This window comes from Streptomyces sp. NPDC039430 (genome assembly GCF_055639435.1).
On the sequence record NZ_JBVKAK010000009.1, the window covers coordinates 112,154 to 169,824 of the forward strand.

43 protein-coding genes, 1 tRNA gene, 1 other RNA gene and 1 pseudogene (2 of these 46 running past the window's edge) are annotated in these 57,671 nt (G+C 72.4%); 32 read left to right on the plus strand and 14 right to left on the minus strand.

Annotated features, from left to right (window positions below; genetic code table 11):
- From purD to ffs, 3 genes and pseudogenes are all read right to left on the minus strand, one after another.
- A pseudogene (purD, locus tag ACZ7LS_RS22950) lies at positions 1-1,013 on the minus strand (phosphoribosylamine--glycine ligase); its annotated part reaches 238 nt to the left of the window's first position; the annotation flags it as partial.
- A gap of 83 nt (positions 1,014-1,096) precedes the next feature.
- Positions 1,097-3,529 carry a DNA polymerase III subunit gamma and tau gene (locus tag ACZ7LS_RS22955; protein WP_385130638.1) on the minus strand — a complete coding sequence of 811 codons (2,433 nt, stop codon included), beginning with the start codon at positions 3,527-3,529 and terminating at the stop codon, positions 1,097-1,099.
- Positions 3,530-3,580: 51 nt separating this feature from the next.
- Positions 3,581-3,679, minus strand: an RNA gene (gene ffs / locus ACZ7LS_RS22960) — signal recognition particle sRNA small type.
- 72 nt (positions 3,680-3,751) lie between these two features.
- On the opposite strand from ffs, the gene ACZ7LS_RS22965 reads away from it, so the two are divergent.
- A tRNA-Ser gene (locus ACZ7LS_RS22965) sits at positions 3,752-3,839 on the plus strand.
- 146 nt (positions 3,840-3,985) lie between these two features.
- Here ACZ7LS_RS22965 and ACZ7LS_RS22970 read toward each other — a convergent pair.
- On the minus strand, positions 3,986-4,279 hold the full coding sequence (locus tag ACZ7LS_RS22970; protein WP_385130641.1) for a hypothetical protein: 294 nt from the start codon (positions 4,277-4,279) through the stop codon (positions 3,986-3,988).
- Positions 4,280-4,332: 53 nt separating this feature from the next.
- Between ACZ7LS_RS22970 and ACZ7LS_RS22975 the strand changes: the two genes are divergently transcribed.
- From ACZ7LS_RS22975 to ACZ7LS_RS22995, 5 genes are all read left to right on the plus strand, one after another.
- A complete protein-coding gene (locus tag ACZ7LS_RS22975) occupies positions 4,333-4,800 on the plus strand; it encodes a hypothetical protein (RefSeq protein WP_385130644.1) in 468 nt (155 codons plus the stop codon).
- A gap of 129 nt (positions 4,801-4,929) precedes the next feature.
- A complete protein-coding gene (locus ACZ7LS_RS22980) occupies positions 4,930-5,847 on the plus strand; it encodes an HNH endonuclease (RefSeq protein WP_469450013.1) in 918 nt (305 codons plus the stop codon).
- Between the two features lie 105 nt (positions 5,848-5,952).
- Entirely contained in the window at positions 5,953-6,960 is a 1,008-nt protein-coding gene (locus ACZ7LS_RS22985) for an NAD(P)/FAD-dependent oxidoreductase (RefSeq protein ID WP_385130649.1), read from the plus strand.
- A gap of 362 nt (positions 6,961-7,322) precedes the next feature.
- Positions 7,323-8,273 carry an SDR family NAD(P)-dependent oxidoreductase gene (locus tag ACZ7LS_RS22990; RefSeq protein WP_382529723.1) on the plus strand — a complete coding sequence of 317 codons (951 nt, stop codon included), beginning with the start codon at positions 7,323-7,325 and terminating at the stop codon, positions 8,271-8,273.
- 52 nt (positions 8,274-8,325) lie between these two features.
- Positions 8,326-9,249, plus strand: a complete 924-nt coding sequence (locus tag ACZ7LS_RS22995; protein ID WP_382872180.1) for an SDR family NAD(P)-dependent oxidoreductase — start codon at positions 8,326-8,328, stop codon at positions 9,247-9,249.
- Between the two features lie 99 nt (positions 9,250-9,348).
- Here ACZ7LS_RS22995 and ACZ7LS_RS23000 read toward each other — a convergent pair whose 3' ends face one another.
- Entirely contained in the window at positions 9,349-10,191 is an 843-nt protein-coding gene (locus tag ACZ7LS_RS23000) for a helix-turn-helix domain-containing protein (RefSeq protein WP_385130651.1), read from the minus strand.
- The gene (locus tag ACZ7LS_RS23005; RefSeq protein ID WP_385130653.1) at positions 10,188-11,153 is read right to left on the minus strand and encodes a helix-turn-helix domain-containing protein; all 966 of its coding nucleotides are present in this window, start codon (positions 11,151-11,153) and stop codon (positions 10,188-10,190) included. Before ACZ7LS_RS23005 ends, ACZ7LS_RS23000 begins: the two co-directional genes overlap by 4 nt.
- 233 nt (positions 11,154-11,386) lie before the next feature.
- Between ACZ7LS_RS23005 and ACZ7LS_RS23010 the strand changes: the two genes are divergently transcribed.
- Both ACZ7LS_RS23010 and ACZ7LS_RS23015 read left to right on the plus strand, forming a co-directional pair.
- Positions 11,387-11,842: an NUDIX domain-containing protein gene (locus tag ACZ7LS_RS23010; RefSeq protein WP_382529733.1), complete on the plus strand. Its 456-nt coding sequence runs from the start codon at positions 11,387-11,389 to the stop codon at positions 11,840-11,842.
- Between the two features lie 286 nt (positions 11,843-12,128).
- Positions 12,129-13,202 (plus strand): LAETG motif-containing sortase-dependent surface protein, encoded by a 1,074-nt coding sequence (locus ACZ7LS_RS23015; protein ID WP_385130655.1) that lies wholly within the window; start codon positions 12,129-12,131, stop codon positions 13,200-13,202.
- A 103-nt stretch (positions 13,203-13,305) separates the two neighbouring features.
- On the opposite strand, the gene ACZ7LS_RS23020 is transcribed toward ACZ7LS_RS23015, so the two are convergent.
- Positions 13,306-14,769, minus strand: a complete 1,464-nt coding sequence (locus ACZ7LS_RS23020) for an oxygenase MpaB family protein (RefSeq protein ID WP_382529731.1) — start codon at positions 14,767-14,769, stop codon at positions 13,306-13,308.
- Between the two features lie 104 nt (positions 14,770-14,873).
- Positions 14,874-15,587 carry a polyprenyl diphosphate synthase gene (uppS, locus tag ACZ7LS_RS23025; protein WP_382529709.1) on the minus strand — a complete coding sequence of 238 codons (714 nt, stop codon included), beginning with the start codon at positions 15,585-15,587 and terminating at the stop codon, positions 14,874-14,876.
- 417 nt (positions 15,588-16,004) lie between these two features.
- Here uppS and ACZ7LS_RS23030 point away from each other — a divergent pair, with 417 nt between their 5' ends.
- The 11 genes from ACZ7LS_RS23030 (at position 16,005) to ACZ7LS_RS23080 (ending at position 36,849) form a co-directional block, all read left to right on the plus strand.
- Positions 16,005-17,039, plus strand: coding sequence for an LLM class flavin-dependent oxidoreductase (locus ACZ7LS_RS23030; RefSeq protein ID WP_382529706.1), 1,035 nt, complete (start codon positions 16,005-16,007; stop codon positions 17,037-17,039).
- Between the two features lie 468 nt (positions 17,040-17,507).
- On the plus strand, positions 17,508-18,236 hold the full coding sequence (locus tag ACZ7LS_RS23035; protein WP_385130657.1) for a Crp/Fnr family transcriptional regulator: 729 nt from the start codon (positions 17,508-17,510) through the stop codon (positions 18,234-18,236).
- A 110-nt stretch (positions 18,237-18,346) separates the two neighbouring features.
- Positions 18,347-19,219 carry a hypothetical protein gene (locus ACZ7LS_RS23040; protein ID WP_385130659.1) on the plus strand — a complete coding sequence of 291 codons (873 nt, stop codon included), beginning with the start codon at positions 18,347-18,349 and terminating at the stop codon, positions 19,217-19,219.
- 6 nt (positions 19,220-19,225) lie between these two features.
- Positions 19,226-21,958 carry a hypothetical protein gene (locus ACZ7LS_RS23045; RefSeq protein ID WP_385130661.1) on the plus strand — a complete coding sequence of 911 codons (2,733 nt, stop codon included), beginning with the start codon at positions 19,226-19,228 and terminating at the stop codon, positions 21,956-21,958.
- Positions 21,951-23,018 (plus strand): hypothetical protein, encoded by a 1,068-nt coding sequence (locus ACZ7LS_RS23050; protein WP_382529694.1) that lies wholly within the window; start codon positions 21,951-21,953, stop codon positions 23,016-23,018. The genes ACZ7LS_RS23045 and ACZ7LS_RS23050 overlap by 8 nt, the downstream gene beginning before the upstream one ends.
- On the plus strand, positions 23,015-23,572 hold the full coding sequence (locus ACZ7LS_RS23055; RefSeq protein ID WP_382529691.1) for a Pycsar system effector family protein: 558 nt from the start codon (positions 23,015-23,017) through the stop codon (positions 23,570-23,572). Before ACZ7LS_RS23050 ends, ACZ7LS_RS23055 begins: the two co-directional genes overlap by 4 nt.
- Positions 23,573-23,697: 125 nt before the next feature.
- Positions 23,698-26,043 (plus strand): VWA domain-containing protein, encoded by a 2,346-nt coding sequence (locus ACZ7LS_RS23060; protein ID WP_385130665.1) that lies wholly within the window; start codon positions 23,698-23,700, stop codon positions 26,041-26,043.
- Positions 26,044-26,162: 119 nt separating this feature from the next.
- Positions 26,163-29,900: a tubulin-like doman-containing protein gene (locus ACZ7LS_RS23065; protein WP_385130667.1), complete on the plus strand. Its 3,738-nt coding sequence runs from the start codon at positions 26,163-26,165 to the stop codon at positions 29,898-29,900.
- Complete coding sequence (locus ACZ7LS_RS23070) at positions 29,897-32,605, plus strand: hypothetical protein (protein ID WP_385130670.1); 2,709 nt, start codon at positions 29,897-29,899, stop codon at positions 32,603-32,605. Before ACZ7LS_RS23065 ends, ACZ7LS_RS23070 begins: the two co-directional genes overlap by 4 nt.
- Positions 32,606-32,666: 61 nt before the next feature.
- Entirely contained in the window at positions 32,667-34,778 is a 2,112-nt protein-coding gene (locus tag ACZ7LS_RS23075) for a serine/threonine-protein kinase (RefSeq protein WP_385130672.1), read from the plus strand.
- 1 nt (position 34,779) lies between these two features.
- Complete coding sequence (locus tag ACZ7LS_RS23080) at positions 34,780-36,849, plus strand: hypothetical protein (protein ID WP_385130674.1); 2,070 nt, start codon at positions 34,780-34,782, stop codon at positions 36,847-36,849.
- On the opposite strand, the gene ACZ7LS_RS23085 is transcribed toward ACZ7LS_RS23080, so the two are convergent.
- Positions 36,824-38,224, minus strand: coding sequence for an MFS transporter (locus tag ACZ7LS_RS23085; RefSeq protein WP_382529675.1), 1,401 nt, complete (start codon positions 38,222-38,224; stop codon positions 36,824-36,826). The two genes, ACZ7LS_RS23080 and ACZ7LS_RS23085, sit on opposite strands and share 26 nt — an antisense overlap.
- A gap of 172 nt (positions 38,225-38,396) precedes the next feature.
- Here ACZ7LS_RS23085 and ACZ7LS_RS23090 point away from each other — a divergent pair, with 172 nt between their 5' ends.
- Both ACZ7LS_RS23090 and ACZ7LS_RS23095 read left to right on the plus strand, forming a co-directional pair.
- A complete protein-coding gene (locus ACZ7LS_RS23090; protein ID WP_385130677.1) occupies positions 38,397-39,299 on the plus strand; it encodes a LysR family transcriptional regulator in 903 nt (300 codons plus the stop codon).
- Between the two features lie 134 nt (positions 39,300-39,433).
- Positions 39,434-39,967, plus strand: a complete 534-nt coding sequence (locus ACZ7LS_RS23095) for an EF-hand domain-containing protein (protein ID WP_382529669.1) — start codon at positions 39,434-39,436, stop codon at positions 39,965-39,967.
- Positions 39,968-40,051: 84 nt separating this feature from the next.
- Here the strand turns inward: ACZ7LS_RS23095 and ACZ7LS_RS23100 are convergent, their stop codons facing one another.
- Entirely contained in the window at positions 40,052-40,954 is a 903-nt protein-coding gene (locus ACZ7LS_RS23100; RefSeq protein WP_382529666.1) for a LysR family transcriptional regulator, read from the minus strand.
- 160 nt (positions 40,955-41,114) lie between these two features.
- Here ACZ7LS_RS23100 and ACZ7LS_RS23105 point away from each other — a divergent pair, with 160 nt between their 5' ends.
- The gene (locus ACZ7LS_RS23105) at positions 41,115-41,990 is read left to right on the plus strand and encodes a DMT family transporter (protein WP_385130681.1); all 876 of its coding nucleotides are present in this window, start codon (positions 41,115-41,117) and stop codon (positions 41,988-41,990) included.
- Positions 41,991-42,050: 60 nt separating this feature from the next.
- The gene (locus ACZ7LS_RS23110) at positions 42,051-43,316 is read left to right on the plus strand and encodes an MFS transporter (protein ID WP_382529661.1); all 1,266 of its coding nucleotides are present in this window, start codon (positions 42,051-42,053) and stop codon (positions 43,314-43,316) included.
- Positions 43,317-43,358: 42 nt separating this feature from the next.
- Here the strand turns inward: ACZ7LS_RS23110 and ACZ7LS_RS23115 are convergent, their stop codons facing one another.
- Both ACZ7LS_RS23115 and ACZ7LS_RS23120 read right to left on the minus strand, forming a co-directional pair.
- The gene (locus ACZ7LS_RS23115) at positions 43,359-45,734 is read right to left on the minus strand and encodes an ABC transporter permease (RefSeq protein ID WP_385130684.1); all 2,376 of its coding nucleotides are present in this window, start codon (positions 45,732-45,734) and stop codon (positions 43,359-43,361) included.
- On the minus strand, positions 45,731-46,504 hold the full coding sequence (locus ACZ7LS_RS23120) for an ABC transporter ATP-binding protein (RefSeq protein WP_382529655.1): 774 nt from the start codon (positions 46,502-46,504) through the stop codon (positions 45,731-45,733). The genes ACZ7LS_RS23115 and ACZ7LS_RS23120 overlap by 4 nt, the downstream gene beginning before the upstream one ends.
- Positions 46,505-46,643: 139 nt before the next feature.
- Here ACZ7LS_RS23120 and ACZ7LS_RS23125 point away from each other — a divergent pair, with 139 nt between their 5' ends.
- The 9 genes from ACZ7LS_RS23125 (at position 46,644) to ACZ7LS_RS23165 (ending at position 54,789) form a co-directional block, all read left to right on the plus strand.
- A complete protein-coding gene (locus tag ACZ7LS_RS23125) occupies positions 46,644-47,489 on the plus strand; it encodes a sensor histidine kinase (protein ID WP_382529652.1) in 846 nt (281 codons plus the stop codon).
- Positions 47,486-48,289, plus strand: a complete 804-nt coding sequence (locus tag ACZ7LS_RS23130; protein WP_382669762.1) for a response regulator — start codon at positions 47,486-47,488, stop codon at positions 48,287-48,289. Before ACZ7LS_RS23125 ends, ACZ7LS_RS23130 begins: the two co-directional genes overlap by 4 nt.
- 139 nt (positions 48,290-48,428) lie before the next feature.
- Entirely contained in the window at positions 48,429-49,160 is a 732-nt protein-coding gene (locus ACZ7LS_RS23135) for a TetR/AcrR family transcriptional regulator (protein WP_382529647.1), read from the plus strand.
- Positions 49,161-49,349: 189 nt separating this feature from the next.
- Positions 49,350-50,213, plus strand: a complete 864-nt coding sequence (locus ACZ7LS_RS23140) for an isocitrate lyase/PEP mutase family protein (protein WP_129767413.1) — start codon at positions 49,350-49,352, stop codon at positions 50,211-50,213.
- Positions 50,214-50,229: 16 nt separating this feature from the next.
- On the plus strand, positions 50,230-50,799 hold the full coding sequence (locus tag ACZ7LS_RS23145; protein WP_385130690.1) for a hypothetical protein: 570 nt from the start codon (positions 50,230-50,232) through the stop codon (positions 50,797-50,799).
- A 37-nt stretch (positions 50,800-50,836) separates the two neighbouring features.
- Positions 50,837-51,877 (plus strand): bile acid:sodium symporter family protein, encoded by a 1,041-nt coding sequence (locus ACZ7LS_RS23150; RefSeq protein ID WP_382529728.1) that lies wholly within the window; start codon positions 50,837-50,839, stop codon positions 51,875-51,877.
- 227 nt (positions 51,878-52,104) lie between these two features.
- Complete coding sequence (locus ACZ7LS_RS23155) at positions 52,105-52,521, plus strand: YciI family protein (RefSeq protein WP_382529639.1); 417 nt, start codon at positions 52,105-52,107, stop codon at positions 52,519-52,521.
- Between the two features lie 10 nt (positions 52,522-52,531).
- Entirely contained in the window at positions 52,532-53,764 is a 1,233-nt protein-coding gene (locus ACZ7LS_RS23160; RefSeq protein WP_385130693.1) for an RNA polymerase sigma factor, read from the plus strand.
- A 269-nt stretch (positions 53,765-54,033) separates the two neighbouring features.
- Positions 54,034-54,789, plus strand: coding sequence for a hypothetical protein (locus tag ACZ7LS_RS23165; protein WP_385342171.1), 756 nt, complete (start codon positions 54,034-54,036; stop codon positions 54,787-54,789).
- 126 nt (positions 54,790-54,915) lie between these two features.
- On the opposite strand, the gene ACZ7LS_RS23170 is transcribed toward ACZ7LS_RS23165, so the two are convergent.
- Positions 54,916-56,496, minus strand: coding sequence for an aldehyde dehydrogenase (NADP(+)) (locus ACZ7LS_RS23170; protein WP_385130697.1), 1,581 nt, complete (start codon positions 56,494-56,496; stop codon positions 54,916-54,918).
- A 168-nt stretch (positions 56,497-56,664) separates the two neighbouring features.
- A protein-coding gene (locus tag ACZ7LS_RS23175) for an MASE1 domain-containing protein (RefSeq protein WP_382529628.1) crosses the window boundary here: on the minus strand, positions 56,665-57,671 show its 3' portion. It continues 1 nt past the right edge of the window; only the last 1,007 of its 1,008 coding nucleotides appear in the window; the start codon is cut by the window's right edge — 2 of its three bases fall inside, at positions 57,670-57,671; it ends in the stop codon at positions 56,665-56,667.

Consider the following 57,671-nt stretch of genomic DNA (forward strand, 5'->3'; position numbering starts at 1 on the left):
GGGTCGCCGGTGCGCGGGGTGTCCGGGTAGTTGTGCGAGGCGACGACCACCGTGACCGCCGCGTCGTCGCGCCAGGTCAGCGGGGGCAGCGTGGCGAGGTCTCCCTCCGCCGCCGCCAGCAGGACGCGCGCCAGCGGCGTCTTGAGCCTGGCCAGGACCACCTGCGTCTCCGGGTCGCCGAAGCGTGCGTTGAACTCGATGACCCGCACGCCGCGTCCGGTGATCGCGAGGCCCGCGTACAGCAGCCCCGAGAAGGGCGTACCGCGGCGGTGCAGTTCGTTGACCGTCGGCTGGAGAACGGTCTCCAGGACCTCGTCCACCAGCTTGGGGTCGGCCCACGGGAGCGGGGAGTACGCGCCCATGCCGCCCGTGTTGGGGCCCTCGTCGTTGTCGAGGGCGCGCTTGAAGTCCTGCGCGGGCTGGAGCGGAAGGACCGTCTCTCCGTCGGTGATGGCGAAGAGAGAGACCTCGGGGCCGTCGAGGAACTCCTCGATGACGACGCGGTCGCAGCCGAGCGCGTGCTCGCGCGCCACGGCGAGATCCGCGGTCACGACGACGCCCTTCCCGGCGGCCAGACCGTCGTCCTTGACGACGTACGGCGGGCCGAAGGCGTCCAGCGCTTCGTCGATCTGCTCGGGGGTGGTGCAGACGTAGCTACGGGCCGTCGGAACGTTCGCCGCCGCCATCACATCCTTGGCGAAGGCCTTGGAACCCTCCAGCTCGGCCGCCTCCTGGGACGGGCCGAAGCAGGGGATGCCCGCGCTCCGTACGGCGTCGGCGACCCCGGCCACCAGCGGGGCCTCGGGCCCGACGATGACGAGCCCGGCCTCCAGCTCGGTGGCGAGGGCGGCCACGGCCGTACCGTCCAGCGCGTCCACCGGGTGCAGCTCGGCGATCTCGGCGATGCCGGCGTTGCCGGGCGCGCAGTGCAGAGCGGTGACCTCGGGGTCGAGGGAGAGAGAGCGGCACAGGGCGTGTTCGCGGGCGCCGCCGCCGATGACAAGGACCTTCACGAGGGGCAGCCTAGCCCGGACAGGGCGCCGCTCCGTGTGCGGCCCGTGGCCGAGCCTTGGACGGGCCGCCGAATGACGGACCGCTATTCGTTTGTGTATTCCTCCACGACCGTCGCCCCCAGCTCCCGCACGATCAGTTCATGGCCGGAGAGCGCGGAGTCGACGAGGTCCGGATCGTCCTCCTCCGGAATGTCGTCCTCCGGTGCCACCGGCGGTTTGGCGGGCGCGACGGGTCTGTTGTCGTGCCGGTCCGAGCGGTCGGGTCCGTTCTGGCCGTTCTGGCCGTTCTGGCGCTGCGACTCGGCCCGCGCCGTACCGGAACCGGCCGCGGACTGGGACGCGGGGGCGGATGACGACTGCGAAGCGTGCGCGGGCTGGGCGGGGCGCTGTGCCTGCGAGGTGGCCGGGGCGGCGTTCGAGGCGGAGGGGGCACCTCCGTATCCGCCGCCGCTCCCGGCTCCGCCACCGCCTCCGTACGCCCCCCCGCCGGTGGCGCCGGGCGTGCCCGCGCCGCCCGTACCTCCGCCGTAGCCGCCGCCCACGCCATAGCCGCCACCGGGGCCGGGGCCGCCGTAACCGCCACCGCCTCCTCCGCCTCCGCTCGCCGGGGGCGCGGCGGTGCCGCCCGACGGGTCGACGATCGCCTCGATCTTCCACTGCACATGGAACTGCTCGGAGAGCGCCTGCTTGAGCACGTCCTCGCTGCCGCTGCTCGTGAAGTTGTCACGGGCGCCCGCGTTGATGAAGCCGACCTGGAGCGTCGTGCCGTCGAACCCCGCGACCTGCGCGTTCTGGCTGAGCAGGATCCAGGTGAAGCGCCGGCGGTTCTTCACCGCCTCCAGGATGTCCGGCCACATGTTCCGCACCTGGCCGGCGCCCTGCGTCATACCGGGGGCCGGCGCGGCGGCAGCGGCAGCGGCAGCGGGCTGAGGAGCGGCGGCCGGCGGGGACGCGGGACCCGACGCCGGTGCGCCCGCTGGTCCCTGTCCTTGCCCTTGGCCCTGTCCCTGTCCCTGTCCAGGGGTCGACGCGGTGGGCCAGCCGCCGGGACGGCGCCCCCCGGTCTCGGGCGTGGCGGCGGAGGGCCAGGCACCGGGCCGCTGCGGCTCGGCGGCGGGGCCGGGCGCCGGCGTGTGCGCGGCAGGCTGCGGAGCGCCGGGCTCCGGTACGGCCCGCGGCATGGCAGGGGCCTGCGGCATGGCCGGTGGTACGGGCGCGGACGGGGGCGCGGCCGGTCCTGGCATCGCGGACGGTACGGGCGGCACGGGCGCGTGCGCCTCGGGCCCGGGGACGTACCCCGTCGCGGGACCGGGGCCTCCGGCCGAGAACGCGGCCCCCGCGGTCGAGGCGGCGGCGGCCGCCCCCCGCTCCAGCCGGTCGAGCCGCGCCTGGACCGACCGCTCGTCGTCGAAGGCCGCGGGCAGCAGCACCCGCGCGCAGATCAGCTCCAGCTGAAGCCGGGGCGAGGTGGCCCCGCGCATTTCCGTGAGCCCGGTGTTGACCAGGTCGGCCGCCCGGCTCAGCTCGGCCGCCCCGAAGACCGACGCCTGGGCCTGCATCCGCTCCACGACATCGGCGGGAGCGTCGATCAGCCCCTTCTCCCCGGCATCCGGCACGGCGGCCAGAATGACGAGGTCCCGCAGCCGCTCCAGAAGATCGGCGACAAAGCGCCGCGGGTCGTTTCCGCCCTCGATGACCTGCTCCACGACCTCGAACGCCGCGGCCCCGTCCCCCGCCGCGAACGCGTCCATCACCGCGTCGAGCAGCGACCCGTCCGTATAACCGAGCAAGGCCGTCGCCATGGCGTACGTCACACCGTCCTCGGCGGCGCCCGCGAGCAACTGGTCCATGACGGACATCGAGTCACGCACGGACCCGCCACCAGCCCGTACGACCAGCGGCAACACCCCGTCCGCGACCGGGATCCGCTCCTTGCCGCACACCTCGCCGAGATAGTCGCGCAGCGTCCCCGGCGGGACCAGCCGGAACGGATAGTGGTGCGTACGCGACCTGATCGTGCCGATGACCTTCTCGGGCTCGGTGGTCGCGAAGATGAACTTGAGATGCTCCGGCGGCTCCTCGACCACCTTCAGCAGGGCGTTGAACCCCGCCGAGGTGACCATGTGCGCCTCGTCGATGATGTAGATCTTGTAACGACTGCTCGCGGGCCCGAAGAACGCCTTCTCCCGAAGATCACGGGCATCGTCCACGCCGCCGTGCGACGCGGCGTCGATCTCGATCACATCGATCGACCCCGGCCCGTTCCTGGCCAGGTCCTTGCAGGACTGGCACTCACCGCACGGTGTCGGCGTCGGCCCCTGCTCACAGTTCAGACAGCGCGCGAGGATGCGCGCACTGGTCGTCTTCCCACAGCCACGCGGCCCGCTGAACAGGTACGCATGATTGACCCGGTTGTTCCGCAGGGCCTGCTGCAGCGGGTCAGTGACATGCTCCTGCCCGATGACCTCGGCGAATGACTCGGGGCGATAACGGCGGTACAGCGCAAGGGACGACACACCTACGACGATATCCGCCCCCTACGACAAAGCCCCCCGACCACCACCCCCAACGCAAGCGCCCCCCACGCACCCGCCAGAGCCAACCTACCCTTGCTGCCTTCCGGCCCTGGGGGAGTTCAGTCAGATAGCGCCACGTGAGGGGCTCCGCACACAGTACCCGATCCCGGAGGCCCGGATCGAGTTCGCGAGCACTCCCCGGCGTCTTGTATTGTTTGCCGCGGAGGATTCGCCTAGTGGCCTAGGGCGCACGCTTGGAAAGCGTGTTGGGGGCAACCCCTCACGAGTTCGAATCTCGTATCCTCCGCCATTGCTCTCACCGGGCAATACGACGAAGGCCCTGACCAGTCTCGACTGGTCAGGGCCTTCTTCGCGTGCGGGTCCGGGACAAGGCGCGGAGCTTCATGCGGCGGCGACGCGGTGAGCCGTTCGTGATCTTCTGTCTCAGTCTTCGTCTCAGCCGAGGTCCGAGGGCCCCTCGTACGAGTCGGCTCCGCTGTCTTCGCCAGCCTCCGGCTCGGGGCCCCGGAGCGCTTCACCGACCTGCTGCGCTAGGACGTACCCCTTCGCCTCCCCCAGCTCACCGGCTTGCTTCTTCTCTCGTGCCTGTTCTCCTATGTGCTTGCGGAGCAACTTGATGAGCGGGCTCAAGAGTCCGATGGTCCGACGGCCGGCACGGGACGTGGTCTTCCTGCACTCGCGGCGGATCTGCCTGCGCTCCGGGCAGTAGCGGCCCAGAAGGTCGTCCATCCCCCTGCCTGGCAAAATCACCTGAACAACGGCGGTGAGGTGGGGGATGTTCGGTGGTCAACCAGTTGCGTGTCGGTGAGGTGTTGCGGTCCTCGCAGAACAGGGACCCGTCCATCGAAGTCATGGGCGGCTACCCGAACATCCACCACCTCACAGCTTCACAGGTCCTCGCTCCGATACAGCTGAGCAAGGGCATCAACCCGATTGCCGAAGTCAAGGTCACACCGGGCGTGCGGCGACCGGCGATCCTCATACGTTCGAGCCCGTGGAAGGCCGGCTCTGTCGAGACGCCCTGGCACGACGAGTTCGATCTAGGAAACGGGCGCGTTGCCTACTTTGGGGATCATCGCGTCGATCACACCGTTCCGGTGGGCGAGACGCAGGACGCGGTGCTACTGAAGGCATGGACGAGCCATCGAGCGACGACCGTGCACGAGCGGACCTTGGCTGCGCCGCTGCTCGTCTTCGCAACGGTCACGCGCAACAAGACTCCCAAGGGATACGTGAAGTTCTGCGGCTAGGCGGTCATCAAGGACGTCGAAGAGATCGAGCAGAGCGACAAGGGGCGGACGTTCCCGAACTTCCGCTATGAACTGGCCCTCCTCGACCTGAGTGCAGAAGATGACCTGCTGAACTGGGCTTGGATCGACATGAAGAGACTGAGGAGTCTCAAGGTTCACCGACGGGAGGGACGCACCAGCCCGCACAAGCCCTTGGCCCTGATGTGGGCCATTGCGAGAAACGCCCGAGGAGAGCCGCGACTTGCTCCCTGGCCGGAGTTCCGTGACGAGGTGGGCAAGCTATTGATCGAGTTCGGCGGCCCCCAGTCGTCCCCGACGCCCGAGTACCCATTCTGGCATCTGCGAACGAGCGGCCTGTGGGACATTGATGGCCTCCCGGCGAATCAGGCGGGCAGGATCAGCGTCTCAGCACTCGACAGATCCAAGCCCCAAGCGGGGTTCATCCGCCAGGCCGACCGTCTGTTGAGCGATCCGTTCGTACGGTGCCAGGCGATCGCCGTCCTCCGGGAGACTTACTTCGCCGGGTTCGCTCAGCACAATCTGATGGAGCAACTCGGGCTGGCCGGCTACGAGAACGCAAGCGGCATCGAGACACTGGCGGAGGAGCAGGAACAACAAGGTCCTGCCGCTCGCCGCACCACGAACACGTCCCGCATAGTGCGTGATGTCGGACTGGCCAAGGCAGTCAAGGAGATGCACTCCGACCACTGCCAGGTCTGTGGAAAACAGTTGGCGAAACGGTTCGGCACGTACAGCGAAGCGGCCCACATCCGTGGTCTCGGGCAACCGCACAACGGGCCCGACGAGCTCGCCAACCTGCTCGTACTGTGCCCCAACCACCATGTTCAGTTCGACACGTTGGCGATATACATCGATCCGGACGGCGTCGTCCGCTCCACGGCGGACGGCAGTCACACGGGTGTGCTCCGTCAGCTGCCGAAGCACCACATAAGCGAAGCGCACCTGCGATACCACCGAGCCCTATGCGGCAGGGACGCACCGGTCCAGGAAGTACCCGTTCACAGCCCTCGCCCGGTACAGCCCTGACCACTCTGGTCGCCAAGGACTGTCGTCGGTCAGCGGGCGTCGACCCACCGGGCCCCGCGGGCGGATGCTGCGGACGCTAAGGTCGTGAACGTGTTGAGCCCACCGGTGAGTAGGGACCTGGTCGTCGTCGGCGCCGGCATTGTCGGCGCATCGGTGGCGTATCACGCTGCCCGTGCGGGCGCCGCGGTGACGTTGGTCGACGCCGGGCGGCCAGGCGCCGGCGTGACGGCGGACTCGTTCGCCTGGATCGGAGCGTCTGGCGTGCGTACAGGTCCGGCCGCAGGGCTGCGGGCCACCGCGACGGCGGAGTACCACCGGCTCGGGGCCGAGTTGCCGGGACTCCCGGTGACCTGGTCCGGCTCGCTGAGCTGGACCAGGGAGGGCAGCGCGCCGGACGCCGGGCCCGGGCAGGCGATCGTGGACGCGGCCACCGTGGCGACGCTTGAGCCCGCCCTTCGGCAGCCTCCGGAGTGGGCTGTCTGGTCGCCGGGTGACGGCGCTGTTGACTCGGTGGGCGTGACCGAGCGGCTGGTCGCGGCCGCTCGCACCCATGGAGCCCGGGTGCATCTGGACACGCCGGTCACCGGGGTTCGCCGGGATACAGCGGGCCGGATTGCCGGGGTCGAGACGGCAACGGGGCCCATCTCCGGTGCGACGGTGGTGCTGGCGGCCGGGGTTGCCACGGCCTCGCTGGGCGCGCCGCTCGGAGTGCGCGTCCCGGTCGAACCGTCGCCGTCGCCGCTGTTCCGGCTCCGCGCCCCGGCCGGTCTGGTCCGCACCGTCGTCAACACCGAGGACTTCGACCTTCGGCAGGTCGCCGCCGGCCGGCTGATTGCCGCCGCGGACTCGCCCGAACGAACCCTTGCCGCCGTCCGGTCCACTTTTCATGGCGCCGAGAGCGTCGAACTGCTCAGCAGCCGACTCGGGGTGCGCCCCATGCCGGCCGACGGTGAGCCGATCGTCGGCCCGGTCGCCGAGGTCCCTGGCCTCTACTTGGCCGTGATGCACTCGGCGGTCACGCTCGCTGCTGCCGTGGGCCGCCTGGTCGCACGGGAGTTGGTCGACGGAACCGTCGAGTCGGCTCTGTCAGGTTGCCGCCCGGATCGCTTCTAGGAGCGTCTGGATCACCACCGCCGTCGAATCGGTCTGCTTCACCCGGACGAGGAGACCTACCAACGGCCCGTCTCGGTTTCCGCCTCATTTCAGCCCCGCCCACCGTCGTGCATCAGTTCGAATCTCGTGCCCTCCGCCGTTCGGGGTATGGCTCGGTCTTCTCGGCTGGGCGGGGACAGTTGCCTTCGCGCCCACGGGGCAGGCGCTGTTCCGGTGCGGGGCGGTGAGGGTGTTGCGGGGCGGCCGGGTTTTATTCCCGGGGTGGTCCCGCCGGTGCCCCCCTCGGTGGAGTACTGGCCCCGGTCGTGGGGCGGACGGATGGTGGAGGGGCCGGTTCCACACCACGACTTGAAGGATGCTCCATGGCTCTTCTCACCACCCCTTTCGACCGTGAGTCCACTGCTGACGAGGTGCTCGCGGGGGTTGATCTGCACGGTCGTACCGCGCTGGTGACCGGAGGTTCCTCAGGGGTCGGGATCGCGACCGCCCGGGCGCTCGCACGGGCCGGGGCCCGGGTCGTGATCGCCGCTCGGGGGCTGGGCCGGGCGCGTGAGGCGGCTGCCGGGATCACGGCGGACACCGGCAACGAGGCCGTGAGCGCGGTCACGCTCGACCTCAGTGATCCCGTTTCGGTGCGCGGCCTCGTCCGCGCCTGGGAGGGCCCGCTGCACATGCTCGTCAACAACGCGGGAATCATGGCGCTCCCGGAGCTGGACCTCACCCCCGACGGCTGGGAGCGCCAGTTCGCCACCAACCACCTCGGCCACTTCGCTCTCGCCACCGGACTGCACGACGCGCTTGCCGCCGAGGGCAGCCGGATCGCGGCCGTCAGTTCGACCGGTCACCTCTTCTCCCCTGTCGTGTTCGACGACATCAACTTCCGTGAGCGGCCGTACGAACCCTTCCTCGGCTACGGCCAGTCGAAGTCGGCCGTCGTCCTCTTCGCGGCCGAGGTCGTCACGCGCTGGGCGGCGGACGGGATCACCGCCAACTCGCTCATGCCCGGCGGGATCAAGTCCCCTCTGCAGCAGTACGCCTTCGGCGAGGACATGCCGGACGAGGCCCGCGCCGTGTACGACAGCTATCCGTGGCGCAGTGCGGACCAAGGGGCCGCCACCGCGGTCCTGGTCGCCGCGTCCCCGCTGCTCGACGGTGTCAGCGGCCGGTATTTCCAGAACTCCAACGAGGCGCCCGTCATCGACCCCGTGCTCGTCGAGCAGGAGGCGGAGCCGGTCGGCGTCGCGCCGTACGCGCTCGACCCCGAGAACGCGGCGCGGCTGTGGGACCTGTCGGCGAAGGCGGTCGGCGCCTGAGCCCCCCGCCCGTTTTCCCGCTCCCGTACCCGGCCAAAGCAAGGGCGCTTCCATGAACCAGCTGCTTCAGACCCCCTTCGGCTTCTCCTCCACCACCGAGGACGTCCTCAAGGGCGTCGCCCTGACCGGCAGGCGGGCCGTCGTCACAGGAGCCACCTCCGGGCTCGGCACCGAGACCGCCCGCGCGCTCGCCGCCGCGGGTGCCGAGGTGGTCCTCGCGGCCCGCCGGCCCGCGGTCGCCGCCGAGGCAGCCGCCGAGATCACGCGGACGACGGGCAATCCGCGGGTCGGCGCCCGTGCCCTTGATCTCGCCGATCTGCGCTCCGTCCGCGCCTTCACCGACGCCTGGACGGGCCCGCTGCACATCCTCGTCAACAACGCGGGAATCATGGCGCTCCCCGAGCTGACGCGCACCCCCGAGGGCCGCGAGCTCCAGTTCGGCACGAACTACGTAGGTCACTTCGCACTCACCCTGGGGCTGTTCCCGGCGCTCGCCGCCGCCGGGGGTGCGCGCGTCGTCTCCGTCAGCTCCCTCGCGCATCTCATGTCGCCGGTGATCTTCGACGACTTCGACTTCCGCTTCCGGCCGTACGAGCCCTGGTCGGCATACGGGCAGTCGAAGACCGCCGGCATCCTGCTCGCCGTCGGCGCGGACCGGCGCTGGTCAGGTGAGGGCATCCGCGCCAACGCCCTCAACCCGGGCGCCATCGCCACCAACCTCCAGCAGCACACCGGCGGCCTGCGCACCCCCGAACACCTGCGCAAGACCGTCTCCCAGGGCGCGGCGACCAGCGTCCTGCTCGCCGCGTCGCCCCTGCTGGAGGGCGTCGGCGGCCGGTACTTCGAGGACTGCGCGGAGTCCCCGGTGGTCGAGAGCGGCGGGGCCCTCGGGTCGGGCGGCGTCGCCCCGTACGCCCTCGACCCGGAGAACGCGGCACGGCTGTGGCGTACGGCCGAGGAACTGATCGCCCTGTGAGCGCCGGGGACGTGACCTCAGTCGGGCTTCATCGGGATCCGCTCAGGCTTCGTCGGGCTCCCTCAGGCTTCGTCGGCCTCGCTCAGGAGTTGACGGGCCTCAGGGCCTCGCCGTGACCTCTCGCACCAGGCGGTCCAGTGCGGCGGCGGACGGGGTGCCCGGGTCCGCGGTGTGGACGACGAGCAGGGTGCCGGGCAGGCCCGGAACGCCGAAGCGCCGGTACCCCAGACTCAGGAAGCCGACGGACGGGTGGTCGATCTCCAAGGTGCCGCCGGGCGGCGGACTCACCTCGTACCGCTCCCAGAGCGCGCGGAACTGCGGTGAGGCCGCGCTGAGTTCGTCGCGCAGGCCTCGCAGGCGCGGATCGTCCGGGGCCTCGTCGGCGAAGGCGCGCAGTGAGGCGACGGCGCGGGCGAGGAGTTCGGGGGCGTTGCGGTAGCGGCGGCGGACGCTGTCGCCGAGGAAGGCGGCGCGCAGCAGGTTGACACCGGGGCGGTAGAAGGGGGCGAGAGCGGTGGCGGGCGGGGTGGCGGCGAGCACGTCGAGGTAGGCGTTCCGCACGACCGCCGGAACGTCGCGCCACACGGTGAGCAGTTGTCGCAGCCCCGCGGGCAGTCGGCCGGCCGCGTCGCCGGGGCCGGCCGGGTCGTCCGCGGGCAGCTGCCCGGCAAGGCGGTGCAGGTGGCGGGTGGCAGCCGGGTCGAGGCTCAGGGCACGGGCGAGCGCGTCGAGGATCTCGGGTGAGGGGTTGCGGTCCCGGCCCTGTTCGAGGCGGGTGTAGTAGTCGGCGCTGATCCCGGCGAGGCCGGCCAGTTCCTCGCGGCGCAGGCCCGGCACGCGGCGGCGGCCGGGGCCGGCCGGTACTCCGGCGCGATCGGGGTCGAGTGCGTCGCGGCGGGTGCGCAGGAAGGCGCCGAGCGCGGGCGACGACGGGGCGGTCACGAGGAGGTCCCCTCGGTGGGCGGGAAGGACGCCTCGGGGAGTGAGGAGGTGGCGCCGCTGGGTGGGGAGGGCCCCTCGGGGAGTGCGGAGGTGGCGTCGCTGGGTGAGGAGGGCCCCTCGGAGGGTGAAGAGGTGACGTCGGAGCGCGTGGCCGTGACGTCGAGCGAGGCGAGCAGCGCGGCCTCCCGGCTGCCGGGCGCAGCGTGGTAGACCACGAGGACCTGCCCCTCGTCGGGCAGAAGGCTCAGCTTCTCGTACGAGAGGTCGAGAACACCGAGCGTGGGGTGGACAAGGCGGGTGCCTCCCGCGGTGCGCGGGCGCACGTCGTGCCGGTCCCACAGCAGTCTGAACTCCTCGCTGCCCGACCTGAGTTCGGCGATGAGTGCGGCGAAGCGCGGATCGGTCGGCGCGGGTCCCGCCTGGGCGCGCACGGAAGCGACGACGGAGGCGCTGACGCGGTCCCAGTCGTCGTAGAGCACGCGGACGCGGTCGCTGAGGAAGGTGGCACGCAGCAGGTTGACGCCGGTGCGGTAGCTGGGCGAGAGCGCGGTGGCCAGGGGATTGGCGACAAGGACGTCGTGGTAGCGGCCCTGGACGAAGGCGGGGGTGTCGGTGCGGCTGAGCACGAGCCGGCGTACGGGCTCGGGGACGGTCTCCGGGGCATACGGCGCCGGGTATGCGGGGCGGCCCCGGGCGAGGGCGTGGAGGTGTACGCGGGCGTCGGCGTCGAGACGCAGGACGCGGGCGAGCGCGTCGGTCACCTCGGGTGAGGGGCGCCGGTCCCGGCCGCGCTCCAGGCGCAGGTAGTACGCGGCGGAGATCCCGGCGAGCGCGGCGACCTCCTCCCGCCGCAGCCCCGGCAGCCGCCGGTGCGGCGAGGCGGTGAGACCCACCTCCTCGGGCCGCACGAGGGCCCGCCGTGCGTGCAGGAAGTCGCCGAGGGAACTGGTGGAGGGAGCCACGTCCTCCACCGTAGACGAGGTCACCGCGAAGGGGCGGCCGGACGAGCGGGGGCCAGGGGACAGCCCCGGGGGGGGATGGCCGGGGGCGGCCGGGGCGGCTCCACGGCTTGAGCACCGCGGCCACAGCGACCGGCCCGCCGTGCCCACCGTGCCCGCCCTGGCACGCGGGCCGGGCGTCAGCGGCGGCTAGAGTCCGCCCCGTGAGCGAGCACGAGCACGAGCACGAAGCGAGGATGGCCCGCCCTCGTATGGCCGCCGGCGCCCTCTTCTTCGATGACGCCGGTCGAGTCCTGCTCGTCGAACCCTCGTACAAGGACTACCGCGACATCCCTGGTGGATACGTCGAGCGGGGGGAGTCGCCCCGGCAGGCCTGCGTGCGCGAAGTCCACGAGGAGCTGGGCATCAAGCCCGCCATCGGCCGCCTGCTGGTCGTGGACTGGGCGCCGAACCCGGGAGAGGGCGACAAGGTCCTCTATCTCTTCGACGGAGGCCGCCTCACGGCGGACGAGTGTCAGCGCATCGCGCTCCAGGCCAACGAGATTCGCGGCTATGCCTTCCACGGCATCGGAGAGTTGCCGGAACTCACCATTCCCCGCCTCGTACGCCGTATCACCGCCGGCATCGAGGCCCGCGCCGGCGGCGTGACCGCCTACCTTGAGCATGGAACGACGCCGGAAGCGGCCGCCTGACGCAGGGGGCACCGGCACCGGTCGCCTCGTCGGAGGGCTTCAGAGAGCCGCCGCCACCCCCTCCGCGGCGGGCTGTGCGGCGAAGGCGGTGGTGGTGGCGAGTGCGGCAGTGGCGAGTGCGGCAGTGGCGACCGCGGCCGCGCCTTCGGAGCCGCGCGCAGGTGCCGTGAGGGGGATCACAAAGGCAACGCCCGGCTGACTCGCAACCTTCTGGCGGTCCGGCCGATCACACCGGTGTACGCACGTATGGCCGCGTCGCGGTCTTCCTCTCCAACGGAAGGGTTCTATGAAGCTCCACCGCGTTCTGGCGACCGCAGCCGTCACGGCTGTCATCGGCCCCATAGCCCTGTTCGTGGCCCCGGCCGCGTACGCGACGGGCGACACTCCGGCCGACGGCGCGCCCCCCGCATCGGCTTCCCCGGCGCCCGCGTCCACCGCGTCCCCCGCGCCCGCATCGTCCGCCCCCGCGCCGTCCGCGCCCGCGACGGCCCCGGAGACGGCCCCCGAGCAGTCGGCCGACGGGGCGATTCCCGCCGCGGTGGCCGTTCCGGCCGCTGCGCGGTCGGCCGCGAAGCTGGGCGCCGAGCCGTCTCCGACGTATACGCGCCCGACGTTCTGCTCCGGCATCCCGGACGAGGAGCGCGGCAAGACGTCGCTGCGCGGGCTCCCGGGCACGATCGTCGCCGGGTCGGGCTGGCACGACTTCGTCTACCGCGTGACCAACGTATCCACGATCAAGGTGATGGAGACCGACATCTCCCTCTACCTCGGCACCGGCGACCCGGAGATCGACGACATCGCCCAACTGGGCGTCACCGTCGAGTGGTTCAACTCCGCCACCGGACAGTGGAAGGCCATCGAGGGCGAGGGCGCCGACGTCCTGGACAACGAGGAGTTCGCCACCGTCAAGACCCTCGCACCGGGCGAGTACGCGGACGCCGAGATGCGCGTCAAGGTCGGCGAGAAGGCCAAGGCCGGCACCGGCTACTTCTTCACCATCGGCCACTCGTACGGCGAAGACGGACAGTGCGGCTTCGACGACATCAGCCAGTTCGACTTCACGATCCTCGCCTCCGGCAGCGAACCCGGCAAGGTGGTGGACTCCGAGGGCAAGCCCGGCGCGGTGGAGGACATCAAGGGCGGCGACACCAAGGGCGAGGGCGTCCACGGTGAGCCCGGCGGTGGGAACCAGCCCGCGCCGCAGGGCGGGCTCGACGCGATTCCGCTCAGCGGCTCGCTCGCCGAGACCGGCTCGTCGAACGCCATGCCGACCACCGCCGCCATCGGCGGAGCCGCGGTCGTCATGGGTGCCGGGGCCGTGTTCGCCGTGCGTCGTCGTCGGGCCGGATCCGCCGCGTAGTCGCGCGGCCTCATAGGCGGCGGGCGCGCTCCTGTCGCCCCGAAGCCCGGGGCCCGGAGCCGGAATTCGGGGTCCGCGGTCCGGGGTCCGATAGGGGCGCCCCCTACGCCTCGGCCAGCAGCGGGTCGAAAGCGGTCGAGCGCGAACGACCCGACATGAAGGAGAGGAAGTCCTTCACGAAGGCGCTCCGGGAGTACCTCGCACCGTGGCCGCCGTCGGCGTCGGCGTCGGCGTCGCCACTGACGTCAGCGCCGACGTCGATGCCGGCCACGGTGCGCCGGAACGCGGTCCGGAACAGGGCCCGGTACTCGTCCGCGTCGATGGACCCGTCGCCGTCCGCGTCGGTGGCGCCGAAGAGTACCTCGGCGACCCTGATCAGCGCGGGCCCCGCGAGGGAGGGCACACCGGCGGCGTACTCCTCCTTGCTGATACGGCCGTCGCCGTCCACGTCCAGAGCCGCCTGGAGTTCCTTCCACCACTCGGCGTACGCGTGGTAGAGCTTGGTCTCCGCCGGTTCGTCCAGATCGAGGCGGGACGACAACTCCCTTGCCATGGCGGCGAGATCGGGCCAGTCCAGATAGCCGTCCCCGGTCTGGTCGAGTACCGCCGTGAAGAACTCTTCCGCGTCCCGTTGTGGTCCGGCGCCCCCGGCCGGGCCGGGCTGCGCGGGGAAGGGAGTGACCAGCCGGAGCAGGGCGCCGGCTCTCTTCATCCGGCCGCGCAGCGCGGTGAGCGTCGCGAGGTGGGGGTCGTCGCTGTCCGGGGACAGGAAGAGCAGGCTGGTGACGTTCTCGGCCTGAACCCAGTCGTCGGGCAGGAAGCGTGCCAGACCGGTGGCCAGGTAGACGCTCTGCATCAGCGCCTGCGCGCCGGGGATTTCGGGCAGACCGGCCCGGCGCCGGAAGGATTCGGGGAGCGACGCCACGGTGATCGCGCCGAGGACCGGGCCGGCGAGCGCGCGACCCGCCGCCCAGAGGGTGGGCAGGCCGTGCAGCAGGGGCGGCGCGGGGAGATGGTCGAAGAGCTTGTAGAGGATGATGCGCAGGGCTTCGGTGTCCTCCAGCTCCTCCTCGACCATGTGGTCGTAGTACTGCCAGAACTCCTTCAGCGTGGGCGGCAGATGGCCGGCCCCGTCCCCCAAGGCCGCCAGGAACGCCTGGAATTCGGCGTAGAGCTGTTCCATGGTGGCCCGGTCGAGCGGCTGCCCGCTCAGTCGGCACATGGTGACGGAGCTCTCGAACAGCGTCGCGACCACCCAGGCGCGGACCTCGGGGTCCATCGCGTCGTACGGCCGGTCCCGCGCGTCCGTACCGCTCAGCCGCGCGTGCAGACGGTTGAGCCGTGCCGCCTCCCTCTGCCGGATCCCCTCGTCGGGGCCGAACATGCGTTGCAGGCTGACGAGGGTGTTGCGCAGCCGCCGCCACGGGTGCGTCACGAACGTCGAGTTGTCGATCAGGGCCGCGCCGATCTGCGGGTGAGCGGCCTCCAGCACCGTGGCCCTGAGGACGGCCAGTGCCCAGCGCGGATCGTTGAAGAACCGCTGGAACTGCGAGTCGGGGCCGAACAGAGCTCCGGGCCCGGTCCCGGGAGCGGGGGTCGGCCGGGCGGGGTCACGGTCGTGACCGGCGGCCTCGGAACGGGGGTGCTGGGGGCGGCTGTCGCCGGTGTCCGTCACGGGTGGGGTTCTCCGTTCGCTCGCGGAGTCACGCCGCCGAAGCGGCGGTCGCGTTGCCGGTAGGAGTGCAGGCACTCCAGGAAGTGCGGCGCGTGGAAGTCGGGCCAGAGCACCGGCGGGAAGATCCACTCGGCGTAGGCGACCTGCCACAGCATGAAGTTGGAGATGCGCTGTTCTCCGGAGGTCCGGATGACGAGGTCGACATCGGGGGTGTCGGGGAAGGGCAGATGGGCCGCGAAGTGCCGCTCGTCGACGGCATCGGCGGACACCCCGCTGCGGATGAGGGACCGTGCCGCCTCGACGATGTCTCTGCGTCCGCCGTGGTCGAACGCCACGGTCAGCGTCATGCCCCGGTTCTCGCCGGTCAGCGTCATCAGATCGGCGAAGTCCCGGGCCAGCGGTGCCGGAATCCGCGGGTCCGCCACCCCCAGGAACCGGCAGCGGATGCCGCGCGCGTGCAGCAGCGCGGCATGCTTGCGCACCACGCGACGCACCAGTCGCATGAGGAAGTCGATCTCGCCGCTCGGGCGCCGCCAGTTCTCGGTGGAGAACGCGTACAGGCTCAGCCACTCCACCCCCGCCGCACGCGCCGCCTCGATGATGTCGATCACCGCTGTCTCCGCGGCGCGATGGCCTGACGTACGCGGCAGGGACCGCTGTGCCGCCCACCGGCCGTTCCCGTCCATCACACAGGCGACGTGGCGCGGCACGTCCCGTCGCCGATCGTCACCGGCCGGGCGACGCGTGTGCGCGGGGGCCGGCGGAGGGGCGGAAGTGCCGCGGTCTGCTTCAGCCGTCACCTGTGCTCCCCCCGGGCTGTCACTGCTCACTCCCCGCCGCGAGACTTATTCCCCGCCATGAGACTCACTCCCCGCCATGAGCGCCGCCGAGATGGACCCTCAGCAGAGTGCCGGTACGTCAGCGCGGGCGTGTCGCACTCTCCGCATATTCACCCTCAGTACGTACGTCCGATTGTGCGACCACCTCGCGGCGGGACCGCTCCGGCACCGGGAAGGACGGGCCGGAAGCCGGCCGGGACGCCCCGGCCGTAGCACGGCGCGCCTGCGACAATCGGAGGGACGCTGGTGTACGGCGGAGCGCGCCGTACCGTGGACGAGGGGGATTCCGTGCCGACGACGTCCGAGCCGTTGCGGAGTATGGGGTTTCTGACCATCGGGCTGTTCGACGAGGCCGATCCGGGACGGGGCCACGAGTCGACGCTCGCCGTCATCGAGCTGGGTGAGCGGCTGGGGTTCGACAGCGCGTGGCTGCGGCACCGGCATCTGCAGTACGGCATCTCCTCCCCCGTCGCCGTGCTGGCGGCGGCCTCCCAGCGCACCAGCCGTATCCAGCTGGGCACCGCCGTCATCCCGCTGGGCTGGGAGAATCCGCTGCGACTTGCCGAGGATCTGGCGACCGTCGACATCCTGTCCGGAGGCCGCCTCAATCCGGGGGTCAGTGTCGGTCCGCCCATGCAGTACGAGCGGGTGAAGCAAGCGCTCTATCCCGACACCGCCGAGGCCGAGGACTTCGGTTACGAGCGTGTGCGGCGGCTGCTGGCGTTCGTGCGTGGGGAGCCGGCCAGCGAGTTCAGGGGTACGGAGGGCATCGAGGCGTTCTCCGACCGCGTCCAGCCGCACGCCGCCGGCCTGGCGAGCCGTATGTGGTACGGCGGGGCCAGTCTGCGATCCGCGCGCTGGGCGGGCGAGCAGGGTATGAACTTCCTGACCAGCAGCGTCGTGAAGGCGGAGGAGTCCGAGGACTTCGCCGCGACCCAGCTGTCGCACGTCCGCGCCTTCCGCGCCCATCACCCGGACGGCGATCGCGCCCGTGTGTCCCAGGGGCTCGTCGTCATCCCCACCGACAGCGCCTCGCCGGAGCAGCGCGCGAAGTACGAGGCGTACGCGAGGCAGCGACTGCCGCGTACCACCACGCCACAGGGGCCGGCCCGGCTGATGTTCGCGCCGGATCTCGTCGGAAGCTCCGCCGAACTGGCTGAACAGCTCTATGCCCACGCCGCGTTCCGGGAGGTCGACGAGGTCGCGTTCGCGCTCCCGTTCACCTTCGACCACGAGGACTACGTACAGATCCTCACCGACATGGCCACCAAGCTCGGCCCGGCTCTGGGCTGGCAGCCGTCCCCGGGGGCCCGGCCCGCCTGAGGCATCCGGGACGTGCGAGGCGCCCGGGACATGCAAGGCGTCCGAGGCGTCCGGGACGTCCGAGGCGTCCGAGGCTCAACTCCCCGCCCGGCTGGGGCATGTGGGGCTCAACTCCCCTCCACCGGGGCCGAATCGCCGCGTTGGCGCCGGAAACCCGAGTTTCCGCCAAGTCCGCGTTTCCTGTCCGTTTGCCCCGTCGAAGTGCCCGCTTCGCTCGTGCGGGGGACCTGACCTCAGGGTCGTCGGCTGGACCGGGAGACGGGGCGGGCGCAGGGAGTAGGGGCCGCAGGGGGGTTCCGGGGGTGACGGGGTGACCGGGGCGCGCGGCGCGCGGGCGGTCTAGCTGGCAGTTCGGCGATTACCGGCCAGTATGGGCAAGGTGGCGCGTTTTGCTCCAACCAGAACGTCACTCTGCGACCATCAACGCCAACGAAAATCAGCGTCCTGACTGCCGTGGGGGGAGTGGCCATGGGGCTGCTCGGCGATGAGTTGGCGTTCGCGCGTGCGCTGACCGATCGGGAGAACGAGAGCGTGATGGCTCTCGGGCACCGGAAACGCTTCGCGGCCGACGCCCATCTCCTGACGGAGGGCGACCGCTCCACTCACATCATGATCATACTTCAGGGATGGGTGACCGTTTCCGTGGCCACGGACCGGGGGGCCACCCGGCTGATCCTGGGGCTGCGCGGCCCCGGTGAGCTGCTCGGCGAGATGGCCGCGCTGGACAGCCATCCCCGTAGCGCCACCGTGCGCGCGCTGGGACCCGTCGAGGCCCAGGTCATCTCCGGGGACGCGTTCCGGCGCTTCCTCGCGCTGCATCCACGGGTCAGCGGGCTGGTGATACGCCAGCTCACGTTCCGGCTCCGCAGCGCCGACCAGGAGCGGTCGGCGCTCGCGTCTCTCACCGTCCTCCAGCGTCTGGCCAGCCGGCTCACCGAGCTGTCACGGGCCGAACCCTCCGGGCCGTACGCACCCGGCCCCGTAGCGCCCCCCGCCGCCGCGGGGACATCGCCCGCGGGCACCGTCGTACATCTGGCCCAGGACGAACTGGCCGCCACCGTCGGCGCCACCCGGGAAGCCGTCGCCAAGGCCCTGCGGCTGCTGCGCGGCCAGCAGATCGTGCGCACGGGCAACCGAAGAGTGGAGATCCTCGACCCCGCTCTGCTCGCGCTCCTCGCGGACGGCCATCAGGAGTAGCGGCAGCGGGGGAGAAAACCGGGCCGGCGTGTGTAAACGGCTACAGACGCCCTTCGTCCCGGCCGCGAGGCTGATGGGGGACGGCAGGCGGACAGAACAGGGGGCACGGGGTGGACGACGACGCGATGGATGTCGCCGAGGCACGCTACGAGTTGGTGATCAGCGTCGACGCGCGGCGCTCCGGTGAGTACGACGACGTGGACAAGCCCCGGATGCGCGCCCGGATCTACCGGGTCCTGGAGACGGCCTTCACCCACGCCAAGGTGGCGCGGGACGCCGTCCATATGGAGGACCGGGGCGACGGGGTGCTGCTGTCGGTGGCCGGCCGGGTCGCGGTGACCCGGCTGCTCGGGCTGTGGCTGGTGGAGGCGCACGAGAAACTGCGCGACGAGAACCGCGCCCTGCGCGTACCGCTGGGGCTGCGGGTGGGCATGCACGTCGGCCCGGTACGCCACGACGACCGGGGCATCAGCGGGCGCGCGGTCGATCTCGCCTGCCGGCTGGCCGACTCCCCCATGGCCCGTGTGCTGTTGGACGCCGAGCGGGCCGATCTCGTGGTGGTGGTCTCGGACGCGCTGTACGAGGACGTGGTCAGCGGCGGCGGCAAGTTCATCGAGCCCGCGCACTACGCCCTGGCCCGGCTGAAGATCAAGGAGGGCGATGTCAACGCCTGGTTCCACCTTCCCGGGCGGCCCGCTCCGGTGATACCGGCCGGTGAACCGCCGACGGCCGCGGACGCACCGCGCCCCGCGGACGCACCGCGCGCCTCGGATACGCGGGTTGACGACGAGGACCACGAGGACCACGAGGAGCACGAGGACCGCGAAGACGCCGACGGTGCCGTCGGCGCCGACGACCGGCCCCGTGCCCCCCGCGCCCAGTACACCGTCCACGGCGACATGTCCCAGCACTCCGACAACGTCTACCAGCAGCCCGTGCACATCGGGCGGATCACCGACTCTCCCCGGCCGCGGAAGGACTGACCCGACATGTCCGACGAACAGCAGGCGGCCGGATCCCCCGAACGCGCGCCCCAGGCCGCCGACCAGCCCAGGGCCAAGGACGACAGGGCGAGGGACGAGAGGGCGAGGGACGAGAGGGCCAGGGACAACAGGCCCCGCGCGGAGGAGGGACGCGCCGGCAGCGACCGCGACTCCGGCGGCGGGGAGGCCGCGGAGAAGGGGAAGAAGAAGGAAGAGCGGAACGAGCAGGATAAGCGGGACAAAGAAGCACGGGAAAGGGAAGAGCGGGAGAAGGAAGAACGGGAGAAGGAGGAGCGGGAACGGGAACGGGAGCGCGTCACCGGGCGGTTCAAGGAGCACACCCGCGACCCGCTCGCCGAGGAGCAGGGCGACGACGGGCCCACGGATCTGGCCGCCGCCTCGCGGGCGCGCCACTCCACCCGGATGCTGTTCGACACCGGCCGGGACCTGAACAGTTTCGACCGTTCCTTCATCCAGAGCGCCCATATCGGCGATATCCATCTGCGGCTGGACTCCCGCCAGTCCGGTGCGGGAATGCGCAGCGGACCCGTCCCGGAGGACGAACTGCGCGGGCTGCGCAGGGCCCATGTGGTACCGCAGGGGTACGTGCGGCTGCGCAGCGCGCTCGTCGCCCGCCGATTACTCGTGCTCGGCGCCGCGCCCGGCACCGGACGCACCAGCACCGCGCTCTCCCTCCTCGACGAGGTCACGGCCGGCGCGGGCGCGGAGCCCGGGGCGGGCCCCCGGGTCTCGCGGGTCGATCCGGACGGTGGCGTACGGGGGCTGGCCGGCCTCCTGAGCGGTGACGGCGCGGAGGACCGGCGCGGCACCGGATACCTGCTGGAACTGGCCCTCACCAGGCCCGGTTCGCTGCCGCCGGACGCGATGGACCTGGACGGGCTGGCCGCGGCCCTGGACGGGTGCGGGGCCTTCGCGGTGATCGTCGTGACACTCGGGTCGGCCGCGAACCCGCTGCTCGCCGGGCGGTACGGGATGATCTGCCCGCCCGCGCCCACCCAGGAACTCCTCACCACCCGGCTGCGGGAGAAGCTGGAGGAACGGCGGGAGGAGCTGGCGGAGCGCCGGCGGTCGCCTGCGGACCACACCGCCGCCGCCGCCACCGACGGCGGACCCGGCGGCGGACCCGGCGGCCGACCCGGCGGCGGACCCGGCGGCCGACCCGAAGCCGCACCCGAACCAGGACCCCAGGCCGGACCCCGTCTGGACGACCTGCTCGCCGCCGCCGAGGAGCTGGCACAGCGCGAGGAGGTCCGGGACGCCGTCGGGCTGACGGATCTGCGCCCCGCCGAGGCCGAGGTGCAGGCGTCGCTGCTGGCCGGGCATCTGCTGGGGGACCTCTCCTACGACGAGTTGCTGTCCGGCTGCCGGAGCCTCGCCGCCGGGCAGGCCCAGGAGTGGTTCGCCGGGGTGGACCGGGCACTGGCCGCGCTCCCGGCCGCCGCCGCGGACGGGGGCGCGGGGCGGTCGGGTACGGCGGCGCTGTTCCACCCGGTGGCGTTCCGTATCGCGCTCGCCGTACTCGGCGGGACCCCGCACAGCACCGTGGCCGCCGCCGCCCATCTGCTCACCTGGGAACTGTCCGTACAGAGCGATCCGGACACCACCCCGGCCCGCCCGCTGTTCTGCGACGACCCGGAATCCGATCTGGCGCTCTCGCGGGCCGAACTGATCGACGGCCGGGTCGAGGTGGCCGGTGCCGAGGTGGCCGCGCGGCTGATCTGGTACCGGGGCTCGGCGCTGCCCGCCGCGGTGCTCGCCGAGATCTGGGACCGGCACTTCCCCGTACGGGCGCCGCTCGTGCGCTGGCTGCGGCTGCTGTCGGACGACCCGCGCCCCCATGTGTGGATGCGCGCCGCGGTGGCCGCCGGGGAGCTGTCCGTCCGGGACTTCGACCACAGTTACGCGGAGCTGATCCGGCCGCTCGCCGAGGCGGCCACCCCGCGTCGGAGGATCTTCGCGGCCACCACGATGGACCAGGCGGCCGGCCACGCCTCGCACCGCGAGGCAGTGCGCAAACTGGTCGACGACTGGAGCAGGTTCGGGACGAAGCCGCTGCGCTGGACGGCGGCGATGGCGCTCGGATACGGGAACGCCGCGGCCACGACCGACGACGCGCTGGACGCGCTGGCCCGGATCGGGGTCCGTGACGACGGGGACCAGCTGGCGGCCGCCTCGTTCAATGTCGTACGGCTGCTGGCGCTCCCGGACGTCGCGAAGGTGCTGCGGCGGATGGCGGACTGGACCCACCACCAGCGCGACGCCTACCAGGACCTCGGTCTGGTGACCACCGTCCGTATGGCGCTGACCGGGGTGGACGAGGTGCCGGCCGCCGAGCCCGGCTCCCCGCTGGCCGACTGCGGCGACTGGCCGCTCCCGCTGGCCCTCGCCGCCACCCGGCCCGAACTCGTCCTGCCGATGGCCGACTTGCTGTGGACGGCGCTGAACACCCCGCGGTCGAAGGACGTGGCGATGGACGCGCTGGAGGCCCTGATGCGCTCGGCCGTGCGCAAGGACGGCACCGAGTGGGCCAGGCCGGGGCTGGCGGCGCTGCTGCCCGCGCTGGCGGCCGAGGAGCACGACCGGCGGCGGCTGGACTGGCTGCTGCGCCGAATGATGAACGATCCGGAGAATCCGCTCCCCGACGCGCAGGCGCGCTCCCTGTGGTGGCTCGCCGTCCCGTCGCCGGACCGGACGGGCGAGGAGGAGAGGCATGGCTGAGGACGAGGACGTGGCGGCGGGCTGGGACGGGCCCGACGGCTCGGGGCCCGCGGGCCCGTTCCTGCGGGACTACGCGCCGACGGGTGCGTTCCGGCAGACGAGCGCCCGTACCGCCTCGGTGCTGTTCTACCGGAACGGCGGCTACAGCGTGGCCACCGTCTCCGGCGTCCAGCACTACGACAAGCGGGCGCTGGCCCGGCCGTACACCGTCTGCGAGATCGCGCTCGGCACGTTCGTGACGACGCTCCAGATGGAGCTGCCGGCGGCGGGCGGTACCACCTTCTTCAAGGCCGAGGTGGACATCCACTGGACGGTGACCGATCCCCATCTGGTCGCCACCCAGGTGGTGACCGATGTCGCGCAGCGGCTCACCGCCCCGACGCTGGAGCGGCTGCGCGAGGTCTCCTCGGAGTTCCCGGTGGCCCAGGCGGAGCAGGCGGACCGCGCCATCACCCGGCACTGCGCCGGCGGGCGCTGGGCCGACCTGGGCGCCGAGTTCGGCCTGCGGGTACGGCTGTACGTCCGGCTGCGGGTGGACGACAAGACGATCGACCACATGGACGACATCAGGGACGCGCACGCCTCGGCCGAGGTGACGCGGGTGCACCAGAGCAGGTTCCGCGCCATGTTGCAGGGCGGGGAGCTGGACCAGCTCAGCTACATGCTGGCGGCCGACCCCCAGGCGGCCAAGGACTTCCTGGAGAAGATCCGACAGGAGGGCAGGCAGGACGAGAAGGACCGCGTCGACCGGCTCTTCGACATGGTCGCCAGCGGCCAGATCCAGTCCAACGACGTGGAGACGCAGGCGCTTGAGCTGCTCAACCGGGGCCGCCGGCGCGTCCAGGGGCCCATCGGCTCCCTGCCGGCGCGCCGCGACACCCCGCGGCTCGATCCGCCGCCGGGCGAGCGGTTCACCCCGGACTGGGTGGCGGACGAACCGCCCTCCCGGGCCGGGCACCGGGCCGGCCCGCCGGTGGACGAGGACGCCGCACCGGAGCCGCCGCGCCGCCGGAGCCGCGGCCGGGACGACGGATGGTCCTGGGCGGAGGAGGAGCGATGACCGCCGACAGCGGCGCGCGCACGTCCCCCGACCCGGCCGGGCCCGTGCCGGACGGGGGTCCGCACGGGCACGACCGGGCGGGGGAACGTATCGCCGAGCGCTTGCTGAGCACGGTCAGGGAGGACCTCGGCCGGGCCGACTCGAAGGCCGGCGTCCTGCTCTCCGGGGCGCTGGCGCTGCCCGCGTTCCTGATCAGCAGGCACGGCGCGCCCGACTGGCACGGGCCGGCCGACGCCACGCTGGTCGTCGCGGGCGTGCTCTGGGCGATCGCGGTGACCGCGCTGGTCCGGGCGCTCATGCCGCGTACGGGCACGATACGCGGCCAGGACCAGGACGGGGTGACGTACTTCGGCGATCTGCTGGCCCCGCGCGACTTCGCGCGGCTGTCCGCCGAGGTCGCCGAGGCCGGGCGTGACCTGGCCGGATGGCTGCTCATACAGGCCGTGGACGTCAGCTCGATCCTGTCCGCCAAGTACCGGGCCATCCGCTGGGGAGTGAGCACGCTGGCCCCCGCGGCGGCGCTCGCGCTGATCTGGAGTCTGACCGCGCGCTGACCCGCGCCGGCGGGCCACCGCGCACCACGCCACGAAGGCACACCGCGCCACCGCGCGCACGACGTACCACCGCGCACACCACGCGCACCGCGCAGACCACGCAGAGACGAAATAAGGGGACGGCCGTGGGAACACTCAGGGGAAGAGAGCGGACGAGAAAGGGCTGGGCGCGCCGCGGCGCGGTCTCCGCGCTGGGCGGCGCCGCGGTGCTCGTGTCCCTGCTGGCGCCCCCCGGTCCGCGGCCGGTGCCGGCGGCGGCGTCGGAACCGGCCTTCACCTCCGTCAACTACGCGGTCGCCGTGGACGAGTCGGCCAGTCTCGCGCCCGAGGACATGAAGGCCGAGAAGGCCGCCGCCGCCCGGATCGCGCTCGGTGACGTCTCCTCGTCCTCGAACGTCACGGTCTTCGGGTTCGCCGCCGCCGAGTCCGGTGGCCAGCGCGCGGTGGACCCGGTGTGCCCGCGCACCACGCTGGACGCGGCGGGGCGCGAGTCGGTCGGCGCGTGCGTGGGCAAGCTGCGCGGCCGTAAGAAGAGCGAGGGCACCGGCACCGACTTCCCCAGCGCGATACGCCAGGGCGTGCACGACCTGAGCACCGGCACCGACCCGTCGGTGCCGCGCGTGCTGTTCCTGCTCACCGACGGGAAGATGGACGTCAGCGGCAGCCCCAAGTACGGCGATCCCGCGCACCGCGAGGCCGAGGGCGAACGCCAGCTGGAGCTGGAGCTGAAGAACGCGGCCGAGCAGCAGGTCCAGATCTGGCCGCTCGGGTTCGGTCCGGCCCCGGACAAGAAGCAGCTCGACCGGATCGCCGCGGGCGGCTTCCAGAAGGGCTGCGTCGAGCTGCCCTCCGCCCGTCCGAAGGCGAGCAAGGTCTCCGGGGCGAAAGACGTCGGCCCGATGCTGGAGAAGATCTTCGCCGCCGCCCACTGCCTGCGCTACGAGCGGGGCCCCAGCAACCGGCCGCCCGCCACCCTGGAGATCGGTATCTCACCGCTGGCGACCGTCGGCAGCATCGTGGTCGACAAGGGCGACCCCGAGGTGACGGTCACCTACCTCGACCCGAGCGGCCATGAGGTGCCCACCTCCGGGACGTACCGCGCGTCACGGTTCGAACTGGCGGGCGCGGGCGGCACCGTCGAGGCGCTGAAGATCATCGACCCCGTCCCCGGCATCTGGAAGGTGAAGGCCGAGGCTCCCGAGGGGCACCGCTCCCTGCCCGTCGGCGTCAGCGTGCTGTGGCAGGGCGAGCTGCGCGGCTCCATCACCATGGACCCGCCGTCGCCGCAGGCCGGCGAGAAGACCACGGTGACCATGCGGTTGCAGACCCGCGAGGGGTACGAGATCAAGGACCCGGACGACTACGCGGGGCTGCGGGTCCGCGGTGAGCTGACCGGCGACGGCTTCGCCCCGCTGGCGCTGGATCTCACCGACGACGGGAAGGGGACCGATCCCGACGGAAGCGACGGCTCCTTCACCGGTTCCGTGAAGATCCCGAAGAGCGCCGACGGCGCGCTGAAGGTGAGCGGCACCCTGACGGCGTCGGGGCTGAGCGCCGACACCCGCAGCGAGACCGGCCAGGTCGCGCCCGGCGTACTGCCCGTCACCACCGCGCTCACCCTGCGCGCCGCGGACGCCCATCCCGGCTCCTCGGTCACCGGCACCCTGGCCGTCCACAACACCAGCGACACCCCGCACACCCTGCGGCTGTCCGTCGCCGACCTCCAGGACGGGCTGCTCTCGGTCACCCCGGCCGAGATCGAGCTGAAGCCCGGTGAGTCGGGGACCCGGAAGGTGACGGTCGAGGTCGCCCCCGAGGACGTCTTCGGCGACCGCCTCAGCGACGACGGACTGCGGCTCGGCGGCACCGTCACGGTCGTCGACACCACCGACGACGACCGGACGCTGGTGCGCTCCCCGCTCTCGGTACAGGTGACACCGGAGCCCGGGATCTGGGAGAAGTACTGGTGGGTGTTCCTGTCCGCCGCCGTCGTGATCGTCCTGGCCGTCCTGGCCGTTCTCGCCTGGCTGCGCCAGCGCCGCACCCGCAGGGACCCGTTCGGCCTGGTGCTGCGACTGGTCTCCGAGACGGGCGACATCCTCGGCGAGCACCCGGCCGGGCACGGGCACAAGCAGTGGTACGAGTTCGCCGTCGTCGAACCCCACCGGAGCCCGCGCATCGAGCGGCGCAACCACGGTCCGTACGCCGTCCAGCGCAGCCCGGAAGGCGGCGCGGTGCTGCGCGAGCGCGGCGGCCGGCGGACCCGGCTGCCCGCCAACGGCCAGGTCCCGCTGACGGATGCGCTGAGCCTCGCGCTCGGCGAGGAGACCCGTACCCGCACGACCCGGACCCGCACCACCCGTCGGGCGCGGCCCTCGCGGTCACGGACCGACACATCCACCAGCACGCCCACCACCACCCCCGCGACCGGTGAGGGCGGGAGTTCGAGCACCTACGACTCGTACCTGTGACCCGGACAGCGCGTCGCGGCCGGAGCGCCGCGACGCGCCAGGAGTCCGCACCACGTGAACCCACAGACGCACCGAGGACGAACCGGCCGCAGGTACGGCCGTGAGCGGGAGGAAACCCCATGAAAATCTTCCAGCCGATGCTCTTCGTCGGCCTGGGCGGCACCGGTGGCCTGGTCGGCGCCGAGCTGGAACGCAAGCTGCGCGCCGAACTGTGCGGTCCCGACGGGGTCGCGCTCAGCCATCTGAGCGGCCACGCCCCCTACCAGCTGCCCGACTGCCTCCAGTTCGTGTACGCGGACTACAGCGAGTCCGACCTCCAACGGCTGCCGCAGTTCAACGTGGACCCGTCGCTGCGGGCCGCGTACGCCCGTACCTCCCGGGCCACCCACAACCTGCTGCCGAACTTCGACAGTTCACCGGAGGTGACCAAGATGCTGCGGGCGAGCCTGCGCGACGAGGTCGCCGACTGGCTGCCGCCGCGCACCGACGAGCCGAAGGTCACCCCGCTGCACAACGGCGCGGGCCAGCTGCCCACCGTCGGGCGCGCGGCGCTGTTCGCCACGCTCAGGCACAGCCTCACCCCCGTCCTCGAACCGCTGCTCCAGGCCATCGACGCGATCGCCAGGTCGGCCGGCGAGCTGAGCGAGCTGGGCGGCGGAAAGGTCACCGGCTGCGACGTGTTCGTCGCCTTCTCGGTGGCCGGCGGCACCGGCGCCGGGATCTTCCTGGACTATCTGCATCTGATCAACTACGCGTTCCAGCTGCGCCGCTTCGACGGGGTCAAGATCTATCCGCTGGTCGTGATGCCGTCCTCGTTCTCCTCGGCCGCGGGCGGCGGCCGGGAGGCGGAACTCAACGCGGCCCGCGCGCTGGTCGATCTGTTCCGGCTGGTGGACGGACAGAACGCGCCGACGGAGGGCTCGGAGATCGGCGACCTGGACCATGAGTCCGGGCTCGGCATCCACTACCCGGGCATGCAGCCGATCCGGCTGCGGACCGGCATCCTGCCCACGGCCTTCCTGTTCAGCCCGACCGCGGGCATCCGCCAGGACGATCTGCGCCGCTCCATCGTCTCGCTCGTGATGTCGCTGATCGGCACCGAGCTGGGCGACGGGCGCTCCCGGGGCCGGTCGACGGCGGCCGACGACGACTTCCAGACGTTCGCCGCGAGCTTCATCAACCGGGGCGTGCACCGCAGCGCCCTGTCCCCCACCGGCATCGGCAGACAGGGCGTCTCCACCAGCCTCGTCGCCTCCATGACCGCGCCGATGGACCAGCTGGCCGACCTGGTCGCCGGCCGGCTGCTGCGGGAGGCGGTCACCGATCTCGTGGAGCGGCCGCGCACCGCGCTCCGCGAGACGGCGGTGCCGATGATCCGTCAGCTCTTCACCGACTCGTACCTCGAAGAGCTGTGGGAGCGCAAGCAGTTGACCGTGCCGGAGCCCGATCCGCTGCCGCGCGGCAGCAGGGCCATCGAACAGGCGCTGGGCGAGCGGATCGCCGACATGCAGCGGCTGCTGTCCGATCTCCAGTCCATCGCCGACCGCCAGGCCGCGACGATGGCCGACCGGTTCGCCCCGCGCCCCGCCATCGACAAGCTCCTCCAGACCGTGGACCCCTTCCTGGCCGAACGCGTCGTCAGGGGCGTCCCGGACAGCGAGGAGCCGATCGCCAGGCTCGGCTTCCTGGGCATGCTCAACAGCCGCGCCACCGCCCCCCAGCGCCCGCCGGGGGTGACGGAGCAGCCGCCCAAGAGCCCGCGCATCAAGGGCCGCCTCGCCGGTATGTCCCCGGCACGCTGGGGCGACGACGACGTACAGGCGGCCCTCCGGGACCAGGACACCTGGTACCAGTGGCGCAGCAGGACCGTGTGGCACGAGGCGTGGCGGGAGCAGCAGCAGCGCTGGCAGTCCCAGGCGGACGTGGCGGGCACCGACCTCGGGCGGCTGGTCAACTCCTTCCGCAAACACTCCGACCGGGAACGCAAGGTGTCCGCGCAGAAGGGCCTCGAACTGTACGAGGACCGCACCGGCATCTCGTACCTGCTGCCGCCGCAGCGCACCCTCAACCACTTCTACGAGGACCTGGTCACCCGGATGATCCGCCGGGAGGGGCTGCGCGAGAACGACGACGAGGCCACGCTCCTGCTGAAGATGATCGACGGGGACACCTGGCGCCGGGTCCACTCGCTCAGCCGTCGCAGCCCGGACAGCGCGGTGGCGGTCGTCAAGGCGCAGCTGGAGGGCCGGATCACCCGGCTGTTCGCGGAGAGCGGCGAACAGCTGGAGGAGCGCCCGCTGCTGCCGCCCATGAGCACCCTGCTGGCCGCCGCCGCGGGCGACGCGGACGCCACGGACCAGGTCAGCAAGGAGGCGCTGGAACTGTTCGGGCGCAAACTGACCGGGCTGCTGCCGGTCGGCTTCACCCCGGAGGGCACGGGACCGCTGCGGGCGCTCGTCACGTACCCGCGCGTGCAGGCCGTGGAGGAGGTGCAGGAGTACCTCGGCAAGGCGCTGCGGCTGCCCGCCGACGCCAAGAACTCCGTGGAGTACCGGGGCGTGGAGAGCGACTCGATCACCGTGGTCCTCTTCCGCAGCGAGATGAGCCTCACGCAGGTGCCGGAGGCCCGCAAGGTGCTCAGGCAGTGGGCCAGGGCGAAGGATTCCGAGCAGGCCCAGGACGTGCTGCGGTGGCGGCAGCGGCTCGGCTTCCGGGACAGCTGGATGGTGAGCGGCGAGGACGACCGCCGCACCATCCTGCACCGGCTGCTGTGCTGCGTGTGGAACGGCCAGGTGGACGTGGTCGACGGCGACTCCGCGTCGCCGGGCCGGGTGCGGCTGCGGCTGTTCCCCGAGACGGGGGACAACGTGCCCGGCGTGCGGCTGCGGCTGGGGGACTTCCCCGGCGGTGTGTCGAGCTGGGCGGAGCTGCTGCGCTCGTACGAACGCTGGACGGTGCTGGACGACGAACGGACCGTCGAGGACTACTGCCGCGAACTGATGGGGGCTCAGCCGCTGGGTCTCGCCCGGAGCGGCAGCGAGCCGCATCCGCTCTTCGTCGAGCTGGTCGAGAAGATCGCCCCGCGCCAGCTGGAGCTGCTGGAGGACCGCCGCGAGCGCGGCGGCGAGCGGGTCGAGGGATGGGTACGGCCGCTGTGGGAGTTCTGGGCGGAGACGCTGCCCGCCGCACTGGACACGGAGTTCGGGGACCAGCGCGCCATCCAGCCGACGCTGCGGACGCTGCTGGAGCACGTACGCGGCGGGACGCCCAAGCCGCGCGTCCGCAAGGAGGTTCCGGAACCCCGCCGCGCGGTGGCCGATGACGACGACTGGGGCACCGCGCCGCGCGCCCCGGCCGACGCGTACCCGGCGGGCGGCAGCCGTGAGACGCACGGCGAACGCGAGGGGTACGGCGAACGCGACAGGCACGGCGGCGGTGACAGGTACGGCGAGCGAGAGGCGTACGGCAGCCGCGACCGCGACCGGAACGGGGACCGCGACCCGAATGGTGAGCGCGAAACGTACGGCAGCCGCGACCCCAACGGTGAGCGCGAAACGTACGGCGACCGCGACCCCAACGGCGAGCGCGGCGGATACGGCGGCCGCGCGTCGTACGGCGATCGTCCGCGGCGTGCCTCCGGGGACGGTGACCACGGCCGCCCCAGCGGCGCCGACCGGCCCTCCGTGCCATGGGACGACCCCGGTGGTCCCGACGACCCCGGCGGCCCCGTCGACCCCCGCCGCCCGTACTCCGGCGCGGGCCCCGATGCCCCCGACAGAGACCGCGACAGAGACCGCGACGGCGGCCGCGACCGCGACGAATCCCGCCGCAACCCCTGGGACGGTGATGCGGAGTGATCACGCCTGAAGAGATCGCCACCGTCATCCATCTCGATCTGCGCGCCGGGGCGGCGGAACTCGACAACGCCCCGGTCCTGCGGGCCAAGGTCGCCGGACAGCTCGGCCTGGCCGGGCTGCCGGAGCCCGACCACCCGCTGTTCCTGGTGGTCGACACCCCGGCGGGACTGACCGACCATCAGCGGCAGTACGAACTGATCACCGCCTACCGGGCCGTGGGCGAGGTCCGCATCCTCGTCCTGCTGGTGGGCAGCGCGCCCGGTTCGTACGCCGGTGAGAACGAGGCGTTCCAGCCGGACCGGCGGCTGCTGCGCCCCGCGCTGCTGCGGGGCTCCGGTATCGGCCTGCTGTGGGCGGGCGATCTGCGCTCCGCCCGTACGGCGCTCGAACAGCCCGCGCCCGACGATCCGGACGCGCTGGCGGTCCTGGTGGATCTGCTGTCGGTCCCCGACGTCTTCCTGCGGGTGCTCGACGACCTCGGGTCGCTGCCCGACGCCGTCGCCGCGCCCGGGGTGCGGCTGCTGGAGCAGGACCTGCCACCGGAGGTGCGCGACCGGGCCTGGCGCGACGCGCTCACCCGGTTCGCGGGCGAGGACGGCCTCGCGGGCGGTGACGGCTTCGCGGGCGGCGGCCTCGCGGGCGGCGGCTTCCCGGACGGCGGCGGGCGCGTGCCGGACCTCGCGGTGACCACGTGGTCCACCGTCGATCTGCCGGAGCCGCTGCGGGGCCTGGTGACGGGCCGGGGCGGCCCCGACCAGCGGCACCGGGTGGCGGGCGGGGTCGCGGACGACGCGTACCGCGCCTGCGCGGACGCCCTCGCCGACGCCGAGGACGCGCAGGCCGGGCTGCGTTCACTCCCCGGGCTGCTGAGCGGCGCCCGCAGGGAGGCGTTCGAGGCGGACCTCGACCAGGCCCGCCGGGCGCTCGACGGCTACCAGGATCTCGTCGGCACGGCCCTGCGCGGTGGCGGCTCCGGTGCGACGTCGTCCGCCGCCGAGGCGGCGGCCCGGCTCGCGGCCCTCGGTCTGCGGGTGCCCTCGGCCGAGGGCGTGGGCGAGCGGATCGGCGAGGGCCTGCGGGAGTTCGCGGGAAAGCTGCTGGGGCAGGGGCTGGCGCTGCGCGCGGTGGCCCAGCGTTTCACCGGGCTGGCGGGGCGGGTGGAGCCGGTGCCCGGTTCCGCGCTGCTGCCGAGGCTCGCCGGCCACTCCGCGGACGCGGTGGCCCCGCGCCTGTCGACGGGCGGCGTCGCGGTGCCCGGCCCGGTGGTCGCTCCGGTGGCGGCCGTCGCGGGGCTGCTCGGGGCGCTGTGGCAGGGGCCGCTGGCGGCGCTCGCGGTCGTCGTGCCGCTGGTGTTCATCGCCGTGGCGGTGCTCGGCGCGGCCCGGCTGCGGGGCGCGGGGCGGCCGGGCCACTGGGCCGTGGGCCCCCGGGCCGCGGCGGTCGGCGGCGCGGTGGCCGGGGTGGTGGTGGCGTACGCCGCCGAGCCCCCGCTCTGGCTGAGCACCGCGGGGCTGCTGGTGGGCCTCGGTGTCGCGGTGGAGACGACGCGGCGGCTGTGGGGCGAGGCGGCCGACTTCTGGGCCGCCGGCCACGGCACCGCCGTACTGCGCCGGGCCCTGGAGGGGCTCGACGGCCTGCTGGCCGAGGCGGTCCGTGAACACTGGGCCGCCGAGGAACGCCTGTACTGCGCCGACGCGGCCCGGTCCGTCGCCGGGATGCTGCGGGCGACGGCCGCCGCGGCGGACGCCGAGGCGGTGCCCGAGCCGGACCGGCCCTCGGTCCCGGATACGGGCGGCGCCGAACCGGCCGCCGAGGACGACTGGCTGACCAGCGCCTCGGGCCTGGAGACGGACGCCTTCGGTACGGCCGGCGACGAGGACACCGACTGGGCGAGCGCGTACGCCTGGGAGGACGGACCCTCCTGGGACGAACCGGCGAAGACGGAGAGCGCCGCCAGGTCCGCCGCCCCGTGGGGGGACCGCACCGCCGGGGTTCCGCGCTGGCTCGACCGCGAGAGCGGCGAGGGCGGCCCTGAGCTGGTCGCCACCCTGGCCGGCGATCTGACGGACGCGGCGCTGGTCGCGATGGCGCCCTACTGGGGTGCCGTCGAACGCGGCCAGGCCGGCACGCTCGCCGTCGGGCGCACCGAGGCACGCGTCCGTGAGCTGCTGTCGACCGCGCGCCATCACCTCCAGCGCAACGGCGTCCTGGCCCCGCCCCCGTTCGCCGCCGCGCACCGCACCCGCACGACGTCGGCGAATCTGCTGGGCACCGACCCGCACCGGGTGGCCGAACTGGTCGGCGCGGAGGCCGACCGGCGGATCGTGGTGCAGCTCTCCTCGCCCGAGCAGGGAGCACTGCTCAGCCGCGACCCGGCGGCGGCGGTCTGGATCAGATTCGCCCCGGAGGCCGTGCGCGGCGAGGTCGAGAACGCCTGGCGCACCAGCGGTTCCGGCCAGCCGGAGGAAGCGCTGTGGACCTCGTCGGGGCGGTACGCCGGTCTGATCCGGCTCACCCCGCTGCGGATGGGGGTGGTGGACACGGTCCGGTCGCGCCAGAGCCCCGAGTCCGACCGGGCGGAGGCGTACGGATCCGACCGCGTGGACACGTACGGGTCCGACAGGGCGGACACGTACGACTCCGGCCGGGTGGACGCGTACGAACGAGGAGACGCGTACGGGCGAGAGGACGGCGAGCGCTGGTGACCAGCACCCGGCACCGAAGCCGCTCGACGCACACGTACCGACGAAAGGACGGCGACCGCCGGTGACCAGCACCACCCTCTCCTTCACCGCCCCCTCGGGGCGCCGCCGCACCGCCCCCGTCCGCTTCGGCCGCGAATCCCGCCGCGATCCGCTGCTGCCCCAGTGGATCCGCAAGGGCCTGCTCGACGACGAGGGACAGCAGTGCCTCCAGGTGCGGCTGCCGGCCTCCGCCGCGGCGAACCCGGCGGCGCGCGCGCTGCTGGACGCGGAGGCGGGCACCGCCCTGCATCTGCACCGGGTGCTCGACACCACCGAGTACGCCGCGCTCTTCCCGAAGGTCATCGGCTACGAGCTGGACACGGCCGAGCCGTTCCTGCTGTACGCCGCGCCGCGCGGCGAGCCCGCCGTACGCACGCACGTGATGTCCGCGACCGACCAGCCGCGCTTCGCCCGTGACCTGATGCTGGCGCTGTGTCTGCTGGACGGCCAGGGCCTGGTGTTACGCGGTATCTCGCCCGCCAACGTCCTCTGGGACGGCACATCGGTCCAGCTCTGGGGCCTGGAGGGGGCGGCCCGCGCCGGACGGCCGAGGACCCGGTGGGGCCGGGCGCCCTACTGCTCGCCGGAACAGCGCGGGGGCGAGGGCTTCGTCGACTCCCGGGACATGGTGTGGAGCGCGGCCCAGGTGCTCTACCAGCTGGCGACCGGCCGGGCCGGTCCCGCCGACCGGGCACCCGCCGATCTCGGCGAACACCGGGTGCTCGCCGAGACGCTGCGGGGCGCCTTCGCCCCGCTGGCGGCCGACCGGCCCGCCCCCGGCCGGCTGCTCGACCTGCTGGCGCCGGGCGCGGCCCGGCGTATCGCGCTCACCGTGCCCGCCGACGAGACGCGCCCGCACCAGGAGGCGTTCGAGCAGGCGCTGCGCCTCAAGCGGCTCGCGCCCGCGGCCGAGTCCCACGACGGCCCCGGGCCGGCGGCCGGGCGGGCCAACGGCGAGGTGCTCTGCCCGTACTGCCTGGAGACCATCCAGCTCGACCTCACCTCGCTGTTCGTGACCGACAGCAGGATGCAGTACCAGCGGCTCGACCCCTCGGCCATCGGCAACTCCCTGCGCCGCCAGGACGTCATGCGGGGCGCCGTCCAGAAGTGCACGGCGGACCCTGACTTCCCCGAGCACTTCATCCCGGTGCCCTACCTCACCTACGGCCGGCCGCTGACGGTCGCGATGGTCGGCCAGTCCTCCACCGGCAAGAGCCATCTGCTGACCCAGATGATCGCGGAGATCACCGACGGCGGTCTGGAGCCCTTCGGCCTGAAGTGGCAGTCCGTCAACCCGGAGCAGCACGCGCGGTTCGTACGGGAACGGGTGCAGCCACTGCGCAACGGCAAGGTCCTCGACCACACCGGCGCCCTCGGCCTGGACGGCTTCGCCCGCTTCGTGGAATCCCTGCTGATCACCGACGTCCACGGGCAGGTGCGGCCGGTCGCCTTCTTCGATCTCGGCGGCGAGGATCTCGTACGGACCGACGCGGCGCTCCGCTTCCTGCTCGGGGTCGACGCCATGATCTTCGTCGTCGATCCGGCGCTGGCGCTCCCGCTGCCGCATCTGGACCACGCCAGGGAACGCTGGGGACTTGAGGTGAACCGGGACGGCGATCTGGCGTTCGGCACGGTCCTGGACCGGCTGCCGAAGAACGGGCCGTATCTGGACGTGGCGGCGGCGATGGTGCTCGGCAAGGCCGATCTGCTGCGGTTCCAGCCGCCCGTGGACCGGTGGCTCGACCAGGCACCGGCCACCTCGCTCGACCCCGCGCTGACGCGCGAGGAGAGCCAGGACGTGTACGGACTGCTGCGCCGGCACGCGGGCCAGGCGTGGCTGCGGCCCTTCGACGCGATCCGCCGGTGCACCCTGCATGTCGCGTCGGCCACCGGCGGCCAGGAGGAGCACGGCCGCTATCCGGCGGGGGCGGGACCCCGGCGGGTGCTCGAACCGCTGCTGTCGCTGCTCGCGATGCACGGGCTGATCGATGTGCCGGGCGGCGCGGAGGAGTTCGCCGTGGGGACGGCGCCCGCGATGGAGGCGGCGCCGGAGGCCGCCGTGGGCTCTGTGGGTTCCGCGGGCTCCGTGGGCTCAGTGGGCTCTGTGGGCTCTGTGAGAGAGGGAGCGAAGTGAAGTGAACGACTTCGAGGAGCAGCGGCCGTCCCGGCGGACAGCGGGCGGCATGAGCGGGGCGGGCGGCAGCGGTGCCGCAGGGTCGGGCTCGGGCTCGGTGCACCAGGTGGTCTTCCGGTGGGACGGCAACCAAGGCCGCCAGGGCACCGGAATGACGGCCGTCGCCCACTCCTGCCCGGCCGGACGCGCCGAGGAACTGGGCCGGGAACTGGGCCCGTTGCTGTGGGTGTCCGGTACGGCGGCCCCGCGGCAGAGCGTCGTACGGGTGCTGTCACGCGACGGCGACGTCATGCTCGTACAGCGCTGGCCCACCACCGACCGGGGTGGCCGGCCCAGCACCGTCAGCCATGTCCTGATCGGTGACCCGAAGACCCTCAAGACCCGTCAGTGTCTCGGGCTGGCGCACGGCGGCTGGGGCAGCAGGGAGTCCGCCGAGAAGGCCGCCGGGCGGCTGCGCGCGGTGGAGTCCGCGGAGCTGGACGCGGTGGCGCGCAAGCGGCTGCCCGGGATGCGGCAGCAGCTGCCGTCGGTCCGTAACGCGCTGATCCTGGTCACGGCGGAGTGGTTGCGCGATCCGGCGCAGCGGGTGTCGCTGCTCACGGACGAGGAGAAGCAGCCGGGCTGGCCGGACCAGGACGCGGCGCCGCTGGTGTACCTGGGGCTGTTCATGCTCTTCGGTTCCTGGCTGGGCCACGAGTGGACGTTCGCCACGTACGACACGGTCGACACGCATCAGCTGCGGCTGACGTCCGTCCCGCGCTGGGAACCGGACGCGGGCGGGTCGGGTCCGCTGGCCCGGGTCATGGGCCGCTCACCGGCCAGCCCCCAGTTCGAGCACATGGCGGCGGCCCGGCTGGTGGACCACGTCCTGGCGCACCCGGCGGACGCCCCGGGAGTGCCGCAGCTGACCGAGGGGCTCAGGGACGGCGCGGGGCTGGAGTGGGCGCGGCGGCGCCTCCTGCTGAAGGAGATCCTGTACGCCGACCGCCGGGAGCCGCCCAGGCCCGCGACCGCCGCGCCGGCCTCGGCCCCGGCCCCGGTCCCCACAGCACCGGAGCCGGAGCGGGAGCCCGCGCCCGTATCCGCTCGGGAATGGGAACGGGAACGCGAACGGGACCGGGACCGGGACCGGGACCGGGACCACGAACCGGAACCGGCAACCGAACCACCGCTGACACCGGCACCAAGGCCCACGCCGGAGCCCGCGCCCGCCACCGGCTATCCGCTGACCGCCCACGAGGCGCGCTCACTCCACGCGGAGCTGCGCGTCCACCGGCGCGGGAACCTCACCCAACGCGGCCTGCTCGCCGCGCGGTTGCGCACGCTGTCCGACGAACTGCTCCTGGACGAACTGCGCTCCGCCGAACTGCCGCAGGACTCCGTGGAACTGCTGCTGGACGAGCTGGGAGGCGACCACCGCGTCCGGGTACGCCGGCCGAGCGTCGCGCACGAGCTGTGCGCGGAGGTGCTCCGCAACGGCCTGTATTACACGCCGAACAGACAGGACACGGAGCCCCTTTCGAGGACGGCCATGGCCAAACGGGCGGCCGCCCTCTTCACCTGGGCCGTCGTCCCCCTGGCCCGCGACGAACGCTATCTGCGCGATCTCCAGGAACTGCTGCACCGCATGGTCCGCGACCGCCACCCCACGGCGGGCAACTGGCTCTGGCAGAGCGTCATCACGCCCGGAAACGGCCAGGCCCCCGATCTGCCGCCGGTCGTATGGCAGCAGATCCTGCGCGACGTGATCAGCCAGAACACCGTCCCGGCGTCCCCACCCGCTCCGCCCCACGCGCCGCCCATCACCCCCCAGCCACACCAGCCGCACCAGCCGCACCAGCCGCACCAGCCGCACCAGCCACCTCAACTTCCCCAACCGCCCCCACTGCCCCGAATGCCGCAAGAGGTCCCCGGGCCCACCACACCCCAGCCGCTCTCCCCCGGCCACCCGGCACCCCCCACCCTCATGACCCGCCTGTCCGAACTGGCCACCAACCCGGGCTGCGTGATGGGAACCGGCATCGGTGTGATCGTGATCGCCGTCCTCATCGGGGTGCTGATCCTGGTGTGAGGACCGCCGGCGCCTCCTTCGCCGACCGCAGCCCGAACGCGCTGACGACGGCCGCGATCAGGGCCGCCGCGAACGGGACGACCAGCGCGGCCCGGTACCCGTCCAGCAGGGCCGCCGGCGAATCCCCTTCGGTGGCGGCGACGTTCACGGCCGTGACCGCCGAGAGGCCGAGCGCGGCGCCGAACTGGAACGAGGTGTAGAGCAGGCCGCCGGCCAGCCCCTGCTCGCGCTCCTCGATACCGTCCGTGGCGGCGATGGTCAGGGGGCCGTACGCCAGCGCGAAGGCCAGCCCGAGGATGATCAGGCTCGGGAACATCGCCGGATACGTCCAGTCGGCGCCGACCGGCAGGAACAGCGCGTAGGCGAGCGCGGCCAGCAGCAGCCCGCCGAAGATCACCCTGGCGTTGCCGAATCTGGCCACCAGCCTGGGGGTGAGAGTGGGGGACAGGATCGCGTCGACGCCGATGACGATCATCGCGAAACTCGTCTGGAGCGTCGACCAGCCGCGCAGTTCCTGGAGGTACAGCACCACCAGGAACTGGAATCCGAAGAAGCCTGCCGCGAACAGCAGCGCGGACAGGTTGGCGCGCACCAGCGGCCCGCTGCGGAAGATGCCCAGGCGTACGAGCGGGGAGGCCGAGCGCCGCTCGACGGCGACGAAGACGGCGAGGAGCACGAGGCCCGCCGCGAGCGTGCCGAGTGTCCAGCCGAGCCCGGCGTGGGAGGCGCGTTCGACACCGAGGACGAGCAGCACGATGGCCGCCGTGACACTGACCGAACCGGCCAGGTCGACGCTCTCTCCGGTCCTGTCCGGGCGCGGCGACGCGGGCAGCAGCGCGAGCGCCGCCATCAGGACGAGGAAGGACAGGACGACCGGCGCGAAGAACACCCACCGCCAGTCGGCCGAGGTGAGCAGTCCGCCCACGACCAGCCCGATCGAGAAGCCGCCCGCCGCCGTGCCGGAGTAGACGAGCAGCGCCTTGTCCCGGCGCGGGCCCTCCTCGAAGCCCGTGGTGATGATGGACAGTCCTGCCGGGGTCATGAAGGCGGCGGCGACACCGGTGACGAACCGCGCGACGATCAGTGTCCAGCCGTCGGTGGCGAACCCGCCGAGCCCCGAGAAGAGCAGAAAGACGGTGAGCCAGAAGACGAACATCCGGCGTCGGCCGAAGAGGTCGGCGGCCCGTCCCCCGAGCAGCATGAAGCCGCCGTATCCGAGGACGTACGCACTCATGACCCACTGCAACTCGCCTGTGGACAGGCCGAGTTCGGAGCGGATGGCGGGAAGGGCCACATTGAGCATGGCCACGTCGATGCCTTCCAGGAAGATCGCACCGCACAGGACGAACAGCACGCCCCAGTCACGCGCACTCATCTGAATTCCTCGCTGGTGTAGGGAAGTTCTTGGCTCAGCCACCATCGATCAGGGGCCATGGGGGAACAACGGCGAAGATCGCAACGTTCGTGAAGCCAGGCTTACCGATCCGGCCGGCCTACCGATCCCGCGGGCTCAGCGATCCGGCGGACTCATCAATCCGGGGGCGCCCATGGAGCGCGTGGAACTGGAGTGCTTTCTCATCCTCGCCGAGGAGCTGCATTTCGGCCGCACGGCGGACCGGCTGCGGCTGTCCCGCGCCCGGGTGAGCCAGCTCGTGCGGCGGCTGGAGCGCCGCGTCGGCGCCCCGCTGTTCGCCCGTACGAGCCGCCGTGTCGCCCTCACCGCCCTCGGCCGGCAACTCCGTGACGACCTCGAACCGCACCACCGCGCGGTCGGGGCCGCCGTCGCGCGGGCCGCCGCCACCGCGCGCGGCGTCAGAGGAGTGCTGCACGTCGGGTTCTCCGCCCCGCTGGCCGGGGAGATCGTGATGAAGGCCGCCGAGGCGCTGCGCACCGGCCATCCCGGGCTGGGCGTGGAGATCTGCGAGGTGCCGCTCTCGGATCCGTTCGGACAGCTGCGCAGCGGCGAGTTCGATGTCCAGCTCACGGAGTTCCCCGTACGGGAGGACGATCTGGGCGGGGGTCCCACCCTGCTCACGGAGGGGCGCGCGCTGGCCGTGTCCAGCGGGCATCCGCTGGCCGCCGACGGGAAGGTGTCGCTCGAAGACCTGGCCGACGTGCCGTTGCTGACCATCGCCGGTGAACTCCCCGGCTACCGGCTGGAGCAGCGCGTGCCGGCGCGCACGCCCAGCGGCAGACCGATCCGTCGCGGCCCGGCCGTCACCCATATGCAAGAGGCGCTCATGCTGGTCTCCGGGGGCAAGGGGGCCTTGCTGACGGCCGCGCACACCGCGACGTATTACGCGTGGCCCGGTGTCACGTACCTCCCCTTCGCGGACGCCGACCCCATCGGGTACGGGCTGGTGTGGCGGGCCGGGGACGACACCGGCGCCGTCCAGGTCTTCGCGCGAGCGGCGCTTGAGGTGGCGAGGACGGCTCAACTCGCCCTCTGATCAGCCGTATTCACCCATTCTGATGAATAAGGATACTTTCACGGACGTACCGCCCCCTGCCTCGCATAGTGAAAACGCATGCACGCCGATCACAGCCGCACGGCCGGTCAGGGCCTCACGAAGGGCGGGACATCATGCGTACGGAAGCACTCAACCGGGTCAAACTCGTCTTCACACTCTTCGACGTCAATGGCAACGGACATCTCGAAGCCGACGATTTCGACCTCATGGCGACTCATGTCATCCGGGCGGTACCCGGCGCCGACGAGACCGCGAAGAGCGCGATGGTGGCCGCGTTCCGGAAATACTGGACGACGCTGGCCGGCGAACTGGACGCCGACGGTGACGGCACGGTCAGCTTCGACGAGTACACGGCCTGCGTCCTTTCTCCGGAACGCTTCGACGAGGCCGTCGACGAATTCGCCGAATCACTCGCCGCCCTGGGCGATCTGGAGGGCGACGGACTGATCCGCCGGCCCACGTTCGCCGCGCTCATGACGGCCATCGGCTTCCGGCTCGCGAATATCCACTCCCTCTTCGACGCGTTCGGGCCCACGGACGCGGACCGGATCGCGCGGTCCACCTGGGCCGCGGGCATCAGGGACTACTACCACCCCGACAAGGCGGGCATCCCGGGTGACCAGTTGGTCGGAGACCCGGCGGTCTGACCCGCCGTACGCGGCGCGGGTACGGGGTACGGGTACGGGTACGGGTACGGGGTACGGCGAGGGCGCGGCCCCGTGCGCCGCGCGTCACGGCGTCGCCGCCCTCCGCAGCGCGTCGAGCAGCCCGCGCAGCGCGATCGGGTCCGGGCCCGGTCCCCGTACCGCCGCGTAGATCGCCCTGACCGGTTCCGGGTTCCTGACCTTGCGTACGGCCACGGCGGGATGGTGGCCGGCCAGCCCCGTGACCGGCACCAGACTGACGCCCAGCCCGGCGGCCACGAAGCCTTGCGCGGTGGCGTAGTCCTCGCTCTCCACGACGAAGTCCGGGCTGAAACCGGCCGCGCCACACGCGGTGAGGATGGCGTCGAGGCACGGGCCCGGCCACTCGCTGCCGACCCATGGCTCCTCGGCGAGGTCGGTCAGTTCGAGCACCCGCTTCGAGGCGAGCCGGTGCCCCTTGGGGAGAACGGCACGGTACGTGTCGTCGAGAAGGTGCACGAACCGTACGCCGTCGACGAACAGCCCGTCCCCCGGCCCCCTCGGCCGGACCACGAGCGCCACATCGGCGCGGCCCTCCCGCACCTCCGGCAGCGGATCGTCGGCACCGGATAGCTTCAAGTCGACCTGCACGCCCGGGTGTTCACCGCGCAGCTCCGCCAGCGCGGGGGCCAGCAGAGTGGCCCCCACCGTCGCGAAGTAGCGGACCACCACCCGCCCGGTCCGCCCGGCCCGCAGGTCCGCCAGCGCGGTCTCCGCCTCCGCGACCTGTCTGCCGATGAGAGCCGCGTACTCGGTGAGCAGCCGCCCGGCGTCGGTCGGCCGCACCCCCCGCCCCGACCGTTCCAGCAGGGTGATCCCCGCCTCCTTCTCCAGCGTCGCCATCTGCTGGCTGACGGCGGAGGGTGTGTAGCCGAGATTCCGGGCCGCCGCGGTGACCGAACCACTGGTCACCACCGCCCGGAGCACCTGCATGCGCCGCATATCAAGCATGTAGAAGAGCTTAACCGTGAGTGCAGTTCTTTTCGCTTGTCTTACGACCGCCTCCTGGGACACCGTAAAACCCGCCCCGCACCGCCACGTCCCGCACCGCCCCGCCACGTCCCGCAGGAGGCGCACCATGCTCAGCGGCTCACGCACCACCCTTCTCCGCATGGCTGTCCTCGCCCTGCTGTGGGGATCGGGCTTCCTCTGGATCAAGGTCGCCCTGAACGGGGGGCTGTCACCGCTCCACATCACCGTCATCCGCTGTGCGCTCGGGACCGCCGTCCTGCTGGCCCTGGCGTTCGCCGCCCGCCAGCGCCTCCCCCGCGACCTCGCGACCTGGGGTCATCTCCTCGTGGCCGCCTTCTTCTGCAACGCCCTGCCGTTCTTCCTCTTCGGCATCGGCGAGCAGACCGTGGATTCCAGCGTGGCGGGCGTACTCAACGCCACAACACCCCTCTGGTCTTTGCTGATCGGCCTCGCGCTCGGCACGGAACGCGGGCTCCGGCCGCCCCGGCTGGCAGGGCTGCTCCTCGGCTTCGCCGGCACGCTGCTCATCTTCGCGCCCTGGCAGCGGAGCGGACTGAGCAGTTGGGGCGCCCTGGTCCTGCTCGGCGCCGCCGCCAGCTACGCGGTGGCCTTCGCCTACATGGCCCGCCACCTCACGGGCCGGGACACCGCGCCGCTCGCCCTCTCCGGGGCCCAACTCCTCGCCGCGACGGGCCTGACGACCCTCGCGCTTCCCACGGCCCCGGCGGCTTCCGGCGGTCCCACTCTCAGCGCGATGACCGCCGTCGTCATCCTGGGCGTTCTGGGCACGGGCGTCACGTTCCACCTCAACTACCGGCTCCTCGACGACGAGGGCCCCACCACGACCGCCACCGTCGGTTACCTCCTGCCGGTGGTCTCGGTGACGCTCGGCGCGCTCTTCCTGGGCGAAGAGCTGAGCGCCCGCGTCCTCGCCGGCATGGTCGTCGTGCTGATCGGCGTGGGGATGACGCGCGGCCGGGAACGCGGCCCGGCGGAGCGCGTTCAAACGGCCTGACCCGCGTACGGCCTGACGCTCGGACGGCGCGCCGTCGCCCCACCACCGAAAGAACGGATCATGCAGCCCCATTCCCCCTGGCGGGTGGCCGACTTCCGCACGCTCTTCACCGCGACCGCCCTCAGCCAGCTCGGTACGAACATCGGCTACGTCGCCGTCCCGCTCATCGCCGTCACCACACTCGACGCGACCCCCGGCCAGGTCGGCGCCCTCGCCACCCTCAGCACGGTCGCGTTCCTCCTCATCGGGCTGCCCGCCGGGGCCTGGGTGGACAGGATGCGCCAGCGGAGCGTGCTGATCACCGCGGATCTGGCGCGGGCGGCGCTGCTCGCCTCCGTTCCCGTGGCCTGGTGGCTCGACGCCCTCACGCTCACGCAGTTGTACGTGGTCGTCGTCCTGACCGGCTGCGCCACCGTCTTCTTCGACATCGGCTCGCAGAGCGTGCTGCCGCGGCTGGTCGACCGCGAAGGGCTCGTCCAGGCGAACGCCGCCGTGATGACCCTCATCGCCGTCGGCAATGTGAGCGGACGCGGCGCGGGCGGCGGGCTCGTCCAGCTGCTCACCGCGCCCGTCGCCCTCGTATGCACCGCCGGGGCCCATCTGGCCTCCGCTGTCCGGCTCACCGCCCTGCGCCGCGCACCGGCGCCACCGCCGCCCCCGGGGCAGCCCACCCGGCTGAGCGCCCGGATAGCGGAGGGTCTGCGCCATGTCCTCGGCGACAAGGAGCTGCGCGCCCTCGCCCTCACGGCGGCCCTCGCCAACCTCGGCTCGCAGATCATCAACACCATGCTGCCGGTGCTGTTCATCCGCGAACTCGGCCTTCCGGCGGGTGCGCTGGGCCTGTTCTGGGCGGCGGGCGGCGCCGGTCTGCTCCTGGGCGCCCGCTGCGCCCGCCCCCTCGCCGCCCGGCTCGGCCACGGCCGGACGCTCGCCGTGGCCGGCCTGTGGCTGGCCCCCGCGGGACTCCTCGTACCGCTCATCGACGACGGCGCCGGGCTCTGGCTGGCGGGCACCGGCTATCTGCTGGCCATGTTCAAGACGGGCATGGACAACGTGCTCGGCGTGAGCCTGCGTCAGCGGAAGACCTCGGACGCCCTGCTCGGCCGTATGAACGCCACCTTCCGCTTCCTCCTCACCGGCGCTCTCGCCGTCGGCTCCGCCCTGGCGGGCCTGTTCGGCGAGCTGGTCTCCGTACAGAGCACCCTCTGGATCGGCGGCGCCGTCCTGGCCGGGGCGTTTCTGCCCACCTTCCTCTCTCCGGTCCGCACGCGGCGCGAACTTCCCGAGCCGCCCGCGGAAAGCCGGCACGCCGCTTCGGGCCGATGACCGTCCCCACCGTCCCCGCCGTCCCCACCGTCCTCACCGTCCTCACTCGTTGTGCAGCACCTTCGCGATCGTCAGCCGGGCCGCCGAGCGCGCCGGGACCAGGGCGCCCAGTGCGGCGATCACGACGCCCGTGAGCGCGAGCAGGGCCAGTACGGGGGCGTGCCAGACGTCCGTCATGGAGGCGGGGAGCGAGACGCCCGCCGCGTCCGTCATGGCGGGCATGATCAGGCCGTACGCTCCGATGCCGGCCGGGATGCCGAGCAGGCCGCCGACCGCGCCGAGCGCCGCCATCGAGGCCACCACCATCACGCTCACCTGACGCGGTGTCATCCCGAGGGATTTGAGCGTGCCCAGATCCCGCCTCCGTTCACGGGTGTTGAGGAGGACGGTGTTGAAGACGCCCAGCGCCGCGACCGTCGCGAGGAGCACCGTCAGCGCCGAGGCGGAGCCGATGATGATGACGGCGTCGCTGTTCGTCTCCGAGAGGGCCACGGGGTAGAGCCCGGGGTCCGCCGCCCTGACCGCCGCGTGGTAGGCGCCGACGTCGGTGCCCGGGGCGAGCCGGATCTCGTACTGATTGGCCTCGCGGTCCGGTGCGAACGCGGTCAGCGTCTCCCAGTTGGACTGGAGCTGGTCGGGCATGCCCGCCATGGACTCGCCGACGATGGTGGCCGACGCCTTCCCGCCGCCCAGCGTGAAGGTGACCCGGTCACCGACGTCCAGGCCGCGCTTCGACAGGAACGCCGGCGGCGCCACCACCTCGCCCGGTCCTTCCAGCCAGCGGCCCCTGGCGACCGTCTCGCCCAGGGTGCCGGAATCGCCGCGGAAGAACTGGCAGCCGACGGTCTCGGTGTACCCGGCGAGATTGACGTCGATCCACGCGTCGGCGGTCACATGGACCGTGCCCGGCAGTGAGCGCAGCAGGGCTTCCGTCCCGGCGTCGCCCTGCTTCGGCGCGGGCTCGCCGAACCGGGGCTTGCCCACGTGGACCACGGTGTGCACGTATCCGACCCGCTGCACGGCCTCGCCGTACGCGGCCATCGTGCTGGACAGTCCGGTGGCCAGCGTCACCGTGGTCACGCCGAGGACGACGGCCGCCAGGGTCAGGGCGGTACGGCCCGGCCGTGCGAACGGCAGGCCGAGGCCCAGGCTGACCGGGCGCGGCAGCCGGGTGCCGGCGAGCGCGCGCTGTACCCGGCGCCCGCGTCCGGCGCGTGGCGCGCTGCCCGCGCTGATCGCCCTGGCGGCGGACAACCGGTGCGCGCGCAGTGCGGGGACGAGCGCGGCGAGGCCGACCAGCACGGGCATCCCGACCAGCGTCACGCCGTACACCCACGGGCTGATGCCCACGGCGAGGTCCTGGGTCCCGATCCCCATGAAGACGTTCTTCAGCAGAGGCTGAGCCGCGACGCCGCCGAGGACCGTGCCGGTGACACAGCCGACGGCCCCCGGCACGAGCACCATCACGAGATAGACGGAGACGACCTGGTTCGGGGTGAAACCGAGCGCCTTGAGGACCCCGATGTGCCGCAGCCCCGCGACGACCGCCCCGCTCACCACATTGGCGACGATCAGGACCGCCACCACCAGCCCGAGGACCCCGAACGCCAGCAGGAAGGGCACATAGGCCGAGGCCGTGCGGCCGACGTCCCGCTTGATGGTGAGGTACGACTGCGAGGCGAGCGGCGACGCCGGCAGGTCCGCCGTGGCCGAGGCCAACGCCTTCTCGATCCGGCGGTCCGTGCTGGAGGACGGGCCGGTGAACCGGTAGAGCATCTGCGTCGTGGCCGGGTGCAGGGCCGCGATCTGGTCGGGGGAGACCCAGCCCCGCGCGGACCGGCTCAGACTGCTGGCCCAGCCCACGACGGTGAGTTCCGGACCGCCGGGGACGCTGATCACCGTACCGAGATCCCGTTCGGCGCCCTGTGCGTGCAGGACGATCTCGCCGGGGCGGGTGGCCCACCGTCCGGTCAGGAGGCGCACCCGGTCCACCGGACCGCCCGGACCGGCGCGCCCGACGACCGTGAGGGGGCCGGTGACCGTGCGCGGACCGGCCGGAGTCCCGGATCCCTGGCCGGCGGCACCGGTACCAGTACCGGTATCAGTACCGGTATCGGTATCGGTATCGGGGAGCGTGATGACGGCCTGCTCGAACGGACCCGCCGCCGCCTCCACCCCCGGCCGCCGTGCCGTCGCCGCCAGTTGAGCGTCCGAGACCCCCGCCCGGTCGAACGAAGCGACGACATGGGCGCCGCGCTGCTGCGCGAAGGCACGGTCGAAGGGCGCCGAGGCGGCTTCGAGCAGTCCGAGAGCCTCCACGATCGCGACCGTGGAGGCGAAGACGACGAGTCCGATGACGGCCGTCTGGAGCCTGCGGCGCCGGACGGCCGCGCGCGAAGCGTGCCATACGGCGCTCATACGGTCCGCTCCGAGGGCTCCGTACGGTCGGCGCGCACCGTCTGGTCCGTACGCTCCAAGCCGCGTTCACCCGCCACCCGGCCGTCCGCGACCTGGATCACCCGGCTCGCGCACCGTGTCGCCATCCGCTCGTCATGCGTCACCAACAGCAGCGTCTGGCCTATCTGGTTGAGGTCGAGCAGCAGATCCATCACCTGCTCCCCGGCGCGGCTGTCCAGGGCGCCGGTCGGCTCGTCGGCGAGCAGCAGGGCCGGCCGGTTCATCAGGGCGCGGGCGGCGGCGACCCGCTGGCGCTCACCGCCGCTCAGCACCGCCGGATAGGCGTTGCGCCGGTCGGCGATGCCGAGTTCGTCGAGGAGTTCCAGCGCGCGCCCGCGGGCCCGCGAGGCCGGTACGCCGGTCAGCTGCGCGGCCAGCGCGACATTGTCCAGCGCCGGCAGATCGTCGAGCAGGTTGAAGAACTGGAAGATCATGCCGATCCGCCGGCGCCGGAACAGCGCGAGCCCCTTCTCGCTCAGCCGTCCCAGATCGTCGCCGTGCACCGTGACGGTCCCGGACGTCGGACGGTCCAGCCCCGCGACCATATTGAGCAGCGTGGACTTGCCGCAGCCCGACGGGCCCATCACCGCGACCGACTCCCCCGCGCGGATCTCCAGCGATACGCCGTCAAGCGCCGTGGTGTCGCCGTACTCCTTGCGCACGTCCATGAGCCGGACGACGGGCGCCGCCCCGGCGGTGCGTGTTCTGTCCTCTTCGGTTTCGGTAGCCATGGCAGGAAGCCTGGAGGAGCGGCGACGGGCCGCACGTCCCTCCCCGGAGGTAACCTCCCGGTCGCGTCATCCCACGGATGTACGGTGCTGGACCCGGGGAGTGACGCGCGCCACGACGCCGTCTGCGAAGGTGAGATCCGTGGGGATATCCGGGACGGGCGGGCTGATCGCCGCCCTCGTGGCGGCCTGTGCGGCCGTCGGCTGGCTGGGCGTGGCGCTCGTACGGGCGCGCCGGCTGCATCGCACGGCGCTGGAGGACCGGCGCTGGCTCCTCGAACGCGAACGGGAGAGCGCGGCCCGTACCGCCGTGGACACCGAACGGGCCAGGATCGCGCAGGAGTTGCACGACATCGTCAGCCACAACGTGAGTCTCATGGTCGTCCAGGCGGGAGCCGCCCGCGAGGTGCTGGACACGCTGCCGGACGAGGCCGCCGCGGCGCTGCTGGCCGTCGAGGGCGCGGGCCGTGACGCGATGACCGAACTGCGCCATCTGCTGGGGCTGCTGGCACCGTCGCAGGACGGTGAGGACGGGGACGACCACGGCGCGGGCGCCCTCTCGCCACAGCCGAGCCTGAGCCGGCTCAGCCCGCTGATCGACCGGATCGCCTTCGCGGGACTGCCCGTCGAGGTGCGCGTCTCCGGGGAGCCGCGCCCGCTCCCCGCCGGGGTCGATCTCACCGCGTACCGGATCGTCCAGGAGGCCCTGACCAACGCGCTCAAGCACGGCAGCGGCGGGAAGGCCGAGGTGACGGTGCGGTACGCGGACCACTGTCTGCGGGTGGAGGTGCTGAACGGCGGGCCGAGCGTGCTCTCCGGAGACCGGCCCGCGCCGGGCGAACCGGCCCCGGCGGGGAGAGGCGGAGCGGGGCGCGGCCTGCTCGGGCTGCGGGAACGGGTCGCCGTCTACGGAGGCGAGCTGGACGCCAGACGGCGCCTCGGCGGCGGATACCGCGTACGGGCGCGGATACCGTTGGAGCGGCCATGAACACCGCCCCCGGCACCCCGCCCGAGCCTCCGTCCGCCCCCACGCCTACGCCCGCGCCCACCCCCGCATCCACGCCTACGCCCGCGCCCACCCCGGCATCCACGCCGACGGACGAGCCGGCTCCCCGTGTCCTCATCGCCGACGATCAGGCCCTGGTCCGTACCGGCTTCCGGCTGATCCTCACCATGCGCGGCATCGACGTGGTCGGCGAGGCGGCCGACGGCGCCGAGGCGGTCGAAGCGGCCCGCAGGCTGCGCCCGGACGTCGTCCTCATGGACATCCGTATGCCGGCCATGGACGGTCTGGAGGCCGCCCGGCGCGTACTGGAACAGAACCCGGACTGCCGGGTGCTCATGCTGACCACCTTCGACCTCGACCGGTACGTCTACGCCGCTCTGGCCCTCGGCGCGAGCGGCTTCCTGCTGAAGGACGTCACCCCGCAGCACCTCGCCGCCGCCGTACGCCTCGTCAACACCGGTGACGCGCTGCTCTCCCCCTCGATCACGCGGCGCCTCGTCGAACGCTTCGCCTCCGGCGGCCACCGGTCCGCCCACGCGCCCGAACTCCCCGCCGTCCACCGTGATCTGACGGCCCTGACGCCTCGCGAGCTGGAGGTCCTGACCCTCATGGGCGGCGGCCTCTCGAACGCCGAACTCGCCCGGCGACTGACCCTCAGCGAAGCCACCGTGAAGACCCATGTGGCCCGGATCTTCGCCAAACTCGCCCTGCGCGACCGCGCCCAGGCCGTCGTCCTCGCGTACGAGACGGGCCTGGTCTCACCGGGAGGGCCCGCCGCGTAGCCGCGCGGACACCCCACCGGTCCGCACACTGTACGTACGGCCGTACGCCGTGCGCGCACTGGGCTATCCTGGGCCGCCGAGGACCCGGAGCGGCGCGGGGCGCCGAGAGCGCGGGGCGCCGGGCGAGAGTGGAGTGCGTATGCCGGCCGACGACCAGCCGTTCCCGTCCGTGTGGACCCGTCCGCGCAGGCAGCGGCGGGAGCAGCCGGCGCTGAGCCGGGAGCAGATCGTGTCCACGGCCCTCCAGTTGCTGGACGCCGAGGGCATCGACGCCCTGAGCATGCGGAAGCTCGGCACCCGGCTGAACGCGGGCGCCACCTCGATGTACTCGCATGTCGCCAACAAGGACGAGCTGATCGAGCTGGTCGTGGACGAGGTCTACGGCGAGATCGAACTGCCGGACGCCGGAGACCCGGAGCGGTGGCGCGAGGCCGCCACCCGCTGCGCCCACAGCCTGCGTTCGGCGTTCCTGCGGCACCCCTGGATCGTCTCCGTGCTCGGTGAGGTGGGGGTGGCCTACCTGGGGCCGAACATGATGCGGCTGTTCGAGAGCCTGCTCACCGTCTTCGAGGAGGCGGGCTTCTCACTGCCCGAGGCCGACCAGGCCGTCAACACCGTGGTCTCGTTCGTCATCGGGGTGTCCACCAGCGAGGCCGCGTGGCTGACGACGCTCGCCCGCAGCGGCCGGAGCGAGCAGGAGTGGACGGAGCGGCTGTGGCCGGCCGCCGAACAGGCCGCGGCGCCGTACCCGCGCCTGCGCAGGCTGTACGCCGCACAGCGCGGACAGGACATGGGCGGTGCCCGCGAGGACGGCTTCGAGGGCGGACTGGCCTGCGTGCTCGACGGCCTGGAGACCCGGCTCGCCCGCTGAGCCTCGCGCGCCGGACGAGGAATCGTCACTTCGTTGAAATGTCACACATATCGATCACTCCGTATTTTTTGCCAGATCGGGCGACGACACGGTGTGTCGTTTTACGAAGTCTTGGTCTTCTGTAAATGTGTGCCCGTCAGCACGTCGCCTGAACTCGTGACCGGGCGGGTTCTGGATTGAGGGAGAACCATGCGCTACGGCAACGCCTTGCGAGAAGCGGTCGAATCGCCTCGCACGACACCTCTCATCGGCATCTACGACATGTACTCGGCCTCGATCGCGGCCCAGCACTACAACGGATTCTTCGTCTCCGGCTTCGGATTCGCCGCTTCCCATTACGGGCTGCCGGACATCGGTTTCATCGCCTGGCCCGACATGGTGGCCTTCGCGGAGCGGCTCCGCCTGGCGTTCCCACGCCATCACATGCTTGTCGACATCGACGACGGGTATGTGGACCCGGAAGTCGCGTGCCATGTCGTCCAGCGACTGGAGCGCGCCGGGGCCTCGGGGGTGATTCTGGAGGACCAGAAGCGGCCACGCAGATGCGGGCACGCGGACGGCAAGCTCATCCTGCCGCTGGAGGAGTACCTGGCCAAGCTCGATCTGGTGCTGCGCAGCAGGGAGGAGATGCTCGTGGTGGCGCGTACGGACGCCACGGAGGAGTCGGAGATCGTACGGCGCGCCGCCGCGCTGGCGGAGACGGACGCGGATGTCGTCCTCGTCGACGGTGTGCGGAGCGTGGAGTGGATTCGTAAGATCCGCTCGGTCGTCGGCGACAAGCCGCTGCTGTTCAACCAGATCGCGGGCGGAAAGTCGCCGAGGCTCTCCCTCTCCGAACTCTCCGACCTGGGCGTGAATCTCGCCATCTACAGCACGCCGTGTCTTTTCGCCGCGCACGGCGCGATCGACGGCGCGCTGGTCGATCTGAAAATGGCCGACGGCCGGCTGCCGGACACCAGGGAGACGGGGGCGATCGGGGTCAAGGGATCGACGGAATTGCTGGAAAAGAACATCAGCAGACACCACGACAGCCGCGTTTCGGTGTCGGTGTGACCACGGGAATTCCCTCTTGTCATCTCATTTCCTTCGGTCCGGCACCGGCCGGCACCGACTTCCGAAGAAAACGCCCCTTCTGAGGGGAGTCTCCGCGACGAGTGTCCTCGTCGCGGCGACGACGAGCGTCCTGTGCGGCGCCGGCACCGCACAGGCCGACGACGAGCAGGAGAGGTCGGGGCCCGTCGCCGGACGCAATGTCGGGCTGCTGGTGATCGACAACTCCCATGCCGACTCATGGCTGGAGGTCGACCGGACGCTCAACATGCTGTTCAGGAGCAAGGGCACGGCGGGCAGCGACCACGACGGGGGTGGTGGCGCCATCGACGTCCAGACCGGGGACAACGGCACCGGAAGCGGCGGCGGGACCGGGTCCTGCTCGTGTCCGGGCCCGTCCTCCGGCTCCGGCTCGTCACCCGGCCAGTCCGCCGGCCAGTCCCCGGGCTCCGGTTCGGTCCCGTCTTCCGGTTCGGTCCCGTCTTCCGGTTCCGGTTCCGGCTCGGGCTCGGGCTCGGGCTCCACCGGTGTGATCGAGCAGATCGGACAGATCGGGCATCCGCCGTACCAAGGCGAGAACGGTGAATGACGTGACCTCTAAGTCCTGGCCGGCGTCGTCCTGGCTGATGTCCTGGCCGGGCCGGCTGGGAAGGGCGATCGACCTCTATGTCGTCGCCCTTCTCGGCACGGTCGTGTTCGCGGCGCTGCTGCCCGCGACCGGCCGGGCGGCCGTGGCCGTCGGCGGCGGCGCCGATCTCGCCATCGCGCTGCTCTTCTTCCTCTACGGCGCGCGGCTCTCCACCCGCGAGGCGGTCGACGGACTGCGGCAGTGGAAACTCCACCTCGTGGTGGGGGCGAGTACGTTCGCGCTCTTCCCGCTGCTCGGGCTGGCCGTGGGCGGACTCGTACCGTTCCTCCTCACCGACCAGCTCTACACCGGCCTCCTCTTCCTCTGCGTCGTTCCCTCGACCGTCCAGTCGTCGATCGCGCTGACCTCCACCGCCCGGGGCAATGTCCCGGCCGCCATCTGCGCCGGTACGTACTCCAGCCTGTTCGGCATGGTCGCCACCCCGCTGCTCGCGGCCTGGCTGATCGGCTCCACCGTCAGCTTCTCGGCCCACGGGGCGATGGCCATCACCACCCAGCTCCTGCTTCCCTTCGTCGCCGGGCAGGTACTGCGCCGCTGGATCGGCGGGTTCATCGGGCGGCACAAGAAGCAGATCGGCCTGCTGGACCGGTTCTCCATCCTCCTCGTCGTCTACACGGCCTTCAGCCAGGGCATGGCGGAGGGCATCTGGCGGCAGATCACCCCGGCGCGGCTGGCCGGTCTGGTGACGCTGGCCGCGCTTCTGCTGGCGGTGGCGCTCACGTTGACCTCGTTCGTCGCGCGACGCCTCGGGTTCAGCCAGGAGGACCGGATCACCATCGTCTTCTGCGGCTCCAACAAGAGCCTGGCGACGGGACTGCCCATGGCGGCGGTGCTGTTCGGGGCGTCGGCGGGCCCGGTGATCCTTCCCCTCATGCTCTTCCACCAGGTGCAGCTGATGGTGTGCGCGGTCATCGCGGGCCGCTGGGCCCGCAGGCCGCTGGAGACCGCGTCCGACCCGGCCGACCGGACCCCCGCGCAGACATCCCGCGGCGTTCCCGCGCGGGAGACGGCCCACTGACGGCCTGGTACCGGTCGTTTCCCCGCCGGGAGCGGTCCCCTCTCCTGGAAAGGTTCCGCTCCCGGAGAGGTTCCGCTCCCGGAGCGCTTCCGCTGGGAGAGGAGTTCCGGAAAAATCTTCGCCAGTCCGTCCCGTGAGCTGTCGAGAACGCGCGACCCGCTCCGACGTCCCCTGTGAGAGTCGCCCACAAGGGGTGACGGCCCACCGAGGAACCGAGGAGACACATCATGAAGTACCTGGTGATGGTGCAGGGCGCGCAGGCCGACTACGACGCGATGGCCGGCAAGGCCTCCGCCCACACCCCGGCCTGGAACGAGGACGATCTGCGGGCGATGTTCTCCTACATGGAAGAGCTCAACAACGACCTCGCCGAGAGCGGCGAGATGGTGGACGGGAACGGCCTGGCCGAGCCCAACGCCACGCGCGTCGTCGGAGTCGGCGACGACGGCCGGCCCGTGATCACGGACGGCCCGTACGGCGAGACCAAGGAACTGCTCGCCGGATACTGGGTACTGGACTGCGAGAGCCTGGAGCGCGTGACGGAGATCGCCGAGCGCTTCCTGCGGTGCCCGGCGCCCGAGGGCTCCCCGGTCTACCCCGTGATCATCCGGCCCATCCCGGACATGGGCGGCGGCGACGTGTAAGACGTACGGCATGAGACCAGGAACGGAGATCGAGGACCTGCTGCGGCTGCACGCGCCGCAGGTCCTCGGCGCGCTGGTACGCCGGTACGGACACTTCGGCGCGGCCGAGGACTCCGTACAGGAGGCGCTGCTCGCGGCGGCGCGGCAGTGGCCGGAGACAGGCGTGCCAGAAAACCCGCGCGGCTGGCTGATCAGGGTCGCCTCCCGGCGGCTCGTGGACCAGCTGCGCGCCGACGAGGCACGGCGTCTGCGCGAGGAGACGGCCGCGGCGCTCGCACCGCGCGACGCGTTCACGGCGCCGCCGCCCGGTGAGAGCCGTGCGCCGTCGCAGGACGACACCCTCACCCTGCTCTTCCTCTGCTGCCACCCCGAACTGGCCCCGGCCGCGCAGATCGCCCTCACGCTGCGCGCCGTCGGCGGTCTGACCACGGCCGAGATCGCCCGCGCCCATCTGGTGCCCGAGGCGACGATGGCGCAGCGGATCAGCAGGGCCAAGCGGCGGATCAAGGGGGTGCCCTTCCGGCAGCCGGGGCCGCAGGACCGGGACCGGCGGCTCGCGCCCGTGCTCCAGGTGCTCTATCTGATTTTCAACGAGGGCTATACGGCGACCTCCGGAAGCGATCTGCACCGCGCCGATCTCGCCCGCGAGGCGATCCGGCTGACCCGCGCCGTACGCCGGCTGCTGCCCCGCGAGGGCGCGGTGACCGGGCTGCTCGCGCTGATGCTGCTCACCGACGCCCGGAGCGCGGCGCGCACGGGCCCTGACGGCGAACTGATCCCGCTGGACGAGCAGGACCGTTCCCTCTGGGACGGGAAGGCGATCGAGGAAGGCACCGCGCTGGTGACGGAGGCGCTGTCCCAGGGCCCGGCCGGTGCCTACCAGCTGCAGTCCGCGATCGCCGCGCTCCATGACGAGGCGGCCAGCGCCGAGGACACCGACTGGCCGCAGATCCTGGCCCTGTACGACATCCTCGTGCGCCGCATGCCCGAGCCCATGGCCGGACTCGGCAGGGCCGTGGCCGTCGCGATGGTGCGCGGCCCCCGGGCGGGGCTGGCCGAGGTCGCCGCACTGGAGGACCGGCTGGCGGGCCATCACCGGCTCGACGCCGTACGCGCGCATCTGCTGGAGAAGTCGGGGGACATCGACGGCGCGCGAGCCGCCTATCGGCTGGCCGCCGGGCGTACGCTCAGCGTGCCAGAGGCGCGGTATCTGCGGACGCGGGCCGCCAGGCTGTCGACCTGAGTCGCCTTCCGAATCGCCACCGGGTCGCCGCCGTTGTCGCCGTTGTCGCCGTTGTCGCCGTTGTCGCCGCCGGAGATTGTCATCCCGTCACATCTCCATGAGAGATCTGATCCAACTGGCCCTTATTCTATCTTTAGGCCCTTTGGGTGCAATTGAACACATAGTCCATCCCTGTCCACGCCACGGGCGTTGTTACGCACGTGGATCCACGTGAACTCTGGGAGCGGAACACTGTCCTGGCCGAAGCGTTCTGCGCCAGCGATGAGCGTGTGCGCCAGGCGCAGTCGGTGCTGGACGAGGCGCAGGCCGAGCGGAGCAGGACGCTCGCGGCCTTCTCCGTGACGGTCGGAAACGACGGCGCGGTGGCCGATCTGATGGGCCTGAACGAACGCGAGGTGCGGGTCGCACGGCGCACGGTGGGCCGGGAGGACGCCCGGTCGGTCGCCGAGGAACTCCTGATCCGCGGAGTGCAGCCACCGCCACCACCGCTCGCGCCGCTGACCCCGCAGTTCCCGCAGGAGCCACCGCAGACGCCCCCGCCCCCGCCGCCCCCGGCACAAGCACATGGGCAGGGGCCAGGGCAGGGACAGGCACAGGGGCAGGGGCACCCGCCGACGCACGATCCCGCGGCCGACGCCTTCCCCGTGTCGGATGTCCATCTGCCGCAGCCCCGGGCCGAGATGCCCCCGCAGCCGGACGCGATGCCCCAGGACGCGCAGACGGCCGCCGCGCCCACGGTCTTCCACACCCCCGCCGTGGAGGAGACCGTGGTCTGGTCGGCCAGCATGGACTCCGTCCTGCTGTGGAGCTGGAAGTCCGGCCTCGACCTCCAGACGGTCGCCGCCGAGCTGGGCCTGGATCTGCGGGCGCTGCTGCTCCGCGTACAGACCCTGGCCAACGACGGGCTGCTCACGCCGCGTACCCCGCCCTCCGACGGCAGCCATTCCGGCCGTCATCGGCGCCACGAGGACCCGTACGCGGCCCTCATCAGCCCCGCGACCACGCCGTTCCCCGTCTACCACTGAGGGCATCCACCGCTGAGGGCGTCCAGCGCTGAGGGCGTCCACCGCTGACGGCCGGGGCCCCGCACGGCGGCGGGCGGCGGGCGGCGGGCGCGGCGGAAGCGCTCAGCGCTGTTTCGGTGGTAGCGGTCAGCGCTGTTCCCTGGCGCCGTCCAGCCGGCGGGGCAGATCACGGGGATTGCCGTCGGAGACGTCGGCGGGAAGGAAGTCGGCCGGGACGTCCTGGTAGCAGACGGGACGCAGGTACCGGCGGATGGACAGAGTACCGACCGAGGTCGTGCGTACGTCCGCGGTGGCGGGGTACGGGCCGCCGTGCACCATGGCGTGGCTGACCTCGACCGCCGTGGGCCAGCCGGCGTAGAGGACACGGCCCGCCCTGGTCTCCAGCAGCGGCAGCAGGGCGGCGGCGGTGTCCTGGTCCCCCGGGCCGTGGTGGACCGTGGCGGTCAGCTGGCCCCGCAAGGCGCGGGCCACCTCGGCGAGTTGGGCCGCGTCACGGCAGGTCACCACGGTCGCGACGGCACCGAACGTCTGGTCCTGGAGTTCCGGCCGGCTCAGGAACGTCTCGGCCGGGACCGTGAACAGCCGGGGCGCACAGGTGTTGGCGCCCTCGCCCGGCTGTCCGGCGGCGATCTCCCGTACGTCCTCCACCGCCGTCAGCGCCGCCACCGCGCTCTCGTACGCGTCGTGGAGGGCGCGGGTCTGGACCGGCCGCGCGGTCCGCGCCGACACCGCCCGGCCGGCCGCCGCCAGGAACTGGGCCAGCTCGGGTCCGTTGACTCCGGCCAGCAGCCCCGGCCGGGTACGGAACTGCCCGGCCCCCGCCGTCAGCGCGTCGATGAACCCCCCGACCAGCGCGGCGGACCGGTCGCGGAGGGCGCCGGGCAGCAGGAACACCGGGTTGACGCTGCTCATCTCGGCGTACACGGGGACGGGTTCCGGGCGGGCGGCGGCCGTACGCATCAGTGCCTCGCCGCCCGCCCGCGATCCGGTGAAGCCGACGGCCCGGATCCGGGGGTCGGCGACCAGGGCCCGGCCGAGTTCCGCGCCGGAGCCGAAGAGCAGCGAGAACACGCCCTCCGGCAGCTCGCTCTCGCGTACGGCGGCGGCCACGGCCGAGCCGACCAGTTCCGAGGTGCCGAGGTGGGCGCTGTGCGCCTTGAGCACGACGGGGCAGCCGGCGGCGAGCGCGGCGGTGCTGTCGCCGCCCGCCACCGAGAAACCGAGCGGGAAGTCGCTCGCACCGAACACCGCCACCGGCCCGATGCCGATATGACGCTCCCGCAGATCGGGCCGCGGCTCGGGGACACGGTCCGGCAGCGGCCGGTCGATCCGTACCTCCGCCCAGGAGCCGTACCGCACCTCGGTCGCGAGGAGCCGCAACTGTCCCGTCGTACGGTCCCGTTCGCCGGTGACCCGGCCCGCGGGGAGGCCGCTTTCGGCGACGGCCCGGACGGTCAGCTCCTCGCCGAGCGCCTCGATACGGTCCGCGATCCGCTCCAGGAAGGTCGCCCGCCGCTCGGGGGAGGTGGCGCGGTAGCCGGGGGCCGCCCGCTCGGCCAGTTCACAGGCGCGGGCGACGTCCTCGGGGGTGCCGGAGCCGTAGCCGGGCTCCAGCGGGGTGTCCGTACGGGGATCGACCGAGGCGACGACCGGGCCGCTGCCGGTCCGCCGCTCGGCGCCGAGGAACATCGCTCCTGTCAGGGGCATGGTGCGCCACCTCACCTCTCTGGGCTTCGCCCCGCTCGTTGGGTTCGTCAGGATCGTCGGCTCGTCGGCTCGTGCGACGTGCGCCGTGCGACGGGCGCTGTGCGGTCGCGGGCGGGGGGACAGGGACCGACGGGGGGCCGGCGGGGGGCCGGCGGGGGCCGACGGGGATCAACCGCCCCTGGCGTTCGTCCCGCGCTCCGGCCCCCACCTTTTCGGCGGCTCCGCCGGGCTGAGGTGCGCCACCAGATCGGCCAGCTCCACGCACGCCTTCTCGATCTTCAACCGGATGTTCCGCTGCTCGGTGACGATCGCCGCCAGCAGCAGCGAGGTCAGCGCGACAGACCCGTTGAGGGCCTGGAGGCTGACCATCCGGTGGAAGAGGGTGTGGTGAGCGAAGGCCCCGACGAGGTCGGTCGCCTCCGAGATCGCCAGTACGGAGACGAACAGCGCGTACGGCGCGCTCCCGGGAAGCTGGAAGCGCAGCGCGGCCCAGATCAGCACCGGGAAGACGAGGAAGAGCAAGGAGAGACTGCTCATGGTGGCCAGCGGCGTCACGACGACGGCGGTGATCAGCAGGGCCACCGCCTCGGGCCAGCGGCGGAAGTCCCCGGCCCGGGGGCGCCGGGCCCTGCGGAGCATCAGCAGCACCGGCGTGACCACGAGCACGCCCATGGCATCGCCCACCCACCACGCCGACCAGGTCGGCCAGAATCCCGCCAGCGGCAGCTTGCCGCCGAGCACCAGCATCCACACGCCCAGCGTCGCGCTGATCAGCATCCCGGCCAGGGCCCCGAGGAACACCAGGGCGACCCCGTCCCGCAGCCGGTCCAGCTCCGTACGGAAACCCACGTGCCGGAGCATCAGAAAGGCAGCGACAGGGGCGAGGGTGCTGGCCGCGATGACCCCGATGTCGAAGAGGTGGACGGAACCGAGAGTCACGATGGTGAAGAGGGCACCGAGCGCGATCCCCGGCCAGACCCCGAGGCCGAGGAAGAGCAGCCCGGCCAGCGCGATGCCCGTGGACGGCCAGAGAGCCGTCACGATCGCGCCCTCGATCACCAGCTGCTTCAGCAGACCGAGCTGGGCGACCCCGTAGTAGGCGACGGCGACGCCGAGAATCCGGAGAACGGCGAGGGACAGACGTTGGACTTCCTCGGTACGCACCACATCAGCCA

What these genes read in the sequence shown, in the direction of transcription:
- ACZ7LS_RS23065 (WP_385130667.1), top strand. Translation starts at nt 26,163, where the DNA reads ATGAAAATCTTCCAGCCGATGCTCTTCGTCGGCCTGGGCGGCACCGGT.
- ACZ7LS_RS23140 (WP_129767413.1), top strand. Translation starts at nt 49,350, where the DNA reads ATGCGCTACGGCAACGCCTTGCGAGAAGCGGTCGAATCGCCTCGCACG.
- ACZ7LS_RS23115 (WP_385130684.1), bottom strand. Translation starts at nt 45,734, where the DNA reads ATGAGCGCCGTATGGCACGCTTCGCGCGCGGCCGTCCGGCGCCGCAGG.
- ACZ7LS_RS22990 (WP_382529723.1), top strand. Translation starts at nt 7,323, where the DNA reads ATGGCTCTTCTCACCACCCCTTTCGACCGTGAGTCCACTGCTGACGAG.
- ACZ7LS_RS23150 (WP_382529728.1), top strand. Translation starts at nt 50,837, where the DNA reads ATGTCCTGGCCGGGCCGGCTGGGAAGGGCGATCGACCTCTATGTCGTC.
- ACZ7LS_RS23055 (WP_382529691.1), top strand. Translation starts at nt 23,015, where the DNA reads ATGACCGCCGACAGCGGCGCGCGCACGTCCCCCGACCCGGCCGGGCCC.
- ACZ7LS_RS23130 (WP_382669762.1), top strand. Translation starts at nt 47,486, where the DNA reads ATGAACACCGCCCCCGGCACCCCGCCCGAGCCTCCGTCCGCCCCCACG.
- ACZ7LS_RS23105 (WP_385130681.1), top strand. Translation starts at nt 41,115, where the DNA reads ATGGCTGTCCTCGCCCTGCTGTGGGGATCGGGCTTCCTCTGGATCAAG.
- ACZ7LS_RS23015 (WP_385130655.1), top strand. Translation starts at nt 12,129, where the DNA reads ATGAAGCTCCACCGCGTTCTGGCGACCGCAGCCGTCACGGCTGTCATC.
- ACZ7LS_RS23035 (WP_385130657.1), top strand. Translation starts at nt 17,508, where the DNA reads ATGGGGCTGCTCGGCGATGAGTTGGCGTTCGCGCGTGCGCTGACCGAT.
- ACZ7LS_RS22970 (WP_385130641.1), bottom strand. Translation starts at nt 4,279, where the DNA reads ATGGACGACCTTCTGGGCCGCTACTGCCCGGAGCGCAGGCAGATCCGC.
- ACZ7LS_RS23090 (WP_385130677.1), top strand. Translation starts at nt 38,397, where the DNA reads ATGGAGCGCGTGGAACTGGAGTGCTTTCTCATCCTCGCCGAGGAGCTG.
- ACZ7LS_RS23100 (WP_382529666.1), bottom strand. Translation starts at nt 40,954, where the DNA reads ATGCTTGATATGCGGCGCATGCAGGTGCTCCGGGCGGTGGTGACCAGT.
- ACZ7LS_RS23045 (WP_385130661.1), top strand. Translation starts at nt 19,226, where the DNA reads ATGTCCGACGAACAGCAGGCGGCCGGATCCCCCGAACGCGCGCCCCAG.
- ACZ7LS_RS23160 (WP_385130693.1), top strand. Translation starts at nt 52,532, where the DNA reads ATGAGACCAGGAACGGAGATCGAGGACCTGCTGCGGCTGCACGCGCCG.
- ACZ7LS_RS22980 (WP_469450013.1), top strand. Translation starts at nt 4,930, where the DNA reads ATGAAGAGACTGAGGAGTCTCAAGGTTCACCGACGGGAGGGACGCACC.
- ACZ7LS_RS23120 (WP_382529655.1), bottom strand. Translation starts at nt 46,504, where the DNA reads ATGGCTACCGAAACCGAAGAGGACAGAACACGCACCGCCGGGGCGGCG.
- ACZ7LS_RS23095 (WP_382529669.1), top strand. Translation starts at nt 39,434, where the DNA reads ATGCGTACGGAAGCACTCAACCGGGTCAAACTCGTCTTCACACTCTTC.
- ACZ7LS_RS23085 (WP_382529675.1), bottom strand. Translation starts at nt 38,224, where the DNA reads ATGAGTGCGCGTGACTGGGGCGTGCTGTTCGTCCTGTGCGGTGCGATC.
- ACZ7LS_RS23135 (WP_382529647.1), top strand. Translation starts at nt 48,429, where the DNA reads ATGCCGGCCGACGACCAGCCGTTCCCGTCCGTGTGGACCCGTCCGCGC.
- ACZ7LS_RS23110 (WP_382529661.1), top strand. Translation starts at nt 42,051, where the DNA reads ATGCAGCCCCATTCCCCCTGGCGGGTGGCCGACTTCCGCACGCTCTTC.
- ACZ7LS_RS23170 (WP_385130697.1), bottom strand. Translation starts at nt 56,496, where the DNA reads ATGCCCCTGACAGGAGCGATGTTCCTCGGCGCCGAGCGGCGGACCGGC.
- ACZ7LS_RS23010 (WP_382529733.1), top strand. Translation starts at nt 11,387, where the DNA reads ATGGCCCGCCCTCGTATGGCCGCCGGCGCCCTCTTCTTCGATGACGCC.
- ACZ7LS_RS22995 (WP_382872180.1), top strand. Translation starts at nt 8,326, where the DNA reads ATGAACCAGCTGCTTCAGACCCCCTTCGGCTTCTCCTCCACCACCGAG.
- ACZ7LS_RS23155 (WP_382529639.1), top strand. Translation starts at nt 52,105, where the DNA reads ATGAAGTACCTGGTGATGGTGCAGGGCGCGCAGGCCGACTACGACGCG.
- ACZ7LS_RS23050 (WP_382529694.1), top strand. Translation starts at nt 21,951, where the DNA reads ATGGCTGAGGACGAGGACGTGGCGGCGGGCTGGGACGGGCCCGACGGC.